Raw genomic sequence first — 55,014 nt, 5'->3', positions numbered from 1 at the left:
TGGCGGCGATCCCTTGTCCGCACCTGCGATATCGGCTGCTGCATCCACGCATGGCGTGGATCTACTGAACGGCTGGCGGCGATCCCTTGTTCGCACCATGCTGCGGCATCGGCTGCTGTATCCACGCATGGCGTGGATCTACTGAACGGCTGGCGGCGATCCCTTGTTCGCACCCTGCTGCGATATCGGCTGCCAAATCCACGCATGGCGTGGATCTACTGAACGGCTGGCGGCGATCCCTTGTCCGCACCTGCGATATCGGCCGCCGCATCCACGCATGGCGTGGATCTACGCGGATCCAAGGTGACAACCATGCTGCAGTAGATCCACGCCATGCGTGGATGATTGCCTCCGGCGCCGACGCTGGCTCAGCCGCCCGCCGCGCTCACCCGTATCGCCAACAACTCGCCGCCGCCCTGCAATGCATGCCGCTGACGCTCACCGGCGGCCAACCACGCGGTATCGCCGGCCTGCATCGCAGGCAATCCGCTGTCCGCGCCGAACGTGGCCTGCCCGCCCAACAGGTGCAGGGCCCAGGCCACGCCCGGCTCGCAGAAGAAGAACATCGGCCCGACCAGTGGACGATGCAGCAGCTCGGCCTGCAGCAGTCCGCGCTTCCACATCAGGTTGAAATCGTGGGTGGTGCCGTCCACCAGCTCGCCGTGCAGCGCTGATTCGCCGGCAAAACGCACGCGCCCATGCGGTGGCAGCACCTCGGCTACGCGGCCGTCCTCGAAACGCAGGCGCACGCCATTGCCCTGCAGCAGCACCAGTTCGCGCTCGACGCCCGGGAATGCGGAAAACGCGGCGTCCTGCTCGATCTCGGCCACCGACAGGCGCAACGCCCAATCATCGCCCTGCGCTGGCAACCGCAGGATCTCGCGGGTCCAGCCGAGGCCGTTGCGCCAGCGTTCGCGGCGGTAGTCCAGGCTGGAAATCACCTGGCTCGGGGTCTGCAGCAGGGAGTCGATGTTCATGCGCGCATTGCATCATGCCGCGCGCCGCAACGCATCAACGCGTTGCAAGACCCGCAGCCGTACCGCAATCGCCGCCCAGCAGCTGTGAGTGCTTGAGCCAGTCCTTATCGGGGTAGTACGCAAACACCATCGTGCCGCCTCGCAACGCGTCGATCAGCGGCTTGGCCACCGACAACCGCACCGCCGGGCAGCCCAGACTGCGCCCCAACCGCCCCTGCAACTGCGCAGTGGACGGATTCACATACGGCGCACCGTGGATGACGATGGCGCGCTCGCGCGCACGATCGTTGAACCCCGGCTCCAACCCTGCCAGGCGCAGCGAATAGCCGTTGCCGCCCATGTAGGTTTCCTGCGCGGTGAACGCACCGATGCTGGACATGAAGCTGCCATCGCGGTTGGAGAAATGTTCGGTGCGGTTCTCGCCGCTGTTGCGGCCGTGCGCCACCCACTCCTCGAACAACAGCCGCTGGCGGGCGAGATCGAAGACCCACATCCGCGGCTCGGTGGACGGCCGCGAGTAATCGATCACGCTCAGGCGTTCACTGCTGACTCCCAGCTCCGGCCGCTGCAGTGCGCAGCGCATGGCGTGGGCAGCCAACTGCAGAACCCGACGGTCCGCCTTGGGCGCGGTGCGTGCCAGCTGCGCGGCGAGGTCATCGGCGCTGATGGCGGCAATGGGCGTCTGTGCCCCGGCCGGGGCACTGGCAGTGGTTGCCAGCAGGCCAAGGGCGGCCAGCCGGCACAGGCGGGAAGCAGACATGGGCACGTAGGGAGGTCTCAGGATCCCTTGAGGGTGGACGCTGGCGGCTCTGATTCCAAGACCGGCTGCATTCCCGATTCAGCCGCGCTTGGGCGCACCGCCGGCAGCGACGTCACCAGCAGGGTCGTGCCCGGCACCAGCACCTGGTACAGCTGGCGGGCGAAATCGGCCGGCAGGGCCATCGGCAACGACGGCGTGGCCAGCAGGTCCGGCGTGGCCTGGGCGCGGTCCTGGCCGAGCAGCGGATAGGCCGTCCACTGGTGCAGGCGCTGCTGTGCATCAAGCGGGCTGGGCGTATCGCTGTAGCCCTGGCCCATCACGAACAGGGTGGTGCTCTGGAACGCTGGCAGCGCGTCGGCCTTCAGCGGCGACTCACCGATCATCACGCCATCGCGCAGCACGTACAGGCGCTGGTCGTGCAGGCTGACCAGGATGCCGACCTGGCCACTGGGTGCGGCCGCATCATCCCACCAGGCCTTGTCGGGAGCACCGCCCTCGCTTTCCGGCAGGGCTTGGCCGCGTGCATTCACCGGCGCCAGCACCGCCGGATAGGCCAGCGTCATCGGCGCGCTCTTGGCATCGGCCACGACCACCGTATCGCCGCGCTTGGTTTCGCTGAACAGCTTCTGGGCGAAGGCCTGCGGCAGGCGCACGCAGCCATGCGAGGCCGGGTGCCCGGGCAGGCTGCCGCCGTGAAGGGCGATGCCGTCCCAGGTCAGCCGCTGCATGTACGGCATGGGTGCGCTGTTGTAGAGGTTGGAGCGGTGGTCCTTGTCCTTCTGCAGGATGGTGAACACACCGGTCGGCGTCTCATGGCCGGTCTTGCCCGAGCTGATCGTGGTCAGGCCGATGGCAATGCCATTGCGGTACACGTAAGCCCGTTGCTCATCCAGGCTCACCACCAGCACGATCGGACCGGCCGGCGAGACTTCCGGATGCCACAGGTACTCGCCCGGCTTGAGGTCGGTCGGCCCGCGTACTTCGGAAGTCGTGGCCACGACAGGCTTGGAGGGGGCGGCCGCCTGTGCGGCGCACGGCAGTGCCAAGGCCACGGCGAGCATCAAGGTCAAACGGTGCAGGTGCATCCAGCGGGTTCCATTCCATGCGAAGACCCCACCGTACACCATGGGCACGTCGCAGCCGCGCCAAAAGAAATTGCCCGGCGACACAGCCATGTGTCGTACCGGGCAATCGTCACGTCCCTGTCGGCCTGCTGCCACCCCCTCGCATCCTGCGAAGCGGGGGCGGCGTTGCATCCTGCACGCGGCCGCGTCTGTCCTGTTTGTATCTCAGCCCCTTCCACAGGTCTGTGATGCCACCATCCTGGTGATTGGTGCCGCATCCCTGCGACGGTCGGCGGCTGCAGCCATCCTGTCCGCAGCCATTGAACCTGCATCCTGCAGATTCCGACGATTCCTGTTGTCAGCGCCTGGGTACGGTTCGCACCGGTACCGATCCGGGTACCGGATCCGCAGGCAACATCGTGTTGCCAACGGTGATCCGTCGTCGATTCCGTTCGACGATCGATGTCCCTATCCCCTTCACCTGCGTCAGGTCCTCGACGCGGTGAAACGGGCCGTGTCTGCGCCGGTGCTCGACGATCGCCGCAGCCTTGGTGGCGCCGACCATCGTCAATCCCTGCTGCAGCGCCTGGGCATCGGCCCGGTTGATGTCGATCGGCTCGGCAGCTTGCGCTCCCGCGATCCACACTCCCAGCACCAGCACCCTTAACACGACAAACCAAGGCACGACGTGTATCTCCTTGTGGTTCTGACCGTCCCGACTGGCAATCCCGTCGGTCGAAACAGTGTCCGTCACCACATGCACACAGCGTATAGGGTTCACGGATTTCTAAAAGCCAGCCAAATACCCGACGTGATGTAGGGAAAACCCTACCCTTGGCCGAGGCGTAGAATGGGCGGATCAGCCATGCAACCGGAGTTTCAGATGGACAGCGCCAAGCTCGGCCAATTCGTCAATGACAAGTGGGACAGCGAAATCGTCCCGCAGTTGGTCGACTACATCCGCATTCCCAACAAGTCGCCGATGTTCGACGCCAACTGGGTGCAGAACGGCTACATGGAGCAGGCGGTCACCCTGATGGAAACCTGGGCCAAGGCCCAGGACCTGCCCGGCCTGAAGGTCGAAGTGGTGCGCCTGGAAGGCCGTACCCCGCTGATTCTGCTGGAAATTCCGGCTACCGGCGCCGAAACCGGCGACGACACCATCCTGCTCTACGGGCACCTGGACAAGCAGCCGGAGATGACCGGCTGGGACGACGACCTGGGCCCGTGGACCCCGGTCCTGCGCGGCGACAAGCTGTATGGCCGTGGCGGTGCCGATGACGGCTACGCCATCTTCGGCTCGCTGGCCGCCGTACTGGCACTGCAGGCCCAGGGCTTGCCGCATGCCCGCTGCGTGGTGCTGATCGAAGCCTGTGAAGAGTCGGGCAGCTACGACCTGCCGGCCTACGTGGACCATCTGGCTGACCGCATCGGCAAGCCGTCGCTGGTGGTCTGCCTGGATTCGGGCTGTGCCAACTACGACCAGCTGTGGTGCACCACCTCGCTGCGCGGCCTGACCGGCGGCAACTTCTCGGTGAAGGTGCTCAACGAAGGCGTGCACTCCGGTGATGCCTCCGGCGTGGTGCCGTCCAGCTTCCGCCTGCTGCGCCAGCTGCTGTCGCGCATCGAGGACCAGGACACCGGCCGCATCCTGATCGACGGCATGAACGTGGAGATCCCGGCCGAGCGCCTGGAACAGGCCAAGCGTGCCGCCGACGTGGTCGACACCGCGATCTTCGAGAAATTCCCGCTGGTCGATGGCCTCAAGCCGATGAACGACGACCTGACCGAGCTGGTGCTCAACCGCACCTGGCGCCCTGCCCTCTCGGTGACCGGCATCGGCGGCATGCCGCCGCTGGAATCGGCCGGCAACGTGCTGCGCCCGCATACCGCAGTGAAGCTGTCGCTGCGCCTGCCGCCCACTGCCGATGGCAAGACCTGCGGCGAACTGCTGAAGGAAGCGCTGCTTCGCGATCCGCCGAACGGCGCGCAGGTCACCCTGGACCTGGAAAAGGCCTCCACCGGCTGGAACGCGCCGGCGATGGCACCGTGGCTGACCAAGGCCATCGACGATGCCAGCCAGACCTTCTTCGGCAAGCCGGCGATGTACATGGGCGAAGGCGGCTCGATCCCGTTCATGGGCATGCTGGGCGAGAAGTTCCCGGGCGCCCAGTTCATGATCACCGGCGTGCTCGGCCCGCACTCCAATGCCCACGGCCCGAACGAGTTCCTGCACATCCCGATGGGCAAGAAGGTCACCTCGTGCGTGTCCAAGGTGATCAGCGAGCACTACGCGGCCAGCCTGCGTGGCGAGACCAGCGGTTCGCCGGTGGCCGCCGACAGCGGCACCCGCCACGGCGACCACGGCTGCTGCTGATCCAGCACGCAGTGACGGACGCAGCCCGGCCTTGCTAGGCTGCGTCCAACCTTCCAGAGCACTGATCGCATGAACGGTCTGTTTGGCAGCACCAGCTGGCTCTACATCATCCTGGTCGGCTTCTTCGTCGGCCTGCTGGGACGCTTCTTCATGCCCGGCAACAACCGCATGGGCTGCCTGCTGACCATCGTGCTGGGCATCATCGGCGCGCTGCTGGCCGGCTGGTTCGGCCAGTACATGGGCTGGTACGCGCCCGGTGAACCGGCCGGCTTCCTCGGCGCGGTGCTGGGTGCGGTCGTCGTGCTGGCGATCCTGCGCCTGTTCAGCGGCCGCCGCTGAGCCGCCATCTCCTTTTCCATTCTGCCCCGACGTTGGCGCGCCCGGCGCGCCCGGATATGCCTGCATGACCGAACCCGCCTCTGATCCCCAGCGCAGCGCACAGCGCCTGCAATGGGCCCGTACCCAGCTTGACGACGGCAACACCGTGGTCGAACGCGCCTCGGTCGACGCCGGCATGCGCAGCTACTGGCGCACCACCAGCCAGCGCGGCAGCCACATCGTGATGGACGCCCCGCCGGGCCTGGAAGACCCCACGCCGTGGCTGCGCATGCGCGGCCTGCTGCACGATCACGGCCTGCGCGTGCCCGCCCTGCTTGCCCAGGACCTCGACGCCGGCTTCCTGCTGCTGGAAGACCTGGGCGGCCCGACGCTGGCGAAGATCCTCGACGAACGCAATGCCGACGCGTGGTTCAGCCGATCCATCGATCAGCTGCTGCGCCTGCAGGCCATTCCGGTGCCGGCCGATTTCGGCCAGTTCGGCGAAGCGCTGCTGCAGCGTGATGCCGGCCTGTTCGACGAGTGGTTCCTGCAACGTCATCTTGGCCTTGAACTGGACTGTGGCGAGATCGAAGGCCTGCAGCTGGTGCACCGTCGGCTGATGGACAACGCGCTGGGCCAGGCCCAGCTGATGACCCACCGCGACTACATGCCGCGCAACCTGATGCCGGTGGATGGTGGCCCGGCGGTGCTGGATTTCCAGGACCTGGTGCGTGGCCCGATCGCGTACGACGCAGTAAGTCTGTTCAAGGATGCCTTCCTGAGCTGGCCGCTGCAGCGCGTGGACGAATGGCTGGCGCAGTATCACCAGCGCGCACGCGATGCCGGCCTGCCGGTACCCGACCGTGCCACCTTCCTGCGCGATGCCGACTGGATGGGCATCCAGCGCCACGTGAAGATCCTCGGCCTGTTCTGCCGCCTGCGCTATCGCGACAACAAGGGCCACTACCTGGACGATGCGCCGCGCTTCATCACCTACCTCGATGAAGTGCTGCCGCGCTACCGCGAACTGGCGCCCCTGCAGCAGTTGCTGGAAACGCGCATCAAACCGGCACTGGCCGAGCTGTCCGCGCCGATGCGCGTGCTGCGCTGAAGGCCGCATCGATGAAGGCACTGATTTTCGCCGCCGGCCTGGGCGAGCGCATGCGTCCCCTCACCCTGCACACGCCCAAGCCGCTGCTGGCGGTGGCTGGCAAGCCTCTGATCGTGTGGCATCTGCAGCGGTTGGCTGCGCTCGGCATCCACGACGTGGTGATCAACACCGCGTGGCTCGCCGAGCAGTTCCCGGCCGCATTGGGCGATGGCAGCCAATGGGGCCTGCGCCTGCATTTCATGCACGAAGGCGATACCCCGCTGGAAACCGGTGGCGGCATCCTCAATGCATTGCCGGCGCTGGGGGACGATCCGTTCCTGGTAGTGAACGGCGATATCTGGACCGATTTCGATTTCGCCACGCTGCCGCGTGAACCGGCCGGCCAAGCGCATCTGGTACTGGTCGACAACCCGGCGCAGCACCCCAATGGCGACTACCGGCTGGACGCGCACGGTGTGCTGCACCATGACCGCGAAGGCCCGTGCCTGACCTATGCGGGCATCGGCGTCTATCGTCCGTCGATCATGGCCGATTGGCGTGCGGTGATCGGTGAGGCACCGGGCAGCGAGCGTGTGCCACCGAAGTTTTCGGTGGTGCCGTTGCAGAAACATTTCATGGCACAGGGGTTGATGACGGGGCAGCATCATCGCGGGCGCTGGACCGATGTCGGGACCGTTGATCGCCTGCATGCGCTGGATGCGGAGTTGGCCGCGAACGGCTGAGCCCGTCGTGGTTGGTCGCTTGAATCAAAAGCCGTGCTTGGCCGGGCGGGTGGGCCATGCAGGGGACGCTGCAAGTACGTCCCTGTAAGCTCGATGGCGCCATCCATGGCGCCAACGCCCCTGCATGGCCCACCCGCCCGACCTCTGACAAATTCCGTGCGCGTCCAGCCACGAAAAAGAAGGAAAAGCAGAAGCGGGTCGCTTCGCTCTGGTGACGACCAACGGTCGTCACCCGCCAGAAGTAGTTCCCCACCAAAGCGGTGCACATCGGATCCAAGGCAGTCCTTCCTGGGAAAGTCTCATCCACGCATGGCGTGGATCTACTTGTCGCCATCATGGCGCCAACGCCCCTGCATGGCCCACCCGCCCGACCTCTGACAGTCTGCGTGTGCGTCCAGCCACGGAAAAGAAGGAAAAGCAGAAGCGGGTCGCTTCGCTCTTGTGACGACCAACGGTCGTCACCCACCACAAGCAAGACACGTGTCGACCAAGGTCGACATCCACCAACAGCAGTGCAGAACGACGACCCGACAGATCGCGGGAACCTGTCGAAGGCGGGGTGGCTCAGGTTGCGGGGGCGTGAGCGCCATGGATGGCGCGACCGAGGCTACAGGGACGTACTTGCGCCGTCCCCCGCAACCTGAGCCGCCCCGCCATCCCACGGATAGCCAGCTTCTGACGTTGACGTTGCTTCTGCGGGTGCAGGGCGGCAGCCCTGCAAACAAACCCCACCCTCAGTAACGAGGACGGCCTTCTTCCAGCACCTGGCGCAGGAACGGCACGGTGATCCGCCGCTTCGCCGCCAGCGACTCGCGATCCAGCCAGTCCAGCAGCGTGATCAGCCCACCCAGCTCGCGCCCGGTGTGCGACAGCAGCCACTCGATGGCGGCCTCGTCGATCGCCAGCCCCCTGCGCAGCGCGCGCTCGCGCAGCACCGCCGCGCGGCCTTCCTCGTCCAGCGGCTGCAACAGCACGCGCACGCATTGGCCCAGGCGCGAACGCAGGTCCGGCAGCACCAGGCCCAGTTCGCCCGGCGACTTCTGTGCGGTGTACAGCACCGTCACGTCGGCAGCGCGCGCGCGGTTGTGGAAATCGAACAACGCGATTTCATCCTCACGATTGCCTGCCACCGCATCCAGGCCATCCAGCGCCACCAGCTCGCGCTGCTCAAGCCCTTCCAGCGCCACCCGAACCCGGCCGACCACGCTGGCCAGCGGTACGTAGGTCGGCAGGCGCCCGGCCTGCTCGGCGCTGGAACACATCGCCAGCGCCTGGTGGGTCTTGCCGGTGCCGGCCGCGCCTTCCAGGTACACCCAGTCGTGGCTGGCCCCTACCGCGATGGCATGCAGCTGCGCCAGCGCGCCGTCCGGCGCGCCGATGAAGCTTTCCAGCCGCTGGTCCCGCGGGTAATGCAGGGCCAGCGGAAGTTGCGGCACACCAATCACTTCAGTTCCGGACCCTTGTCATTGCCAGGCACGATGATATGGGGCTGGTCGATCACACCATCAAGCACGATCGCGGGCTTCTCGCCGGCGTACAGCTCACTCTGGCGGTAACGCTGGTGCGCATAGCGCAACAGCACATTGCTGACCGCCGCCACCGGCAGCGCCAGCAGCATGCCCAGGAAGCCGAACAGCTGGCCACCGGCCATCACCGCGAAGATCACCGCCACCGGGTGCAGGCCGATCTTGTCGCCGACGATGCGCGGGGTCAGCACGTAGCTCTCCAGCAGCTGGCCAACGGTGAACACCACGCCCACCAGGATCAGCAGTTTCAGGTCGAACCCCTGCGCCTGTACCAGCGCAGCCACGATCGCCATCAGGATGCCGGTGGTCGCGCCCAGGTAGGGAATGAAGCTGATCAGGCCGGCGATCAGGCCGATCAGCAGGCCCAGCTTGAGCCCCACCAGCGACAGGCCACCGGCGTAGATCACGCCCAGCGCCAGCATCACCAGGAACTGCCCGCGGATGAAGGCGCCGAGCACCTCGTTGGATTCACGTGCCAGCGTGGTGATCGTGCCGATCTGGTTGCGCGGGATCACCGATGCCACGCGTTCGACCAGCTTGTCCCAGTCACGCAGGAAGTAGAACGCCAGGATCGGCAGCAACAACAGGTTGACCACCCAGGTCACCACCGTGAAGCCCGAACGCGATACGTAGCCCATGAAGGTCGTGGCGAATCCGCCGGCCTGCTGCCAATGGCTGCGCACCCATTCGATCACACGGTCGGGATCCATCCACTGCATCACTTCCAGCCCGGTCTTCTGCTCGAACCAGGGAATGCCCTTCTCCATCAGCCAGGCCTGCGCCTGCGGAGCCGCGGCGATCAGTGTGCTGATCTGGCGCTCGATCATCGGCACCAGCACCAGCAGCAGCGCGACGATCACCAGCACCATCGCCACGAACACCAGCACCACGCCGGTCATGCGCGAACGGCCGGTGGCTTCGATGCGGTCCACCAGCGGATCGCCCAGCCAGGCCAGCGCCAGCGCCAGCACGAACGGCGTCAGGATCGGCGCCAGCAGCCACACGACCCAGCCGATCAGGCCGGCCAGCAGGATGAACTTCAGCCGCCGCAGGAACTGCGCGATTTCCGCTTCCGGGGACAGGATCATCGCAGGCGGTACTCATTGCTGACCGGCGCCGGTGCCGGTGCACCGGTCGTATCGTCGATCGGCGTCGGCAGGGCCGGCAGTGTCGCCGACGGCACCAGCACGCCGTTGTCGCCGAGCATGCGGTTGAAGCCGGCCAGGCCGGTGGTCATTTCCAGATTCAGTTCCAGATGGTCGGCGGTCGCGCGCAGCGGGGTGACGTTGCGCACCACGGCCACTTCACGCAGGCCGGCGGCCAGGCGCAGGTATTCGTCAGCGCTGTTGATGCCGGTCACCACCACGCGGTAGGTGCCCGCCTGGCCGGTGGCCGCACCGGCCTTGGCATAACGCTTGACCAGCGCGTCGGCAGCGCCATCGGCACCGGCGGCCATCGCGCGCATGGCGTTGGCGTCCTTGCTGGTCCACTTGTTCAGTTCACGGCCGTTGTCGACGAACACCCAGTCCGCCTGCCAACCGCCATTGGCGCGGTAAAGCTTGCCGATCAGCTGCATCGGCGGCGAATAGCGCGACGAGGCCCGCGCGACTGCGGCGCTGTCCTGGCGCCAGATGGCACCGGCCAGGGCCTGCTCGGCGGCACCACCACTGGGCAGGCCAAGCTTGTAGCCGCGCTCGATGGCCCGGCTCAGCAGCGGCCGCGCAGCATTGGCCTGCTGCACGCTGACCAGACGCGGACCACTGCCGTCGTCGACGGCCAGCCACAGCACCGGCTTCGGCCGGGGCTGAGGCCACAGCGGAAGCCCCAGGGCCGACACCAGCCCGTCCACGTCGTCCTCGCGGAAGCGCGCGACCAGCAGGGTACGGAAGCTCGGCGCACCGCTGGCGCCCACGCTCTGGTCCTGCTTGTAGTCGTAGCTGGCCACATAGTCCTTGGCATTGCGCAACGCCTGCGCCACGCCGGGGCGCGACATGACGCTGCGATCGCCGGACAATTTGCCCAGTACAACGCTCAACGCGCGGGCAAGTGCACCGTTGCGGTCAGCCTCGGCTTGGCTGTTGACGGGCACTTCGGCCTCGTACGCACCACTGGCAGTGGCAACATCCCCCTCGGTTCGCATGCCGCTCTGGGCCATCGTGGCCACCGGCAGGCACAGCGCAAGGAGCAGGGTCAAAAACAGGCTGCGGCGCATCAGGACATCCATTGGCTCGACGTATCCGGGGGGAATTGTTGCCCGAATACGGCCTTTGCGCCAATGCGGCCTGTTAAAATCGGCGATTCAACCCCTGCCAGCGCCGACGCCCGTGACCAACAGCCCGTCTTCCGCCCCTTCTCCCCTCACCTACCGTGACGCGGGTGTCGACATCGACGCCGGCAACGAACTGGTCGAGCGGATCAAGCCCCTGGTCAAGCGCAGCTTCCGTCCGGAGGTGATGGGCGGCCTGGGTGGCTTTGGCGCCCTGTTCGACCTGTCCAACAAGTACCGCGAGCCGGTGCTGGTGTCGGGCACCGACGGCGTCGGCACCAAGCTGAAGCTGGCCCACCAGCTGAACCGCCACGATACGATCGGCATCGACCTGGTCGCCATGTGCGTGAACGACGTGCTGGTGCAGGGCGCCGAGCCCTTGTTCTTCCTGGACTACTTCGCCACCGGCAAGCTGGACATCGACACCGCCGCCGCGGTCGTGGGCGGCATCGCCAATGGCTGTACCGAGGCCGGCTGCGCCCTGATCGGCGGCGAAACCGCCGAGATGCCCGACATGTACGCGCCGGGCGAGTACGACCTGGCCGGCTTCACCGTCGCGGCCGTCGAAAAGAGCGAACTGAAGGACGGCGCCAATGTCGCCGCCGGCGACGTGCTGATCGGCATCGCCTCGTCCGGCCCGCACTCCAACGGCTATTCGCTGGTACGTCGCATCTATGACCGCGCCGGCCGCCCGGCGGAGCTGGAACTGGAAGGCGGGGTCAAGCTGGTCGATGCGCTGATGGCCCCCACCCGCCTGTACGTCAAGCCGATCCTGTCGCTGCTGAAGTCGCACGGCGATGCCATCCACGGCATGGCCCACATCACCGGTGGCGGCCTGACCGAGAACATCATCCGCGTGGTGCCCGAAGGCCTCGGCCTGGACATCCAGGCCTCGTCGTGGACCCTGCCGCCGGTGTTCCAGTGGCTGCAGAAGGAAGGCGCGGTGGCAGACAGCGAGATGTGGCGCACCTTCAACTGCGGCATCGGCTTCGTGCTGATCGTCGCTGCGGACCAGCTCGAGGCCGTATCCGCTGCGGTGAAGGCGGAAGGCCTGGAGCACTGGACGATCGGCCAGGTGGTCACCGCCCAGGGCGGCGAACGCGTCCACATCGCCTGATCCACTGGACAAAGGAACCCGCATGGACGCACCTCCTCCCTTGTCGACGCCGCCGACTCCGCCCGTGCTGCCGCCGAACCCGGCCGTGCCGGTGTTCGGCCCGCAGGACGCCACCCAGCTGCGCCAGCTGGCGATCGGCCACTATGTGGTCGCTGGCCTGATGGCGGTGTTCTCGCTGGTCTTCGTCCTGCACATCGTGCTGGGCATCGCCATGCTGTCCGGCTCGCTGCCGATGAAATCCGGCGGTGAACCGTCATCGCCGGAAGAGCAGCAGTTCGTCGGCTGGCTGTTCACCGTGATGGGCGTCTGCATCGTGCTCGGCGGGCTGACCCTGGCAGGCTTCGTGGCCTATGCCGGCCGCTGCCTGTCACAGCAGCGCCGCTACCTGCTGTGCATGATCGTGGCGGGGCTGGCGTGCCTGTTCACCCCCATCGGCACCATCCTCGGCGTGTTCACCCTGGTCGTGCTGCTGCGCCCGCAGGTGAAGGCCACCTTCGCTGGCCAGGCGGGTGTGGCATGAGCGATGGCATGAACCCACCGCCGCTGCCACGGCAGACCCTGGCGGACCTGCAGACCGCAAGCCACCTGCACAACCTGAAGATCCTGTTCTACACGCTGGCCGGCTTCCATTGGCTGGCAGCGCTGGTCTTCCTCGGCTTTGTCGGCATCGTCGCCTTCGAACGCGGAATGGACGACGGCGCGGTGCTGGCGACGGTGTACGGCGCGGTGTCGCTGCTGGCCATCGGCTTGGGTTTCCTGCAGCTGCGCACCGCGCGGCTGCTTGGCCAGCGCAGCCATCTGGCCTGGTGTCGCGGCGCGGCCTGGGCAGCGGTGATGGCCGGCCCACTGGGCATGGCCCTGACCGCCTACGCGGTGTATTTCCTGCGCAAGCCGGAGATCGCCGCCCTGTTCGACCGCGGCGACCACGTCAGCGTCTGAGCTGGCAAGCGCATGTTCCGTCTCTTCTGCTGATCGCCCCGACATGTCCACGCCCGCTGCCTCCACGCTCGCCCGCAACCGCGCCACCCACTCCCTGTCGGCACCGAAGAAGGCCGCACTGGTCGCGGTGCTGGGCATCTTCGCCGCCACCTGGATCCATCCGCTGTGGCCGCTCGAGCAGACCCTGCACAGTTCGCTGACGGTGATCGGGCTGCTGGCCCTGTGGTGGGTGGACCGGCGCTGGCAGCTGGGCAACGGCGCGTTCATCGCCATCTGCGGCTTCATCGCCATCCACTGCGTGGCCGCGCGCTGGCTGTACTCCAACGTGCCGTATGACGCATGGCTGCAGTCGCTGCTCGGGTGGTCGCCGGACGCAGCCTTTGGCTGGCAGCGCAACCACTTCGATCGCCTGATCCACTTCCTCTATGGCGTCTGCTTCACCCCCGCATTGCTGCAGCTGGCGCGACATTCCTGGCCTGCGCTGCGCATCGGCCAGGCATTCACCCTGGCGGTGATGGCGGTGATGTGTTCCAGCCTGGTGTATGAGTGGCTGGAATGGGGCATCGCCCTTGCCCTGTCGCCGGAAGCGGCCGAGGCCTATAACGGCCAGCAGGGCGACATGTGGGACGCACATGCGGACATGCTGCTGGCGACCCTGGGCAGCCTGTTGCTGTGGCCGCTGGTACGCCGGAGCGTGGTGCGATGAGCATCCGCCGAATCGCCGTGCTGGCATCCGGGCGCGGCAGCAACCTGCAGGCCATTGTCGACGCCATCGCGGCAGGGCGACTGCAGGCCGAGATTGTCGGCGTGTTCTCCGATCGTCCCGATGCGACCGCCCTGGAGCGGGTGGCAACGGATCGGCGCTGGGGGCATGCGCCGAAGGAATTCAGCAACCGCGCCGCCTACGAGCAGGCGCTGGGTGATGCGCTGGCAGCATCCACGCCGGACTGGATCGTCTGCGCCGGCTACATGCGCATTCTGGGCGCCGATTTCGTACAGCGGTTCACTGGCCGCCTGGTCAACATCCACCCCTCGCTGCTGCCGTTGCACAAGGGCCTGCACACCCATGCACGGGCGCTTGAGGCCGGCGATAGCGAGCACGGCGCCAGCGTGCACCTGGTGGTGCCGGAACTGGATGCCGGCGCGGTGCTGGCGCAGGCCCGGGTTCCGGTGCTTGCCGGCGACGATGCACAGACCCTGGCCGAACGCGTGCTTGCGGTGGAGCATCCGTTGCTGATCGCCACCCTGGAACTGCTCTGTGCAGGGCGCCTGGCTGAACGGGAAGGCCTGCCGATGTTCGACGGTCACCCCCTGTTTAGCCCCTTGGCTCTAGATTCCGCCGGAAACCTGAACCGGTAACGCCCGTGCACACGCCCCGCTGACTGCGGGGCTGGCATCCTGCTCCCCTCCTGCGGTTCCTGTCGGCCATGAAGACCACGTCCCTGCTGCGTACAACTCTGCTGCTGCCGCTTGCCGTCCTCGCCTGTGCGGGCTGGGGCCAGGCAACAGCGCCCGCTGCGCCGGCACCTGCGGAGGTGGCGCCGCCGGTGTTGCCTGCACTGGCCTGGGAGCCGCCGCCGCTGCAGCCGTTCAGCGCGACCTACCAGGCGTTCTTCAAGGGCAAGGAAGCAGGCGATGCGACCATGCAGGTCACCCACACCGGCGGCAGCCAGTGGCGGGTGGACATGCAGGTGGTCGGCCGCCGCGGCTTTGCCAGCGTGCTCGGCCTGAACATCGAGCAGAGCACGGTGTTCGAGGAGCGCAGCGGTGTGTATGCGCCGCTCAGCCAGAGCACGGTGCGCAAGGGCCTGTTCCTCGGCAAGAAGGCGGTCGGCACCTACAACTGGCAGGCCGGTACCGCGCAGTGGAGCGGCGACGTGGAAAAGAAGCGCGCCCAGCCGATTCCACTGCAGGCCGGCGACCAGAGCGCGTTGCTGATCAACCTGGCGATCATGCGCGACGCCCGTCCCGGCGCGGCCATGCACTATCGCTACGTCGACATGGGCAAGGTGCGCCAGCACGATTACCAGGCTGCGCCGCAGACCGAGAACGTCGAGGTCGGCGACCTGTCCTACAACGCGCTGCGGGTGTATCGCACCAACGGCGGCAACAATGAAACCATTCTCTGGATCGCCAACGGTGTCCCCACCCCGGTGCGCATCCTGCAACGTGAAGACGGCGAAGATCGCGTCGATCTGCGCCTGATTGAATACCAAGGAGTCTGAGCATGAACACCCTGACCCGCCCCCTGACCTGGATCGCCGCTGCCGCACTGTCGGTGGCCAGCCTGCCGGCCATGGCCCTGCAGCCGTTCAAGGCCGACTACCTCGCCAGCTACATGGGCATGCAGGCCAATGGCAGCATGACCCTGGCCAGCGAAGGCACCAACAAGTGGCGTTACAGCCTGCAGGTCAAGAACCAGCTGGCGGACCTGAGCCAGACCACGGTGTTCGAGGAAGTGCGCGGGCAGTTGCGCCCGCTCAGCAGCCAGGACCGCTCTGCGCTGCTGGTGAAGAAGCGCAATGTGCAGGCCAACTACAACTGGACCAGCAACCAGGCCACCTGGACCGGCGACATCAAGCCGGACCGCGCCGGACCGATCGCCCTGAAGGCCGGCGACATGGACGCGCTGCTGATCAACCTGGCCATCGCCCGCGACCTGGCCGCAGGCAAGCCGCTGACCTATCGCATGGTCGACGAAGGCCGTATCAAGAACATGACCTACCGCGTGGTGGGCAAGGAATCGGTCACCGTCGGCGGCAAGAGCTACGAGGCCACCAAGGTCTCGCGCACCGACGGCAACAAGGAGCTGATCGCCTGGATCGTGCCGGAGTTCCCGGTGCCGGCGCGCATGCTGCAGCGTGAGAGCGGCCGCGATGCGCTGGACCTGACCATCAAGGCAATGAACTGACCGAACGCGCTGCGCGCTCGCCGGGCATGGCCCGGCGCTACCGCCCAACGTCGATCCACGCCATGCGTGGATTCACGCCCCGCACACAAAAACGCCCGCTTTCGCGGGCGTTTTTTTCATTTCTTCGTTTCTTCCGCCGGCTTGAACTCGGTGCGGCAGTCGACCCGGATCTGCTCGCCCGTGGATCGGCGCACGAACGTGCGGCAATGGCGGTTGCCGTCCTGGCTGTCGTTCACCGCAACCGCGTAGAACGACTGGATGATCTCGTCACGGGTTACCGTGCCGTCGCCATTCCAGTCCATGTCCTTCTGCTCGATGCCTTTGGTGATGGCGATGTTGGCGTACCAGGCATAGCCCAGCCACGCCAGCACGATCAGCACCAGCACCAGCAGCGCCTTGCGGCGACGGCTGAACCTGCCGCGCAGGATCATGCGGCCACGCGCCGGATGGTGGCGCCGAGCGAAGACAGCTTTTCTTCGATGTTTTCGTAGCCGCGATCAAGGTGGTAGATGCGATCGATGGTGGTATCGCCATCGGCCATCAAGCCGGCCAGGATCAGCGATGCGGACGCGCGCAGGTCGGTTGCCATCACCGGTGCACCGCTCAGGCGCTCGTGACCACGCACGATGGCCGTGTGGCCTTCCACCTGCACATCCGCGCCAAGGCGCAGCAGCTCGTTGACGTGCATGAAACGGTTCTCGAAGATCGTTTCATTGATCACGCCCACGCCGTCGGCCACGCAGTTGAGCGCCATGAACTGCGCCTGCATGTCGGTCGGGAACGCCGGATACGGCGCGGTGGTCAGGTTGACTGCCTTCGGCCGCTTGCCGTGCATGTCCAGGGTGATGCTGTCTTCGGTGGTCTCGATGGTCGCGCCGGCTTCCACCAGCTTGGCCAGCACCGCGTCCATGGTGTTCGGGCGCGCGCGGTTGACGGTGACCTTGCCACCGGTCATCGCTGCAGCCACCAGGAAGGTGCCGGTTTCGATGCGGTCGGGCAGCACTTCATGGCGGCCACCGGACAGGCGTTCGACGCCTTCGATGACCAGGCGGGCGGTGCCCAGGCCTTCGATCTTCGCGCCGAGAGCGATCAGGCAATGCGCCAGGTCGGTGACTTCCGGCTCCATCGCCGCGTTGTCGAGGATGGTGGTGCCTTCGGCCAGCACTGCGGCCATCAGCACGTTCTCGGTACCGGTCACGCTGACCATGTCGAAGGTGAAGTGGCCACCCTTCAGGCGCTTGGCGGTGGCCTTGATGAAGCCGTTCTCGACCACGATGTCGGCACCGAGTGCCTGCAGGCCCTTGATGTGCTGGTCGACCGGGCGCGAACCGATCGCGCAGCCGCCGGGCAGCGATACTTCGGCGGCGCCGAAGCGGGCCAGCAGCGGGCCCAGCACCAGGATCGAGGCGCGCATGGTCCTGACCAGCTCATAAGGAGCCACATGCTGGTTGACCGGACGCGGGTCGACCACGATCGCGCTGCCACGCGACAGCGTGCCCTGGTCGATGGTCACGTTCGCGCCCAGTTCGCCCAGCAGCTTCACCGTGGTGACCACATCGTGCAGATGCGGCACGTTGGTGATCTCCACCGGCGCATCGGCCAGCAGGGTCGCGCACAGGATGGGGAGGACGGCGTTCTTGGCGCCGGAGATGCTTACTTCACCGTGCAGCGCAGCGCCGCCGGTCACAACGATCTTGGCCATGTATTGGGGATCTTCTGCGGTTCAGCCGGCTTCGGCCGGGGTCACGGTTTTCAGTGCGAGCGCGTGGATCGCGCCGCCCATCAGGTCACCCAGAGTGGCATACACCATCCGGTGGCGGGCCAGCGGCAGCTTGCCGGCAAAGGCCTCGCTGACCACGGTCGCTTCGAAATGCACGCCATCGTCACCCTGCACGTCGGCGCGGGCGCCGGGCAGGCCGGTTTCGATCAGATTGCGGATGGTGTCGGCGTCCAACGGGCTTTCCTAATAAAATGTGCGTCCATTCTACTTCCGCTGCGTGGCGTCCGCATGGCCGAATCCCTGTTGCCCCCCCGTTCCGCCGACCCTGCCGCCCTGGTCGCCAGTGGCCGGCGCGTGTTCGAGATCGAACGACAGGCGCTGGACGCCGTGGCCGACCGCCTCGGCGATGCCTTCCAGCAGGCCTGCCGGGCGATCCTGGGCAGCCGTGGCCGGGTGGTCGCCACCGGCATGGGCAAGTCCGGCCATGTGGCGCGCAAGATCGCCGCCACCCTGGCCTCCACCGGCACCCCGGCGTTCTACGTGCACCCGGGCGAGGCCGGCCATGGTGACCTGGGCATGATCACCGAGGACGACGTGGTGCTGGCCCTGTCCTATTCGGGTGAATCGGATGAGCTGCTGATGCTGCTGCCGGTGCTCAAGCGCCAGGGCAATGTGCTGATCGCCATGACCGGCCGCCCGCAGTCGAGCCTGGCCAGCGCCGCCGATTTCCACCTGGATGTGAGCGTGCCGGCCGAAGCCTGCCCGCTGGCGCTGGCGCCCACCTCCAGCACCACCGCCTCGCTGGCGATGGGTGACGCGCTGGCGGTGGCCCTGCTGGATGCACGCGGCTTCACCGCCGACGATTTCGCCCGTTCGCACCCGGCCGGCAGCCTCGGCCGCCGCCTGCTGCTGCACATCACCGACGTCATGCACACCGGTGAGGACCTGCCCAAGGTCGATGTCGGCGCCAGCCTCAGCGAAGCGCTGATGGAGATGAGCCGCAAGCGCCTGGGCATGACCGCCGTGGTCGACGACCAGGGCGTGCTGATCGGGCTGTTCACCGACGGCGACCTGCGCCGCGCCCTGGACACCGACCTGGACGTGCGCACCGCCAGGATCGCCGATGTGATGACCCGGCAACCGCGCACCATCAGCGCCGACAAGCTGGCGGTGGAGGCTGCGCGGCTGATGGAAACCCACAAGATCACCGGCCTGATCGTGGTCGACAGCCAGGGCCGCGCGGTCGGCGCCCTGAACATTCATGACCTGTTGCGGGCGCGGGTGGTTTAACCGACAGTCCGTAGACCCCATTCAGTCTGTACCAACGAGCCCGCAACCACCGAGTCCGATGCCCTGATGCCCTGGTCCCCCCTGCCCGCCTTCCCCACCCACCTGCATGCCGTTGCGGCCGGTATCCGCCTGGCCTGCTTCGACGTGGACGGCACCCTCACCGACGGTCGGCTGTACTACGACAAGGATGGCAACGAGAGCAAGGCGTACTTCGTGCAGGATGGCCTGGGCCTGAAACTGCTGCAGCAGCACGGCATCCACCCCGTGCTGATCACCGCGCGCAACAGCCAGTCCGCGCTCAAGCGCGGCGCCGACCTGGGCATCGACACCCAGATCGCCGTCGGCGACAAGCTGGCCAGCGTGCAGGCGCTGTGCGCCCAGCACGGCATCGGCCTGGAGCAGGTGGCCTTCATGGGTGACGACCTGCCCGACCTGGCGCCGCTGGGCGCGGTCGGCCTGGCGGTGGCTCCGGCCAATGCCCATCCGTGGATCGCCGAGCGCGTGCACTGGATTACCCGTGCTGACGGTGGCCGTGGTGCCGCGCGCGAGCTGTGCGACGTGCTGCTGGCCGCGCAGGGCCGCGTGGACGCCGTGCTGGCGAGGTTCGGCGCATGAATGCCCCCACCCTGAACTGGCGGATGATCCTCGGCGTCGGCCTGCTGCTGGCCGCCCTGCTGAGCAGCTGGGCGGCGCTGCGCAACCGCGAAAAGGCACCTGCCGTCGAAGGCCAGGACGCCGGTGTGGACTACATCCTGCACGATTTCCAGATCGTCGCCCTGGACGAACATGGCAAGGAATCGACCACCCTGCGCGCGCCCCTGCTGGAACGCCAGCGTGGCGACCAGACGCTCAACATCACCACGCCGCTGTTCGAAATGCCCGACAAGGACGGCAAGCACTGGACGCTGCGCGCCCAGACCGGCTGGCTCAGTGCCAAGGGCGACGAGATGAAGCTGCGGGGCAACGTCGCCGGCGACAGCCCGGCCGGCCCGGGCGTGGTCCCGACCACCTTCCGCACCGACCACCTGGATGTATTCCCGAAGGACAACCGCGCCCGCACCGATGCCCTGGTGACCATGACCCGGCCCGGCATGGAGCAGTCCGGCGTCGGGTTCGAGGTGGATTCGAAGAACAACACGTATCATTTCCTCAGCCAGTCCAAGGGTCGTTACACGCCCAAGCGCTGATTCCGCCGCCCGCCCGCGACGTCTTCCCGACAGGCGCGAAGCCGGCAGCCCCCACCCGCCGCCCCCGGTCCCGCCGGAGGGCCACCACCGGTAGAACGGACCCCGATGAAGATTCCCTTTGCAGCAGTGCTCGCACTCAGTCTTCTTGTCCCCGCTGTCGCCTTTGCCAAGTCGACGGACCGCAACGAAGCGATGAACATTGATTCCGGTGCGCAGTCCGGCACCCTCACCGGTGATGGCAAGACCGTGCTGTCCGGTGGCGTGATCATCACCCAGGGCACCCTGGACCTGCGCTCGTCCGAAGCGGAGATCTACCTCAAGGGCGGCGAAGCCGTGCGTGCGGTGTTCACCGGCAAGCAGGCCAAGATGAAGCAGCAGCTCGACGATGGCACCTGGATGGATGCGGTGGCCGACCGGATCGACTACGACATCACCACCGAGATCATCACCCTGACCGGCAACTACAAGGTCACCAGCGCGCGCGGTACCAATGCGGGCCAGCGCATGGTCTACAACACCCGCAGCGGTGAAATGAACTCCGGCGGTGATGGCAGCCGCGTGCGCACCGTGATTCCGCCGAAGAACAAGACGCCTGCTGCCGCTCCGGCTCCGGCTGGAGGCAAGAAGTAATGCTCGTCGCAACTGGCCTGCGCAAACGCTACAAGCAGCGCGAAGTCGTCAAGGACTTCGGGCTGACCCTGGACGCCGGTGAAGTGGTCGGCCTGCTCGGTCCCAACGGTGCCGGCAAGACCACCTGCTTCTACATGATCGTCGGCCTGGTCGGTGCCGATGCCGGCAGCATCGTGCTGGACGGCAAGGACATCACCGGCGACCCGATGTACACCCGCGCCAAGCAGGGCGTGGGCTACCTGCCGCAGGAACCGTCGGTGTTCCGCAAGCTGACCGTGGCCGACAACCTGCGCCTGGTGCTGGAACTGCGCGAGGACCTGGATTCGGCGGGCCGCGAGCGCGAACTGAACAGCCTGCTCGACGAACTGCAGCTTGGGCATGTTTCCGAACAGCTCGGCGCCAGCCTGTCCGGTGGCGAGCGCCGTCGCTGCGAGATCGCCCGTGCACTGGCCGCCAAACCGCGCCTGATCCTGCTCGACGAACCCTTCGCCGGTGTCGACCCGATCTCCGTCGGTGAAATCCAGCGCATCGTCACCCATCTCAAGCAACGCGGCATCGGTGTGCTGATCACCGACCACAACGTGCGCGAGACCTTGGGAATCTGCGACCGCGCGTATATCCTCGCAGAGGGCACCGTACTGGCCCAGGGCTCGCCCGAGGCGATCCTGGACAATGCCGACGTGCGCCGCGTCTACCTTGGGGATTCCTTCAAGCTGTAACCGCGGCCGCCGGGCCCTCTCCCTTCCGTTCGGCACAGGCATGAAGACTCGGCTGCAGACATCGTTGGGACAGCAGCTGGTGCTTACGCCCCAGCTGCAGCAGGCGATCAAGCTGCTGCAGATGTCCACGACCGAGCTGGAGCTGGAAATCGCCCAGGCGGTGGAGAGCAATCCGCTGCTGGACTGGTCGGACAGCAGCGACGAAGGCGCCGGTGTCGACAAGGACGGCAGCAGCGAGGACGCGGGCGACGACAATGACGCCCCGCCCGACAACGCTGAAAGCAGCGGCGAGGACTGGGCGCCTGCCGAGCTGGACTGGAGCAGTAGCGGCAGCGGCGGTAGTTTCGATGACGACGACGACAACGGCAGTGCCGCCGAACGCGTTGCCGAAACCGAAACCCTGGCCGACCATCTGCTGTGGCAGCTGCACCTGACCCACCTGTCCAAGCGCGACCGCAGCATCGGCGCCGCGCTGATCGATTCATTGGAAGACGACGGCTATCTGCGCGAGCCGCTCTCGGCCATCGCCGAAGCGCTGTTGCCGGCGATCCACGCCGGTGAAGACGAAATCCTGACCGTGCTGCACCAGATCCAGCGCTTCGACCCCGTAGGCGTGGCCGCACGCAGCCTTGGCGAATGCCTGCAACTGCAGCTGGACGTGCTTCCTGCTGATACCCCGTGCCTGGCCCTGGCCCGGCAGGTTGCCGCCGGCCCACTGGAACAACTGCCGCGCTCGGGCGTGACCGGCCTGGCCCAGCAGTTGAAGCAGCCGCTGGCCGAGGTCGAGACCGCCGTGGCCCTGCTGCGCTCGCTGGACCCGCGCCCCGGCACCCAGATCGCCCCGCTCGCCCAGGACACCTACGTGGTGCCCGACGTCGTCGTATGGCGGCAGAACGGCATCTGGCGCGCCGCGCTGGCCGCCCATGCCGGCCCCAAGCTGGTGATCCACCGCGGTTACGAGCAGATGATCCGCCGCTGCGGTGACGCCGATGCCGGTTATCTGCGCGGCCAGCTGCAGGAGGCGCGCTGGCTGCTGAAGGGCCTGCAGGCGCGAGGCGAGACGCTGTTGCGGGTAGTGCGAAGCCTGATCCAGCAGCAGGCGGGCTTCCTTGAATTCGGCGAACAGGCACTGCGCCCGTTGACCCTGCGCGAGATCGCCGGCGAACTGGGCCTGCACGAATCCACCGTGTCGCGCGCGATCGCCCGCAAACATGTGCGTACGCCACGCGGCACCCTGCCGCTGCGCGCCTTCTTCGCCTCGGGCATCGACACCGACGGCGGTGGCGAAGCGTCCAGCACTGCCATCCAGGCCATGATCCGGCGCCTGATCGATGACGAGAACCCACGCAAGCCGCTTTCTGACGCCAAGCTGGCTGACCTGCTCAAATCGTCGGGAATCCCAGTAGCGCGGCGCACCGTGGCGAAGTATCGTGAGGCCATGAACATCTCCGCCTCGCACGAAAGAGTCAGAATCGTTTGACGCGCCGCCGCGCCCGGCGGAGAGGTTCATTGGCACTTCCGATCAAAGGAGAAACCCGATGCGCATCGAAACGTTTGGCAAAGATGTCGAAGTCACCCCGGCCCTGCAGTCCTATGTAGAGGAGAAGCTGGCCCGGATCGGCAAACACTTCGACCAGCACTGCGAAGCGCGGGTGACGCTCAAGCTGCAGAAGACTGAACACCACGTCGATGCCAGCCTCAATATTCCGGGTCAGACCCTGCACGCTGAAGCCAATGCGCAGACCATGTATGCGGCGATCGACCTGCTGGCGGACAAGCTTGACCGCCTGGTGATCAAGCACAAGGAGAAAAAACAGCAGCACGCACCGCTGCCGGTGGGCGACAATGGTGGCTGATCGCCACCGCTCCCCGCAGACATGCCCCTGACTGACCTCCTGGCGGCCGTGCAGACCCAGCTCTGCACGGCCACCGACCGCGACAGCGTCCTGCAGGCCGCGGCCGGATTGCTGGCCTGCCGCCAGGCCAACGCCGAACAGATCTATCTCAACCTGTGCCAGCGCGAGGCGTTGGGCAGTACCGCGATCGGCTACGGCATCGCCATCCCGCATGGTCGTGCGCCGACCCTGGATCGCCCCCGTGGCGCGCTGCTGCGCCTGCAGACCCCGGTCGATTTCGGTGGTGACGAGCCGGTGGACCTGGTATTCGCCATGGCCGTTCCCACCCACTACACCCATCAACACCTGATGCTGCTGTCCGAGCTGGCCGAGCTGTTTTCCGCGCCCTGCATCCGCCAGGCGCTGCGCGAGGCCGGTGATGCACGGGAGCTGCGCCAGGCCCTGGACCTGACCCCACCGGCGAGCGCCGCATGAATACCAGCATCACTGCCCGCGAACTGTTCGAACAGCAGCGAGAGCGGCTCGGCCTGCGTTGGGCAGCGGGCAAATCCGGCGAGAAGCGCGAGCTGGAGGCCGGCAATACGGTTTCGCGACGCCCTTCGCTGGCCGGCTATCTCAATGCGATCTATCCCAACAAGGTGCAGATACTCGGTACCGAGGAACTGTCTTGGCTGGACGCGCTGGAACCACGCCAGCGCTGGGAAACCATCGAAAAGATCATGCAGTCGCATCCGCTGGCACTGGTGCTGACCCGCAACCAGCCGTGCCCGGAAGACCTGCGCGCGGCCGCCGATGAATCCGGCACGCCGCTGTGGTTGTCACCCAAGCGCGGCCACGAACTGCTCAACCATCTGTCCTACCACCTGGCCCGGACGCTGGCGCCGCGGGTGATCCTGCATGGCGTGTTCATGGAGATCTACTCCATCGGCGTGCTGATCACCGGTGAAGCGGGATCAGGCAAGAGCGAGCTGGCCCTGGAACTGCTGAGCCGCGGTCACCGCCTGGTGGCCGACGACGCCCCCGAGTTCACCCAGATCGCCCCCGACGTGCTCGATGGCACCTGCCCGGAACTGCTGCAGGACCTGCTGGAAGTGCGCGGCCTGGGCGTGCTGAACGTGCGCGAGATGTTTGGCGACACCGCTGTAAAGAAGAACAAGTACCTTCGGCTGATCGTCCACCTGACCAAGCCGATGACCGAGCCCACCCCCCATGGTTACGAGCGCCTGACCGGCGACTCGGGCACACGCCACGTGCTGGACCTGGACGTGCCGCTGATCACCCTGCCGGTGATGCCCGGCCGCAACCTGGCCGTCCTGACCGAGGCGGCCACCCGCCTGCACATTCTGCGTACCAAGGGTATCGACCCGGCGGCGATGTTCATCGCCCGCCACAGCAACCTGCTGGAACGGCGAACGCCCTGACCCCCCCTGTCCTTCGAAGAGCCCGTCCATGAGCACCGTCATTCCCACCGCCCCGACCCTGATCATCGTCAGTGGCCTGTCCGGCTCGGGTAAATCCGTCGCCCTGAAGACCTTCGAGGACCAGGACTACTACTGTTCGGACAACCTGCCGATCCAGCTGCTGCCGGATTTCGTGCGCAATGTGCTGAGTCACCATGACGGCGCGGCATCGCGCCGGTTGGCGGTGGGCATCGACGTGCGTGGGCAGAGCGACCTGACCCAGTTGTCCAGCTGGCGGCAGCTGGCCACCGATGCCGGCGTCGACGCCAAGGTGCTGTTTTTCGAGGCCAGCGATGAAACGGTGCTCAAGCGCTACGCCGACACCCGCCGCCGGCACCCGCTGAGCCAGCTGGGCCTGTCGCTGCCCGAAGCGATTGCCCGTGAGCGCGAGCTGATCGCGCCGCTGCGCCGCGAAGCCGATGCGGTGATCGATACCAGTGCGTTGAACGTGCACCAGCTGCGGCGCCGGATCATCACTGAATTTGCGATGGGCCATGCCAGCCGCCTGTCGCTGCTGTTTGAATCGTTCGCCTACAAGCGTGGCGTGCCGGCCGAGGCCGACTTCGTGTTCGACGCGCGCGTGCTGCCCAACCCGCATTGGGATCCGGAACTGCGTGCGTTGAGCGGCCGCGAACCCGGCGTGCGCGACTACCTGGAGGCGCAGCCGGATGTGCAGCGCTACCTGGCGCAGCTGATGGATTTCCTGGATACCTGGCTGCCCAAGCTGGGCGATGGCACCCGCAGCTATGTGACGGTGGCCTTCGGTTGCACCGGCGGCAAGCACCGCTCGGTGTTCCTGGCCGAACGCCTGGCCCGCCATGCGCGTGAGATGGGCTGGGAAGACGTGGCGACGTACCACCGCGAACAGGATTGAGGGGGTCGGCCGGGCTGCGCCCGGCACCCGCAGAAACCACGGCAACGTCAACAGCAACAGCCGAAGCAACAGCAACATCGGATTCCCTTGGATGGCGAGGCGGTGTGGGCGCGCAGGACACGCCGTAAACCCATCCTTGGGGGCTCGATGGCGCCATCCATGGCGCCAACGGTCCTGCACCCCCACACCGCCCCGCCTCTGACAGATCGCGGCGGGTCGGAGTTGCACTGTGGGTAGGTGTCGACCTTGGTCGACACGGTAGATCCACGCCATGCGTGGATGAATCTCTGTCAGGCATCGAAAAAACGGATGGAGTCGGATCCCTTTTTCAATGAAAAAGGGCCCTGACCCGAACAACGCTGAATACGGGACACAGTGCCCCTCTCCTGCTGCTATCGCCAATTCACCTTGACCTGTTAACGTGCAGTAATGACCTGTGGCATTCTCCTCGTAACACATCCTGGGGTCGGGATCGCCCTGCTCGACGTGGCGACCCGGCTTCTGCGGCAGTTGCCGCTGAAGACCGAAGCTTTCGAAGTACCGTTCGACGCAGACCTGGATGCTCTGCTCCCGCTCGCCTCGGCCGCTCTGCGGCGGGTCGATGGGGGCGATGGCGTGCTGATCCTGACCGACCTGTACGGCGCCAGTCCTGCCAACCTTGCCGGGCAGCTGGCCCGGTTGGGGACCCCGGTTCGCCGGGTGTCGGCGCTGAGTCTGCCGATGTTGCTGCGGGTGATGAATTATCCGGAACAGGGACTGGATCAACTGCCCGCCACTGCGGCGGCGGGCACCCGTAATGGAGCGATAGTCGACGATGCTTGAACGAGAACTCACTGTGAGCAACCGCCTGGGCCTGCATGCCCGGGCCACCGCCAAGCTGGTGCAGACCCTGGCGCCGTTCCGCTGCAACGTGACCATGGCCGCCAAGGGCCGTGAGATCAACGCCAAGAGCATCATGGGCGTGATGCTGCTGGCGGCCGGGCAAGGCACGCCGGTCACCATCCGCATCAACGGCGAAGACGAAGTCGCCGCGATGGATGCGGTGGTCGACCTGTTCGAGCGTCGCTTCGACGAGGACAACTGAGCGTGCCGCGCGCGCGCGCCGGCCAAACCCCTACCGGCCAACGGCCGGTACAGCTGCTGGCCGGCCACGGCGCCGCCCGCGGCACGGCAATGGGCCGCGCCCGCGTGCGCCTGCCGCATGCACTGGAAGTGGCCGAACAGCGCGTCGCCCCCTCCCAGGTTGAATCCGAGCTGGCACGCCTGCATCGCGCCGTGGACGCGGCGCGCACGGAGATGCACGAGCTGCGCCAGCGCCTGCATGGCGCGCTGAACCAGGAAGTGGGCGAGTTCCTCGACCTGCATGCACTGCTGCTGGACGATCCCGAACTGCTGTTCGGCCTGGACGAACTGATCCGCAGCGGCCCCTACAGTGCCGGCTACGCACTGCGCCTGCAGCGCGACCGCCTGGCCAAAGTCTTCGACGGCATGGACGATGCCTACCTGAAGAGCCGCATGGACGATCTCGACCATGTGATCGGGCGCATCCACGCGTTCCTGCAGCCGGAACGGCCCGCAGTGGTGAAGGGCCTGGCCGGCGAAATCCTGGTCTGCGACAACATCGCCCCTTCCGAGCTGGCCCAGCTGCAATCGCATGGCGTGGTCGGCATCGTCACCAGCGCTGGCAGCGCGCTTTCGCACAGTGCGATCCTTGCCCGCAGCCTGCACCTGCCGTTGATCGTCAGCGTGCCGCAGCTGCTGAACAAGGTGATCGACGGCGACGTGCTGATCATCGATGGCGCCGACGGCAGCATCACCGTCAACCCGCAGGCCGATAACCTGCGTGATTACCGGGCGCGCCTGAAGGAGCACGCACGCGAGCAGCGCGAGCTTGGCCGCCTGCGCAGCAAGCCCAGCCGTACCCGCGACCACGTCGACATCGCACTGCTGGCCAACGCCGAATCGCTGGAAGATGTGACCCAGGCGCATGCGCTGGGCGCCCATGGCCTGGGCCTGTACCGCACCGAATTCCTGTTCCTGCAGCGCAACGAGCTGCCGGACGAAGAAGAACAGTTCCAGACCTACCGCGATGCGGCGCTGGGCATGAGTGGCCGGCCGGTGACCATCCGCACCCTCGACCTGGGTGCAGACAAGGCCGACCGCACCGGCCTGACCCTGAGCAACGAGGAAAACCCGGCGCTGGGCCTGCGCGGCGTGCGCCTGTCGCTGGCGCGGCCCAAGGTGGCCGACACCCAGATGCGCGCGATCCTGCGTGCCTCGGCCTACGGCAAGCTGCGCGTGCTGGTGCCCATGGTCAGCACCCGCGACGAACTGCTGGCGGTGCGCCGGCGCATGCTGAAACTGGGCGAGCAACTGCGCGCCGAGGGCCACATGGTGGCCGAGCATGTGCCACTGGGTGCGATGATCGAAGTACCCGCCGCCGCGCTGGCGCTGGAGAGTTTCATCGACCTGGTCGACTTCCTGTCGATCGGCACCAACGATCTGGTGCAGTACCTGCTGGCCGCCGACCGCAACAACGAAGCACTGGGCGAACTGTATTCGCCGCTGCATCCGGCCGTGCTGCGCCTGCTGCAGATGGTGATCGAGACCGGCGCACGCCATCGCATTCCGGTAGCGGTATGCGGCGAAATCGCCGGCGACGCACGGATGACCCCGCTGCTGCTGGCGCTGGGCCTGACCGAGTTCAGCCTGCACCCGGGCACCCTGCTGGAAGTCCGCCGGGCGGTCCGTGATGCGGATCTCGGTGCCTTGCGCGCCCGCGCACCGAAGCTGCTGGGCATGCGTGACCGCCGCGGCATCGAGCGCTGGCTGGCGCTTGTGGCGGACGCGTCCTGACCCCCGCGCTACGCGCTTGCCGGGCACGGCCCGGCGCTACCGCCGCGTGCCACCTTTGGTAGCGCCGGGCCATGCCCGGCGGATTCGATCTGGGGCAGCAGCCCCTTGTTGTTCAAGGAGCGCGCCGACAGGCGGGGGATGAGGTGGCATGCGTGGACCCCAATGGCCTGTGGCCAGCGGGGTATGCGCTGAAACATCCCCTTGCGATAATGACGCGCTGAACACCCCTGTTGCCGCATCCTTGCCAGGATCGCGGCTTTTCTTATCCCGCGGGAGCTGCGATGGCTGAGGCCGTACGCCACGACAAGACTGCGCGCCAGTTGCGGATGCTGTCCGATGCACTGGACAGCGGTCGGCTGGGCCCGGTACGCCGTCTGGTCAATACCCTGGCGCCGGCCGAGATCGGCAACCTGCTCGAATCGCTGCCACCGGGCAAACGCGAGATCGTCTGGGGCCTGGTCGATCCGGAAGACGATGGCGAGGTGCTGGTCCACGTCGGCGACGACGTGCGCGAAAGCCTGCTCGCGGACATGGACCCGGACGAAATCATCGCCGCGGTCGAAGACCTCGACATCGACGATCTGGCCGACCTGGTTGAAGACCTGCCGGACACGGTCATCGACGAAGTCCTCAAGTCGATGGACCGCGAGAACCGCGAGCGCCTGGAGCAGGTGCTGTCCTACCCCGAGGACAGCGCCGGCCGCCTGATGAACCCGGACGTGGTGACGGTACGCGCCGACGTCAACGTCGATGTGGTGCTGCGCTACCTGCGCCTGCGCGGCGAACTGCCGGACCACACCGATCACCTGTTCGTGGTCAGCCGCCGCCACCAGTACCTGGGCCGGGTGTCGCTGGCCTCGCTGGTGACCCACGAAGACACCACCCCGATCAACCGCCTGATCGACGATGAGCAGCCTGCCATCGATGTCGGCGAAAGCGACCAGGAAGTGGCGCGGCAGTTCTCCGACCATGACTGGATCTCGGCGCCGGTGGTGGATGACAACAACATCCTGATCGGCCGCATCACCATCGATGACGTGGTCGACATCATCCGTGGCCAGGCCGAGCACCAGGCGCTGGGCGCCGCCGGCCTGGACGAGGACGAGGACCTGTTCAGCCCGGTCTGGCGCGCGATGCGCCGCCGCTTGATGTGGCTGTCGGTGAATCTGTGCACAGCCTTCCTGGCCTCCAGCGTGGTCGGCCACTTCGAGGGCACCATCGACAAGCTGGTCGCCCTGGCGGTGTTGATGCCGATCGTCGCTGGCCTCGGCGGCAACGCCGGCACCCAGGTGCTGGCGCTGATGGTGCGCGGCCTGGCACTGGGCCAGGTCGGCAGCTCCAACGCACGCACGCTGCTGTGGAAGGAAGTGCGGGTGGCCCTGCTCAATGGCGTGGTGCTCGGCTCGGTGCTGGGCCTGATCGTGCTCGCCTGGTTCCACTCGCCCGGGCTCTCGGCCGTGATCGCCATCGCGCTGACCTGCAACCTGTTGTTCGCGGCGCTTGCCGGCGTGCTGGTGCCCCTGGGCCTGAAGCGCTTCGGCTTCGATCCGGCGCTGGCCAGCGGCATCTTCCTGACAGCGGTGACCGACTCGATGGGCTTCTTTACTTTCCTCGGCCTGGCCACCATGGTCCTGCTGCACTGACTGGAACTGCCATGGCAACGACGATCGAAAACTACTTTGCGCCGGGTTGGCGCGACCAGCTTCACACCTGTGCCGCCTGCGAGTGGAAAGGCAGTTCGCGGGCAATGGTGATGGAACTGGACGAGGACGCCACCGAGTATGTGTGCCCGGTGTGCGAGAACCCGTTGCTGGTGGTGCTACACCCGGACATGGCGCAGGTGCAGGCCGCGGCCGCAGGCGGCAATGCCGAAGCGCAGGAGCAGCTGGAGATCATCGCCAGCTTCCCGCGCCCGCAGTGATGCGGCGCACGATGCCGGGCCGGCCGCAGCGCACTACCATCGAGGCGACATCGCCCTCATGGGAACCGCCATGCTTCGATCGCTTCTGCGCTGGCTGCCGCTGCTGGCCCTGCTGATGTTGACCGGGTGTGCCAGTACGCCGCCCGGTGCCCGCGGCCACTTCGAGGCACGCGCGGTGAAGGTGGACGGCGACACCGCCTACTACCAGGTGTTCATCCCAGCCGCTGCCGCGCGCGCGGCTGGTCCGCTGCCGGTGGTGCTGTTCCTGCACGGCTCCGGCGAGCGCGGCGGCGATGGCGTGAAGCAGACCCACGCAGGCCTGGGCCCGTACCTGCGTCGGCACGCGGCCGACTTCCCCGCGCTGGCGGTGTTTCCGCAGGTTCCCGGCGACGAGGAATGGAGCGGCCGCAACAACCGCGTGGCGATTGCGGCACTGGACGCCACGATCGCCGAGTTCGGCGCTGACCCGGCAAGGCAGTACCTGACCGGAATGTCGATGGGCGGCTATGGCAGCTGGAACATCGCGCTGGACGATCCGAAACGCTTTGCCGCGATCGTACCGGTCTGCGGTGCGGTGCTGGCACCACGTGCGGTACGCCCTACCCTGTTCGTCGAGCAGGTGGCGAACGAAGCGGATCCCTATGCGGTGATCGCGCAACGGTTGCAGCGCACCCCGATCTGGATCTTCCACGGCGCGCTGGATGATGTGGTGCCACCGGATGATGATCGCCGGCTGCATGCCGCGTTCCAGACCGCCGGCGCGCGCGACGTGCGCTATACCGAGTACGCGGAAGGCAACCACAATGCCTGGGATGCCACCTACGCCGACGCGGCGATGTGGGCGTGGCTGTTCGCCCAGAAGCGCTGAGCGCTTGCTCCGGTAGAGGCCAACCTTGGTTGGCCCCATTCTGGTAGATGCCAACCTTGGTTGGCACCAGCCTACCCAAGATCAAGCCGTTCCCCGATGTCCGTCGCAAGCATGTCCGCCCAAGCTTGCGCCATGCAAAACGTCCGCCTCCTGCTCGGCCGTCGCTCCAGCATCGGCCTCAGCTACATCCTGACTACCGTCGTGGATTGCCGCGCGCCCCTGTTCGCCAAAGACGCTGCCGCAGCCCTGGCAATCCAGGAATTCCAGAGGCTGGATCAGGAAGGCTTCACCCGCTCGATCGCCTACGTGGTCATGCCCGATCACATCCACTGGCTGCTCGAACTACGCGCGGGAACACTGGAAACCGTCATGAAGCGCTTCAAATCGCGCACGGCGCAGCAGGCAAACCGGTTGTTGGGAAGGGGCGGGCGCTTCTGGCAGGCCTGCTACCACGATCATGCGATCCGCTCGGACGAATCGTTGTACCGGCATGCGATGTACCTGATGGGCAATCCGATCAGGGCGGGTCTGACGACGCAGTTGGGGCAGTATCGGCACGCATGGTGCGAGTGGGAGCTTGAGGCCTTGGGTGATCGACCGGAGGCATTCAGCACGGACGGATAGTGCCAACCAAGGTTGGCATCTACCAAAGCAGTGTACGTGCCAACCCAGGTTGGCACCCACCAACGCAGCAATCGGAGGCAATCAACCCAGCAGGGTTTCCAGCACGGCCATGCGTACGGCGACGCCGTTGGCGACCTGGCGCAGCACCCACGACTGCGGGCCGTCGGCCACTTCATCGGTCACTTCCACGCCGCGGTTGATCGGGCCCGGGTGCAGCACGGCTGCGTCCTTGCCGGCGCGGGCCAGGCGTGCGGTGTTCAGGCCGTACTGTGCGTGGTACTGCTCCAGCGACGGCACCAGGCCTTCTTCCATGCGCTCGCGCTGCAGGCGCAACATCATCAGCGCGTCGACGCCTTCCAGCATCGCGTCGAAATCATCACCGACCACGCAGCCCTTGAGGGTGTCGTCGTCAGGCAGCAGCGACTGCGGGCCGCATACGCGGATCTCGCCCACGCCCAGCGTGCGCAGGGCATGCAGGTCGGTGCGGGCCACGCGTGAGTGCTTGACGTCACCGACGATCACCACCTTCATCTTCGAGAAGTCCGGGCCCTTGGCCTGGCGCAGGGTCAGCATGTCCAGCAGCCCCTGGGTCGGGTGCGAGCTGCGGCCGTCGCCGGCATTGACCAGCGCGGTGCCCTCGCCCGCCACCGCAGCCAGCGCCGCCACGGCGCCGTCATCGGGGTGGCGAACGATGAAACCACGCACGCCCATCGCTTCCAGGTTCTTCAGCGTGTCGCAGGCGGTTTCGCCCTTGCGCGTGGACGAGGTGGAGGCGTCGAAGTTCAGCACGTCCGCACCCAGCCGCTGCGCCGCCAGATGGAACGAGCTGCGGGTACGGGTGGAGGGTTCGAAGAACAACGTGCACACCGCCGATCCGCCCAGCACGTGGCGCTTGTTGCCGACACGGCCGACCGCGGCATCGCGGATCTGGCCAGCGCGGTCGAGCAGTTGCACCAGGGTGTCGCGGGGAAGACCTTCAAGCGTCAACAGGTGGCGCAGGCGGCCGGAGTCATCGAGTTGCTGGGCGGTCATGGCGGGGTTCGTATCGTCAGGGAATGGGAATGGCGTCGTCCGGCGACGACAACCAGCGGTCGATGATCACCGCCGCAGCCACGGCATCGAGCGCAGCCGCGTCGCGGCGACGCTTGCGCCCTTCGGCGCGCTCGACGGCGAAGCGGCGGGCGGCCTCGACCGAGCTGGAACGCTCGTCGATCATCACCACCGGCAGCTTGAAACGTTCCCGCAGCTGGCGGGCAAAGCCCTGCGCGCGCTTGCGGTTGGGCTGGTCCTGGCCGTCCAGGGTCAGCGGATCGCCGACCACCAGGCCATCGGGCTTCCATTCCTTGAGCAGGCGTTCGATCGCCGCCCAGTCGGGGCCATTGCCGTGCACATCGACCACGGCCACCGCGCGTGCATGCGCGGCGAAGGCACTGCCGATCGCCACGCCGATCCGGCGCGAGCCGACATCGAAACCGAGTACGGTGCCATCGCGACGGATGAGGGCCGGCTCAGACATGGCCGCTGTAATCGGTCAGCCGGAACAGATCGACGCCAATGCGCGACGCGGCGCCCTGCCAGCGCTGTTCCAGCGGCAGCTGGAACACCAGTTCGGCATCGGCCGGCACGGTCAGCCAGCTGTTTTCGGACAGTTCGCTTTCCAGCTGGCCGGCACTCCAGCCCGCGCAGCCCAGGGTGACCACGGCATTGGCCGGACCTTCGCCACGCGCCATCGCCTCGAGGATGTCACGCGAGGTGGTCAGGTACAGGCCCTCACCGACGACGAGGCTGGAATCCCACGCGCGCGCGTCGTCATGGATGACGAAGCCACGCTCGGGATGCACCGGTCCGCCATTGAGCACCGGACGCGCCTGCAGGACGCCATCGCCGGTAGCGATATCCATCTGCGCAAGCACTTCGCCCAGGGTGTACTCGGACGGCTGGTTGACCAGCACCCCCATTGCCCCGTTCTCGTCGTGCTGGCAGATCAGCGCGACGGTGCGGGCGAAGGTGGCGTCGATCAGCGACGGCAGCGCCACGAGCAGGTGATTGGCGAGGGAAGTCGGCGTTACTGGCATGGGCGCCATTCTAACCGCTGCGACCGGATGCGGGCGCGAAGGGATGGGCTAGGATGGCGCTCTTGCAAGGAGGACGACCCGATGCAGCAGGATGCAACGCTGTCATGGCCCACCCGCAGCATGATCGTGTTGATCGCGCTGCTGCAGGGGCTGATGCTTTTCGCGGCCCAGGAACTGGCGGATCAATGGCCGTTCCGGGACATCGGCTGGCGCTACTGCTGGTATGCCTGGGTATTGACCGTGCCCACCGCAGTGGCATTGACGCTGGTCGATCTGAAGGCCTGGCGCCTGTGGCTGCACGCCGGGTTGGCCTCGTTGCTGGTCCTCGCACTGGCCGCCTGGACCGCCTGGAACCTGAGCGGAGAAACCGCGCTGTATGCGGCCGTGCTGCAGGTTCCGCTCTCGATCTGCCTGGCCGTTGCCACGTTCATTGCCCTGCCGTGGTGGCAGTTCCGCCTGCATGCCGGACATTGGCGGGCCGACTATGGCGCGTTGTTCGAACGCGCCTGGCAGAACGGGCTGACCCTGGTGCTGGCGGCGGTGTTCACCGGCTTGACCTGGCTGCTGCTGTGGCTGTGGGCGGCGCTGTTCCGGATGGTCAAGGTCGACTTTTTCCACGTCCTGTTCGGCAGCGATGCCTTCATCGCCTTGGCCACCGGCATGCTGGCAGGCTTCGGCGTGCTGATCGGGCGCACCCAGCATCGCGCGATGCAGATCACCCGCCAGGTGCTCTTCGCGATCTGCCGCGGCCTGCTGCCATTGCTGTCGTTCATCGCGGTGCTGTTCGTGCTGTCGCTGCCGTTCACCGGGCTGGCGCCGCTGTGGGCCACGCGTTCGGCCGCCAGCCTGCTGCTGGTGCTGGCGGTGCTGCTGATCAGCCTGGCCAACGCGGTCTACCAGCACGACGACGGCACCCCGCCCTACCCGGCATGGCTGCGCCGGCTGGTCGAGGCCAGCCTGCTGGCACTGCCGATCTACGCCGGCCTGGCGCTGTATGCGATGTCCCTGCGGGTCAGCCAGTACGGCTGGACCCTCTCGCGCTTCTGGGGCGTGGCGGTGGCAGTGCTGATTGCCGGATATGCCATCGGCTACGCCTTCGCCGCACTGCGCCGGCACGGGCGTTGGCTGCATCGGCTTGAGACGGTCAACCGCTGGATGTGCTGGGCCGTGCTGGCAACCGCACTGCTGGCCATCTCGCCGGTGATCGACCCGGTGCGCATCACCCTGGCCAGCCAGATGAAGCGCCTGCGCGCCGATCCGGCGTTGATGACTGCGGACGCCGCAAATCAGCTGCGTTTCGAGCTGGGCCGTCGAGGTGTGCAGGCGCTGCGCACGCTGCAGAAAGCACCGTCATTGGCGGCCGACACCCGCGCCTCCAGCATCATCGTGCAGGCCCTGGCCCGGCAGAAGCGTGAGTCACGCTGGGATAACGACATCGACGATGGCGTGCGCGACCTGGCCAGCCTGAAGTCCCGGATCGTGCAGGCCAAGGGCACCGCCTCGCCAGCCGATGACTGGTGGCAGGCGGTACTGGACCGTCGCTTGGATGCGGGCGATTGCCTGGACGACGACAAGACCGGCGACAACCGCTGCGTCACCCTGCGCCGTGATCTGGACGGCGATGGCCAAGACGACGTGCTGCTGTGCATGACCAGTCTGTACAGCGGTCCGCGCTGCCAGCTGCACGTGCGTGAACCGGCTGGCTGGAGAAAGGAGGGTGAGGTTTCCTTCCAGCACGTTGACCAGCGCACCTCGGACGGGGCCCCGCAGGCCCTGCGCGACGGCCGCCTGACCATGCAGCCGCCGCGCTGGCCGACGCTGCTGCTTGACGGCGCGGCGGGCCAGCTGGAGATTGATCGCAGCGACGACCGCGCGGAGGCGGCCACACCATGAGCGGATACTGCCGCATCGCCCCGGGCCATCCGGTGCACGAGTACTACCACGCCAATGAATATGGCTTCCCGCAGCGCGATGAGCGTGAACTGTTCGAGCGCCTGCTGCTGGAGATCAACCAGGCCGGCCTGAGCTGGGAGACCATCCTGAAGAAGCGCGAGGGATTCCGCGCGGCCTATGACGCGTTCGACGTTGATCGCGTGGCGGCCTACGCCGAGCAGGACATCGAGCGCCTGCTGTCGAACCCGGGCATCATCCGCAACCGCTTGAAGGTGCTGGCGGCGATCCACAACGCGCAAGTGATCCAGCAGCTGCGCCAGAGCCACGGCAGCTTCGCCGCCTGGCTGGACGCACACCATCCGCGCAGCAAGGCCGACTGGGTGAAGCTGTTCAAGAAGACGTTCCGCTTCACCGGTGGCGAGATCACCGGCGAGTTCCTGATGAGCCTGGGCTACCTGCCGGGCGCGCATGCCGAGGACTGCCCGGTGCATGCAACGCTGCTGAAGCTGGCACCGCCGTGGGTACAGGCAGCGCGCGGCTGATGCGCATCCGCCGGGCATGGCCCGGCGCTACCGGGGCGCGTGGCACCTGGGCGGGCGATCCGCCGAATGCGGAATCAGACGCCCATGTAGCGGCCCGGGCGGTGGTTGAACATCAGCACCAGGCTGAGTACCACCGCACCGATGGCCGAGTACATCACTTTGGACGGCGACAGCACGAAGAACGCGGCCACCATCAGGCACGCATCGAAGGACATCTGCACTTTGCCGGCGCTCCAGCCGCGGGTGCGCTGCAGGTACACCGCCAGGATGCCGATGCCGCCGAGGCTGGCGCGATGGCGGATGAAGAACAGGATGCCCAGGCCGGACAGCGCGCCCCCGACCAGCGCCGAGTACAGCGGCGCGATATGCGAAAAGTCCGCCCAGCGCGGCAGGATGTCGGTGAGCAGGCCGCAGGCGGTGACCGCTGCGAACGTCTTCAGGGTGAATTCCCAGCCCATGCGGCGCACGGCCACCCAGTAGAACGGCAGGTTGACCAGCACGAACACCAGGCCGAAGTTCCAGCCCATCGAATAGTGCAGCAGGAAGGCCATGCCGGCCATGCCGCCGATCATCAGCCCGCCCTTGGCGAAGATGGCCAGGCCCAGTGAGGCCACGAGCATGGCCAGCACCATGCCCTGCACGTCCTCGGCGACCGAGTGGCGCAGCGCCTTCTCATCGGCGGGGGTGCCGGCAACATCGGGCGGCGGGGTCAGCGGGCCAGCGGTGACCAGGTGGCCGTCAGCGTCGTCGCACGGCGCCGGGCCATGGGATTGGAGGGACATACAGGTGGGGGCACTACGGGTGGGGAGCGGTATTAGACACGATCTGCATGACAGTTGCAGATGAAATCGTTCAGTTGGGAGTTGCGGCGAACGGCGCAGCCCCTCGTGGCTGGTGTACCAACAGCAAAAGCCGCGCTTGGCCGGGGGAGATGGGGTCGCGGGGGACGCCGTTAATCCGTCCCTGGAGGCTTGGCCGCGTCTTGCTCGTGTGCGCTGTCCTGCGCACACGGCAAGACCGGGGTTGGGCGTCCTGCCCAACCCGCCCGAGGCATGCCTCGGGCCCATGCCGCGGACACCCCCGCGCCCCCATCTCCCCCGGCCTTGGACAATTTCCGTGCGCGTCCAGCCACGTAGAGAGAAAAGAAGAGCAGAAGCGGGTCGCTGCGCTCGGTGGAGCGGTTGTCTCAGCGCTGGGTGGCCAGGTGGTGGGCGACCAGGGCGTTTGCGTGGCCATGGCCCAGCCCGTGCTCGGATTTCAGGAAGCTGACCAGTTCCATGTGCTTCAGCCCCGGCCGTTTGGCCAGCAGGCCCAGCCAATGCGTCACCGGCTGCCCGTAGGTCTTTTCGATGGAAGGAAAATAGGACGCCGGGCCCTTGGGTTTGCTGTCGGTGCTCATGTGCTGCTCCCTGTTGTTTGGAAAGTACCCATTCGACGAACCACGGAACCACAAATCGACGTGGCGCATTAACCGAACAACCCCGGCAGCACCGGGCACGCATCCACGCATGGCGCGGATCTACGTGTCGACCAAGGTCGACACCCACCAAGAGCAGGCCATGCCGCTCCACAGGAAGCCCGCTGTTGCTGTTGCTCCGGCTGTTGCTGTTGCGGTTGCCGGCCCGCGGCCGGCACTACCGCGGGCGCCGGGCGCAGCCCGGCCGTATCATCCCCTCATGCCGCGTGAAAACCTCAACGACCTGCAAGCCTTCGTCCATGTCGCCCGCGAAGGCAGCTTCACCAAGGCCGCTGCCCAGCTTGGCGTCTCCCAGTCCGCCCTCAGCCACGCCATGCGCGGGCTGGAAGAGCGACTGGGCGTGCGCCTGCTGACCCGCACCACCCGCAGTGTCGCCACCACCGAGGCCGGTGCCCGCCTGCTGGAAACCCTGGCCCCGCGCCTGGCCGAGATCGAAGACGAACTGGCCGCGCTGGCCGAGTACCGCGAGCGCCCCGCAGGCACCATCCGCATCAACGCCACCGGCCACGCCGCCGAATACCTGGCCTGGCCCAGGCTGGCGCCGCTGCTGCAGCAGTACCCGGACCTGAAGGTCGAGCTGACCACCGATTACGGCCTGGCCGACATCGTCGCCGAGCGCTACGACATCGGCATCCGTCTCGGTGAGCGCCTGGCACGCGACATGGTGGCGCTGCCGATCAGTCCGCCGCTGCGCATGCGCGTGGTGGGGGCACCGTCGTACTTCCGTCAGCACGTGGCGCCGGTGCATCCGCACGATCTGGCCGCGCACAACTGCATCACCCTGCGCCTGCCCACCCATGGCGGCCTGATGCCGTGGGATTTCGGTCAGGATGGCCACGAACTGAGCATCCGCGTCTCCGGCCAATGGACCTTCAACACCATGGGCATGACGCGGGCTGCGGCGCTGGCCGGCAGCGGACTGGCCTGGCTGCCCGAAGACCAGGTGCAGGCGGCCCTGCTGGAAGGCCGCCTGCAATCAACACTGGATGACTGGTGCCCGCACTTCGATGGCTACTACGCGTATTACCCGTCACGCCGGCACGTCACCGTGGCGATGCGTACGGTGCTTGATGCGCTGCGCGGGCCGATGGTGGGGTGAGGCGTACGGACCAACGGTCCGCACCCACCACAGGACGAGAGTCCGCACCCAGCACAGGACGAAAGTCCGCGCCCACCAAAGATCGAAAGACCACACCCAGCACAGGACGAAAGTCCGCACACACTGCGATCAGCCCTTGGCCTGCGCTGCGCGCTGCGCGTTGTAGCGCTCGCCGACGATGGCGATCTCCTGCAGCGTCTGCGCGATGCGCTCCAGCTCGGCGGGAGACAGCTGCAGGTCGGCGGCGGCGAGGTTCTCTTCCAGGCGATGGATCTTGGTCGTACCCGGAATCGGCACGATCCACGGTGCCTGCGCCAGCAGCCAGGCCAGCGCGACCTGTGCCGGGGTGGCGCCCCGCGCCGCCGCGATCGTGGTGATGCGGTCAATCAGCGCTTGATTGGCGCGACGCGCTTCCACTTCGAAGCGTGGCACGGTGTTGCGGAAATCGTTGTCGGCGAAGGTGGTGTCAGCGTTGATCGCGCCAGTCAGGAAGCCGCGACCGAGCGGGCTGAACGGCACGAAGCCGATGCCGAGTTCCTGCAGCGCCGGCAGCAGTTCGCGTTCCGGTTCGCGCCACCACAGCGAGTACTCGCTCTGCACTGCGGCCACCGGTTGCACGGCATGCGCGCGACGCACCGTGGCGGCGCTGGCTTCGGACAAGCCGAAGTGGCGCACCTTGCCCTCGGCGATCAGGTCACGCACGGTGCCGGCCACATCCTCGATCGGCACGTTCGGATCCACGCGGTGCTGGTAGAACAGGTCGATGTAGTCGGTGCGCAGGCGCTTGAGGCTGGCTTCGGCCACCGCACGGATGTTCTGCGGACGACTGTCCAGGCCGGTGTCGACCTGTGCGTCCTTGAAGCCGAACTTGGTGGCGATCACCAGCTTGTCGCGGTGCGGTGCCAGCGCCCTGCCGAGCAGGTCTTCGTTGGTATACGGTCCGTAGACTTCGGCGGTGTCGAAGAAGGTCACGCCGCGTTCGACCGCGGCGTGCAGCAGGGCGATGCCCTGGCTCTGCTCGACGGCAGGACCGTAGCCGTGGCTCAGGCCCATGCAGCCCAGGCCCAGGGCGGAGACTTTCAGGCCGCTGCGGCCGAGTTCACGTGTCTGCATCGTCGTGCTCCAGTAGGGGAGCGATGACGATACGCCTGCAGGGGCAGCGGATTGAACGACCTGGATGGCAGTCGGTCATGACTGGATTTCATGAATGCCGTCCTGCCGCCCGCACCAATTCTGCATCCGGTGGACGAGTTACCTACGCTACCTTGGACGGCAGCTGATAACGTACTTTGCTGCCCTCCAGTGTGATCCATTTTTTCTGCTGCAGTTGCTGGATGAGCGCAGTGACATCCTTTGCGGGAAGTGCCTTCTGAAACAGGCTGTTGATCGCGCAGGTGAGCGACTTCATTGAAGCCGGCCGCGCCTTGCCCTGCTTCACCAACACTGCATGTACGCGTTGCAGGCGCGCGTCGACACTCAACGCTGGCGGCTTGGCCTTCGATACGACCGGCGTCGGTGGCTTGGCCGGAGCCAGCTGCGTGCCACGGAGCATTGGCAGATCGGCAACGGATGCGCACCGCAGGACGTTGAGACGCCGCGATTGCAGGTGCGCCACCAGTGGATCGAAGCCGGTGTCCCTCGAAACGATCTGGAAGAATGCGCTGGGATCGACCGCAGCCATCTCGCCGATGTAAAAGGCGATATGGAAATCCAGCGCGTTCGACCCGCTACCATTGCAACGCACATAGCGTCCGTTGCCACCCAATGCCTGGACTGCCTCGGCAACATCCATGCTGATCCGCGATTGCGATGCGCCAACGAAGATCAGCACGGTGAAACCAGGGGCAACCAACTCCTTGAGAGACGGAGGCTGCACATTCTCGTAATCGATGAGCACGACGTTGCGAGCACGCGGCATATCCATATGCACCCCATTTACGATAGTCAGCCAGCGGCGGGCGGCGCCCTCACCGGACCTCTGAAATCTCCACGCCATCCAGCCCCTGCGACAGGGTGCGGGCATCGCCGCCCTGGCTGAGCTTGATGCGCAGGCGCACTTCGTTCTGCGAATCGGCGTAGCGCAGTGCGTCCTCGTAGCTGATCTCACCGGCCTGGTACAGCTCGAACAGGCTCTGGTCGAAGGTCTTCATGCCCAGCTGGACCGATTCCTTCATCAGCTCCTTCAGCTTGTGGATCTCGCCGTCGCGGATGTAGTCCTGCACCAGCGGCGTGCCCAGCAGGATCTCCATCGCCACCTTGCGCGAACGGCCATCCGGCGAAGGAATCAACTGCTGCGCGACCACGCCCTTGAGGTTCAGCGACAGATCCATCAACAGCTGGTTGCGGCGATCTTCCGGGAAGAAGTTGACGATGCGGTCCATCGCCTGGTTGGCGTTGTTGGCGTGCAGCGTGCACAGCACCAGGTGACCGGTTTCAGCGAAGGCGATGGCGTGGTCCATGCCCTCGCGGGTACGCACCTCGCCGATCATGATCACATCCGGCGCCTGGCGCAGGGTGTTCTTCAGCGCGGCTTCCCAGCTGTCGGTATCGATGCCGACTTCGCGCTGGGTGATGATGCAGCCCTCGTGCTTGTGCACGAATTCGATCGGATCTTCGATGGTGATGATGTGCCCGGTCGAATTCTGGTTGCGGTAACCGATCATCGCTGCCAGCGAGGTTGATTTACCGGTACCGGTAGCGCCGACGAACAGGATGATGCCGCGCTTGGTCATCGCCAGCGTCTTGATGATCGGCGGCAGGCTCAGCTCTTCCACGGTGGGAATGCGCGTCTCGATGCGACGCAGCACCATGCCGACCTGGTTGCGCTGGTAGAAGCAGCTCACGCGGAAGCGGCCGACGCCGGACAGGCCGATGGCGAAGTTGCATTCGTGGGTCTTTTCGAATTCCTCGCGCTGCGCCGGCGTCATCACGTTCAGCACCAGGTCGCGGCTCTGCTGCGGCGTCAGTGGCGTCTGGGTGATCGGCGAAATCTTGCCGTTGACCTTGATCGCCGGCGGCATGCCGGCAGTGATGAACAGGTCCGAGGCGCGCTGGTGCGCCATCAGCTTGAGGAACGAGGTGAAATCGATGGTGGTCGCGGTGGTGTTCACGGCGGGCTCCCAATGGGGCATGTACCAGGAATCGGTCGGTGGAGGAAACAGCGCGGGGCCAGCGACGTATTCGCGCGCCCTGCCCCGCCATTGCCTCGCCTTACTCGAACAGACGCTTGTCCTTGGCGTATTCGCGGGCCTGGTTGCGGGTGATCAGGCTGCGCTTGACCAGGTCCTGCAGGTGCTGGTCCAGGGTCATCATGCCGTACTGCTGGCCGGTCTGGATGGCCGAATACATCTGCGCCACCTTGTCCTCGCGGATCAGGTTGCGGATGGCCGGGGTGCCCACCATGATTTCCCACGCAGCGGTACGACCGCCACCGACCTTCTTCAGCAGCGCCTGCGAAATGACCGCGCGCAGCGATTCGGACAGCATCGAGCGCACCATCGGCTTCTCGCCGGCCGGGAACACGTCGATGATGCGGTCGATGGTCTTGGCCGCCGAACTGGTGTGCAGGGTGCCGAACACCAGGTGGCCGGTTTCCGCGGCGGTCAGCGCCAGGCGGATGGTTTCCAGGTCACGCAGTTCGCCCACCAGGATGATGTCCGGGTCCTCACGCAGTGCCGAACGCAGCGCTTCATTGAAGCCATGCGTATCGCGGTGCACTTCGCGCTGGTTGATCAGGCACTTCTGCGAGGTGTGCACGAATTCGATCGGATCCTCGACGGTGAGGATATGGCCGTATTCGTTCTTGTTGATGTAGTCGATCATCGCCGCCAGCGTGGTCGACTTGCCCGAACCGGTCGGGCCGGTCACCAGGATCAGGCCCTGCGGTTGCTGGATCACCTCGCGGAACAGCGGCGGGCAGGCCAGGTCTTCCAGGGTCAGCACTTCGGACGGAATGGTACGGAACACCGCACCGGCGCCACGGTTCTGGTTGAACGCATTGACACGGAAGCGCGCCAGCGACGGGATCTCGAAGGAGAAATCGACTTCGAGGAATTCCTCGTAATCGCGGCGCTGCTTGTCGGACATGATGTCGTACACCAGCGCGTGAACCTGCTTGTGGTCCAGGGCTGGAATGTTGATCCGGCGAACATCACCGTCCACGCGGATCATCGGCGGCAGGCCTGCGGACAGATGCAGGTCGGACGCTTTGTTCTTTACGGAAAACGCCAACAGCTCGGCGATATCCATGAGCGGCTACTCCCCAATAACGGCTTCGACTGGAAGGATCTTTCCCCGGGCGGCAGTATAGCCTCCTGATTGAACGGAACGCGTTACGTGGCCACTCCCCTGCCCCAGATCCTGAGCAACCTGCACAACGCCGCCGCTGCCGCCGGGCGGCCACCGCCGCGCCTGCTGGCGGTGTCCAAGACCCAGCCGGCCGAGGCCGTGGCTGCGCTTGCCGCGCAGGGCCAGACCGCGTTCGGCGAAAACTACGTGCAGGAAGCGCTGGCCAAGATGCAGGAACTGCAGCAGCTGGGCCTGGAATGGCACCTGATCGGCCACCTGCAGTCGAACAAGGCCGAACCGGTGGCCACGCACTTCGACTGGGTGCAGAGCGTGGACCGGCCCAAGCTGGTCGCCGCGCTGGCCCGCTACCGCCCCGCTGAACGCGGCCCGCTGAACGTACTCATCCAGGTCAACATCGATGACGAGTCGAGCAAGCACGGCTGCGCGCCGGACGACGTGGACGCGCTGGCGGCAACCATCGCCGCCGAGCCGAACCTGCGCCTGCGCGGCCTGATGGCGATTCCTGCGCCGTGGCCCGACGCCGAGCGCCGGCGCGACGCGTTCGTGCGCATGCGCACACTTTTCGAGGCGCTGGCTGCCGGTCATCCCCAGGTGGACACCCTGTCGATGGGCATGAGCAGCGACTACGCTGAAGCGATCGCCGAAGGTGCCACCCTGGTGCGCATCGGTACCGCCCTGTTCGGCGCACGTCCGCGCCCGGCCTGATTCCAAGGAGATTCCCATGGCAGCTGATTCCATCACCTTCATCGGCGGCGGCAACATGGCCCGCAGCCTGATTGCCGGCCTGATCCGGCAGGGCGTGCCGGCCGCGCACATCCACGTGGCCGAACCGGTGGCCGAACTGCGCGAAAAACTGGCTGCCGATTTTGGCGTGCAGACCCACGACAACGCGGCCGCTGCGGCGGCGCAGGGCAACACGTGGCTGCTGGCGGTGAAACCGCAGGTGCTGCGCGAGGTCTGCCAGTCACTGCAGGTGTTGGCGCAGGCACAGGAGCCGTTGGTGATCTCGATCGCCGCCGGCATCACCAGCCCGCAGCTGCAGCGCTGGTTGGGTGGCACGCTGCCGGTGGTGCGCGCGATGCCCAACACCCCGGCCCTGCTCGGTGCCGGGGTCACCGGCCTGTATGCCACGCCAGCGGTGGATGCGCAGCAGCATGCGCAGGCCGAACGCGTGCTGGCCAGCGCGGGACGCACGGTGTGGATCGACGACGAAGCGCAGATGGATTCGGTCACCGCCGTATCCGGCAGTGGCCCGGCCTATGTGTTCCTGCTGGCCGAAGCAATGGAAGCGGCCGGCATCGCACAAGGCCTGCCTGCAGAAGCGGCGCGCACGCTGGTGGTGCAGACGCTGCTGGGCGCTTCGCGCATGCTCGATGAAGCCGGCGAAAGCCCGGCCGAACTGCGGCGCCGGGTGACCTCACCCAACGGCACCACCCAGGCGGCGATCGAAAGCTTCCAGGCAGGTGGGTTTGAAGCGTTGGTGGAAAAGGCACTGCGTGCCGCGCAGGTGCGTGGGCAGGAACTGTCTGCCGCCAATGATTGAAACAAGTGTGCCGACCAACGGTCGGCACCCACCGCCATCCACGCATGCGTGGATCTACGTGCCCAGCCCGGCCATGACGAAATCAACGAAACACTGCAGCCGCGGTCGGGGGCGACGGTCGGGCAGGTAGATCAGGTGCATCGGCCGTGGCTCGGGCAGATAGTCGCGCAGCAGTGGCTTCAATCGTCCCGCTGCGATTTCACCGGCAAGCAGCGCGGTCGGCTGCAGCACCAGGCCTGCGCCCGCCACGGCTGCTTCGCGGAGCGCGTAACCGTCATTGCTGGTCAACCGCGCTTCCCAATCGACCTGTTCGCCATTGGCCAGCTGCCAACCGTGACCGCCGCGCCAGGCCAGGTGGCTCAGGCAATCATGTCCTTCAAGATCGGCGGGCGTGCGCGGCGTACCACGGCGGCGCAGGTACGACGGTGATGCACACAGACTCATCGCATACGGCGGCAGCGGCCGCGCCACCAGTTCCTGCGACGGCAGCGGACCGACGCGGATGGCTGCATCGAAGCCATCCTCGATCAGGTCGATGCGGCGATTGCTCAGGTCCAGCTCGATGTTCAGCAGCGGCTGTGCCCGCAGCAGATCGCTCAACACGGGAGCCAGCACGCAGCTGCCCCAGGTGGTCGGCGCACTGACCCGCAACAGCCCGCGCGGCTGCACCTGCAGCCCGGCCACGTCCGCCTCGGCCTGCTGCACCTGTTCCAGCACCTGCCGGCAACCGGCCAGGTAGGCAGTGCCGGCTTCGGTCAGGCGTTGGCGACGGGTATTCCGCTGCAGCAGCGCGGCGCCCAGGTGCGCTTCCAGCTGCTGGATGTACTTGCCGACCATCACCGCCGACACCTGCAGGTGGCTGGCGGCGGCGGAAAAACTACCGTGCTCGGCCACGGCGACGAAGGCCTGCATGCAGCGCAAGGTATCCATTGCAAACCCATGGTTAGGAATATGCGAATCATACGCCGCTTACCAAACCAACCGGCGACAGCGCAGACTGCGTCCATCCCCTCTCGCAAGGAGCTGTCATGAAGATTCTTCTCGTCGGTGCCAGCGGCACCCTCGGCCAGGCGGTCGCCCGCCACCTGGGCCAGCAGCACGACATCCTCGCTGCCGGGCGCCACAGCGGCAGCCTGCGCGTGGACCTCACCGACGACGCCAGCGTGCGCGAGCTGTTCGCGCAGACCGGCCCGGTCGATGCGGTGATCTCCACCACCGGCAAGCTGCATTTCGGCCCGTTACAGCAGATGACACCCGAACAGTTCAACGTCGGCCTGCAGGACAAGCTGCTCGGCCAGGTGCGTCTTGCACTGGCCGCGCAGCACCATCTCAATGCTGGCGGCTCGATCACCCTGACCAGCGGCATCGTCAGCGCGCAGCCGATCCGCGATGGCGCCAACGCCACCGCCGTCAACCATGCGCTGGAAGGTTTCGTGCGGGCGGCGGCGCTGGAACTGCTGCCGCGCGGGCTGCGCATCAACGTGGTCAGCCCGAACGTGCTGGTGGAATCGATGGAAGCCTACGGCCCCTACTTCCCCGGCTTTGAAGCGGTGACCGCACAGCGCGCGGCGCTGGCCTTCCAGCGCGCGGTGGAAGGCATCCAGAGCGGCGAAACCATCACCGTCTGGTAACGAGCGTGCCGACCAGGGTCGGCACCCACCAGCACGGTCAGCCCCAGCGCATCGGGCCGTCGCCGCGCTCGCCGAGCACGTCATCCGGGTTGGCCAGGCGGCAACGCTTCAGTGACAGGCAACCGCAGCCGATGCAGCCGGTCAGCTCGTCGCGCAGCAGCTGCAGCATGTGGATGCGTTCCTCCAGCTCCACCTGCCAGCGTGCCGACAGCTTGGCCCAGTCGGCCTTGGTCGGCGCCCGCCCCTGCGGCAGGCTCTCGAACGCACGTGCCACCGCTTCCAGCGGCATGCCCACGCGTTGCGCCACGCGGATCACCGCCAGCCGGCGCAGCACGTCGCGGGCGTAGCGGCGCTGGTTACCCGACGTGCGCAGGCTGCTGATCAATCCCTTGCGCTCGTAGAAATGCAGCGCAGAGACGGCCACGCCGCTGCGACGGGCGACATCGCCGACGCTCATGTCCTGTGCCAGCATCGATTGACCTCAACTTTGGTTGAGGTGGCATGCTGCTACCATCGCCGCCAGATGACAAGCGCGGCCCGTCCGCCCCCGCAGGAACCCGATGCCCTCCCCCGCTGCCACGGCCGATCCGGTCGATTCCTCCATCCTGTCCGCGCGCTACCGCGCCACCACCCTGGGCATGGTCGCCCTGGTCTCCCTGCATGCCTTCGAGGCACTGGCGGTGGCCGCAGCAATGCCGACCGTGGCCGAGGCCCTGGACGGCCTGCGGTTGTATGCGTTGGCCTTCGGCGGCACCTTGGCCACCAGCGTGATCGGCATGACCCTGGCCGGCCGCTGGGCCGACCGCCACGGCCCCGCACGCCCGCTATGGTGGGGCCTGGCCTGCTTCGTGCTGGGCCTGCTGCTGGCGGGCTTCGCCCTGCGCATGGGCATGCTGGTGGCCGGACGCCTGCTGCAGGGCCTGGGCGCAGGCGCCATTTCGGTGTCGCTGTATGTGATGGTCGGGCGGACCTATCCCGAGCATCTGCGGCCGAAGGTCTTCGCCGCGTTCTCTGCCGGTTGGGTGGTGCCGTCGATGATCGGCCCGGCGCTGAGCGGTGTGATCGTGCAGCATCTTGGCTGGCGCTGGGTGTTCCTGGCGGTGCCGCTGCTGGCGATACCGGCCGGCCTGCTGCTGCGACCGGCACTGGCGCGCATGCAGGCTGCAGCCACGGATGTTGCCGATGATGGCCGCGGCAACATCGTGCGCTGGGCCAGCGGCGCCTCCCTGGCTGCCCTGCTGCTGTATCTGGGCGGGCAACAACAGGGCGTACCTGCACTGCTGTGCATCGGCGTGGCGATGCTGGCGCTGCTGTTCTGCGTGCATCGCCTGTTGCCCGCCGGCACCCTGCGCCTGCGCCGTGGCCTGCCCAGTGTGATCGCATTGCGTGGTGTGGCCGCTGCCGCGTTCTTCGCCTGCGAGGCCTACCTGCCCCTGCTGCTGCAGCGCGAGCGTGGGCTGTCACCCAGCTGGGCCGGTGCAGTGCTGAGCCTGGGCGCGCTGGGCTGGTTCACCGGCTCGTGGCTGCAGGGTCACCAGCAGCGCGGCTGGTCGCGGCAGCAACTGCTGCGCGTGGGCACACCGCTGATGACCGTGGGCATCGCCGCGACGCTGGCGGTGCTGTTCACTGCGGTGCCACTGCCGGTCGCCCTGGTCGGCTGGACGCTGACCGGCTTCGGCATGGGCATGATCTACGCCAGCCTGTCGGTGCTGACGCTGTCACTGTCACCACCACACGAACAGGGTGCGAACACCTCGGCCCTGCAGTTGAGCGAAGCACTGTCGGTGACCACCGCACTGGCGGTATCCGGCGCGCTGTTCGCACTGTTCGTGGAAAGCGCCCCGCATACCGGCTACATCCTGTGCCTGGCCATCACCCTGGGCCTGGCGGTGTTCGCCACGGTGATCGCACGTCGCGTGTAGACGCCCCGGAGAGCATCCCGTTACGGCCTCGCCACCGTACCCACTTCATCGATGTCCTGGTGCAGGATGCGGCGCACTTCCAGCACCGCCTGCGGCGTCTCCTGCACGCTGTGGCCGGAGATGATCACCTTCTCCGACAACGCGCCCGGCAGGTGCGAGCTCCAGTACGGCACCAGCCCATCGTCGGATTTCTCCACCGGCAGTTCCGGTTTGCGCTGGGCGATGATGGAGTGGTACTTCAGGCCCGGCGTGATCGGCAGCTGCGCAGCGGCTTTCACGAACGGGTCGCTGGCCTTGAGGTTGTCGATGCTGTTGGGAATCTTCGGCTTGGCCGTGCCATCCGCCTGCTGCTCGGCCTGTGCCAGTGCCAGGAACACATCCTCGAACTTGCCGAGGATGGTCAGCGGCAGGCGCACCAGGCGGCCGATCAGGCGGCCCACCTTGTTGCCGGCGATGTCCGTGCCCTGGTGCGGGGCGGCGATGAAGATCGCACGCTCCACGTTCGGTTCGGCCTTGAAGTGCAGCAACGGACCCAGCTTGGACTGCACCCGCTTCAGGCGTTCGCCCTTCAGGTTGTAGTTGGCGAGCAGATCATTCCACAGCACATCGCCGGAATCGCTGACCAGCAGGCGCGCCAGCACGCCACCCATGCTGTGGCCGATGTAGACCATGTCCTTCGAGGCGCGCGTGCTGCCGTTGGGGTCGAAGTGCTGCAACGTGTCGTTGAATGCGTTGGCGATCTCGTAGCGGTTCAGCGCGATCGGCGCATTGGTCGGGTAGTACACCTGCCACACCTGGAACTGCTGGCGCAGTTCGGGGTCACCCATGATCTCGTTGGCCAGGTTCACCCACGCTTCCGGGCTGCTGCCCAGGCCATGCAGCATGAAGATGATGCGGCGGTTCGGATCCCATGGCTGCATCAGGTAGATGTGCGGCTCGCCGATGCCCTCGCTCATGCCGAACAAGGTACGCAGCGACTGCGTGGCGAACCCGCTCTGCGCCAGCCACAGACCGTAGGCGGCGGTGAAGTTGCCCGCCAGCGGCACCTCTTCGCCATGCAGGGTGATGCGCTCGGTGGCCTCGGGCGAATAGCCATCCAGCAGCACCTGGCGGGTGCGCATCACGTCTTCCAGCGTGTTGCCTTCAAAACGCAGCAATGCCGTGACGTTGATCGAGGACATCTCGCTGTACTCGGGCACCGAATCATCGTGCTGGTGGCGGCGTCCGCGGCGGACGCCCTCCTCCTGCTCGTCCTTGGTGGCCTGCGCCTGTGCCGTTTCGGCCTTGGCCCCTTCCGCGGCGACGGCAGGCACCACCAGCTTCGGCGGGTCCATCACCATCACCAGCTCGGCGCCGAAACCATCGCGGCGATAGGTGCTGCGCATGCCGACGAAGCTGACGGTACCGGCCGGCACCAGCTGCTTGGGGATGCTCTTCAATGAAAGGCGCTGGAAATCGGAAGCCAGCGTCCAGCTGCCCGCCGACACCGGCTTGGTGTAGTCCTCGCCGGCCAATGCTGCGGCACGGGCACGCGCGAACAACACCACGGCGGCCTTCTCGGCAGCATAGTTGTAGTAATCGCGTACCTGCGTCTGCCGATCCTCGAACGCGCGATCGGAGGGCGAGCGCCCGCTGTAGAACAGATAGGCATAGCCATAGCGCGCCGCCTCCAGCCATGCATCCAGCGCTGCATCGCTCATCGGCGGTTCGTTGGCCGCCTGCTTCTTCGGCGTCAATGCCAGAGCGGCCTTCACCCACAGCTCGGACAGCGTCGACAACCGCTGCTCGACGTTGAGGTCATCGGTCATCAACAGCGTGCTGCGGCAGACCAGGAAGTCCTTCTCGCACTGTGATTCGTCCAGCCCGGCCGCACTCAGTGTCTCGCGCGAGGCGGGGCTGAGCTTGCCGGTGTTGAGCACATCGGCGCGCTTGTTGACCAGGTAATCGCTGGACGCCACCTGCTTGACGGTGACCATCGCGCAGCCGCTGCCGCCCAGCAGCAGGAAAGCAGCCAACAACGCCGGCAGCACGCGCTGCCAGCGGAACAGGATCATCGGGGTCATTGCTGCGGGTCCTGCTCGGTGCCAGGGATGCCCTGGCGGATCACGGTGGAGAAATCATCGTCGGGTGCCATCTTCAGCGCGCGCTCGGTGATGCGGCCCTTGGCATGCAGTTCGGCGTACGGTACGCCAGGCGTGAGCGCCCCCACCTCCTGCGCGTACTCGGCCAGGTAGCCCGAGGCCAGCAACCGGTAGTCCAGCGGCAGGCGCGGGGCGATATGCCGCGCCAGGTCGAAGACAATCGTGGTGCAGTTGCTGGTCAGCGTGTTGTAGAAGCCGGGCGTGGCATCAAGCTGGCGTGCCTGGTCGATGTAGGCAGCAAACAGGGTCTTGAGCTGGTTGCGGTCCATGCCGTGCAAGCGGTACAGGTAGACATCCTCGCCGCGCGCGTTGGTGCGGGTGCGGATGATGTCGGTTTCTTCGGACGCGACCAGCGTCATCTCGAACTTGCGGAAGAAGCCGCCCAGTGCCGAGAACGATTCACCACGCTCCTTGCGGATTTCCAGCGAGAACACCAGGTGGCGCCCGTCCTCGAATCCGAACGAGACCAGGGTGTGGGCGATCGCCGGGCCCATCCAGTACGACAGCACCAGGTCGGCCGAACGCAGCTGGTCCAGGTCGTAGCTGCGGCGCACCCAGCGCGCGTCGTAGTCGGTCTCGGTGCGCCAGGTGAAATCGCGCACGTTGTCCAGCACCACGTGGCGGCCATCGAAGGATTCCACGTGCAGGCGCTGCGCCACGTCATCGGCCCAGTCGCGGTCCTGGCGCGGGGCCAGCAGCAGCCACCACAGCCCCGCCAGCGCCAGAGCGCCGGCAAAGGCCGCCCACAGCCGGCGCGTGCCACGGCCGCGCGCCACCTGCCAGGCCGCCCAGGCGGCGGCCAGCAGCCACAGCATCGCCGCGGTCACGCCCAGCCAGCCTGGCCCGGGCATCTGGTAGGTCAGCAGACCGGCCACCCACAGCGCCAGCAGCACCATCACACATCCTGTCATCCATCGTCCTGCGGCTTTCACTGGCATCCTGTCGGGGTCCCGGGGCGGCATAGTTAGCCACAAGCCGCCTCACGGCGACATCTACGACGGTTCAGGCTGGCGCCGGCGGGCGCATACTGGCGTCCACCAAGGGTATACAGGGAGCGAGGATGGGCATTACCACCGTGGCCGGCGTCGCCGTGCAGGCGCAGCACCGGGCCAGCTGTCATTGCGGCACCGTCGAGCTGCTGCTGGACCTGCCCGAGGGCATCGTCGACCCGCGCCGCTGCGACTGTTCGATGTGCCGGCGCCGCGGCGCCATCGCCGCCAGCGTGGCCGAAGACGGGCTGCATATCGTGCGTGGCCAGGCCCATCTGCGCCTGTACCAGTTCAACACCCACGTGGCCGAGCACTACTTCTGCGACGTCTGTGGCATCTACACGCACCACCGCCGCCGCTCCAACCCGGACCAGTACGGCTACAACGTGGCCTGCCTGGAAGGCATCGATCCGTTCGCGCTGGGAACGATTCCGGTCAATGACGGGGTGAACCACCCCGCCGACCGCACCGGTTAGTGGCGGCTGCGCCGGGGCGGCGGCGCGACCTTCTGCCACGGGGCCATGCTGGCCCGGCCGACGCGCAACGGACGCTTCAACGGCGTTCGACGCGCGGGCAGGTCCGCTGCAGGCGGCAGCGTCGCGGCGGGCAGCGCAGGGCGTGAGGGCCAGAGTCGGTCAAGCAACCACATGGCAGGTCTCCGTGGGGACGGGGACGATCAACCCTACCGATGCCCGGGCCAAGACCGGGTGATGGCGTTGCGGCAGGAAGGTGACAGCCGACGCCCCTGCCCTCAGTGCACCGGCCGCGCCCTGCCCACCCGCCGTACCAGCACGAAGAACAGCGGCACCAGCACCACCGCCAGCACCGTTCCGGAGAGCATGCCGCCGATCACGCTCATGCCGATTTCACGCCGGCTGACCGCGCCGGCGCCGGTGGCCAACGCCAGCGGGATGACGCCTGCCACGAAGGCCAGCGAGGTCATCACGATTGGCCGCAGGCGCAGGCGCGCGCCCTGAAGTGCCGCTTCCACCGCTGAACTGCCGGCGCGGTAGCGTGCTTCGGCGAACTCCACGATCAGGATCGCGTTCTTTGCCGACAATCCAATCGTGGTCAGCAATCCCACCTGGAAGTAGATGTCATTGACGAAGCCCGCAGCCGTGGTCGCCAGCACCGTACCGATCACGCCCAGCGGAATCACCAGCACCACCGCTACCGGCACCGTCCAGCTCTCGTAGAGCGCGGCCAGGCACAGGAAGATGAAGGCAATCGAAGCGGCGTAAAGGTACAGCGTCTGGTTGCTGGCCAGTTGTTCCTGATAGGACAGCCCGCTCCATTGCAGATCGAACCCGGGTTGATCGGCCACCAGCGCCTGCATGCGCTGCATCGCTTCACCCGAGCTGCGCCCTTCCGCCGCGCTGCCCTGGATCTGCATCGCCGGCAGGCCGTTGAAACGCTGCTGCAGCTGCGGCCCACGCGCCCAGTGGCTGCTGGCAAAGCTGGCGAACGAGGCCATCTGACCGTTGCCACCGCGCACGTACCACTGGCCGATGTCGTCGGGCACGCTGCGGTAAGGCTGGTCGCCCTGCATGTAGACACGCTTGACCCGGCCGCGATCCAGGAAATCATTGATGTAGCTGCCACCCCAGGCGGCAGACAGCGTGGAATTGATGTCGGCCTGTGCCAGGCCCAGCGCGCTGGCCTGGGCGTGGTCGATGTCCAGCCGCAGCTCGGCCTTGTCGCCCAGCCCGTTCAATCGCACGGAGGTCAGCCCGTCGTCTTCGCCGGCCGCGCGCACCACCTGCTCCTGCGCGGCCTGCAACGCCACGCGTCCGGCCGCGCTGGTGTCCTGCAGCCACAGCTCGAAACCGCTGGACTGCCCCAGGCCGCGCACTGCCGGCGGCGCCAGCACGTTGACCTTGGCATCGGGCAGCTTGCGGAAATAGGCATTGGCGCGCGCGATGATCGCCGCTGCGGTGTTGTCGCCCTTGCGCTCGTCCCAGGGCTTGAGTGCCAGGAAGCCCTGCCCCGCATTCTGGCCGGTACCGGCGTTGTTGCGACCGACCACCACGAACACCACGTCCAGGTTCTGCTTCTCGTGCTCCATGAAGTAACGGCTGATCTGCTCGCCCAGCGCCTCGGTGCGCGCCATCGGCGTGCCTTCAGGCGTGGAGAACTGGAAGGTCACCTGGCCCTGGTCCTCCACCGGCAGGAAGCCGGTGGGCATGCGCGCGTACAAGGCAATCATGGCGATCACCAGCAGCAGGTAGAACGCCATCCAGCGCCGCGGACGTGACACCACGCCACCGAGCTTGCCCTGGTAGGTCGACTGGCTGCGTTCGACGCCACGGTTGAACGCCGCGAAGAAGCGCCCCGGTGGCTTCTGCGCCGACGAGGGCTTGAGCAGGGTCGCGCACAGCGCCGGTGTCAGGGTCAGCGCAACCAGCGCCGACAACGCCATGGCCGATGCAATCGTGATCGAGAACTGCCGGTAGATGATGCCGGTGGAACCGCCGAACAGCGCCATCGGCAGGAACACCGCACCGAGCACCACGGTGATGCCGATCAGCGCACCGGTGATCTCGCCCATCGACTTCTCGGTTGCCTCGCGTGGCGGCAGATGCTCTTCGTGGATGATGCGTTCCACGTTCTCCACCACCACGATCGCGTCATCGACCAGCAGGCCGATGGCCAGCACCATCGCAAACAGCGTCAGGGTGTTGATGGTGAAACCGGCCACCGCGAGGACGCCGAAGGTACCCAGCAGCACCACCGGCACCGTGATCGCAGGAATCAGGGTGGCGCGCAGGTTCTGCAGGAACAGGAACATCACCACCACGACCAGTACGATCGCCTCGATCAGGGTGTGGATGACCCCTTCGATGGAGACCCGTACGAACGGCGTGCTGTCGCGTGGATAGGCCACCTGCAGCCCGGGCGGGAACGTAGGCCGCAGCCGTTCAAGCTCCGCGCGTACTGCATCGGCAGTGGCCAGCGCGTTGGCGCCGGAGGCCAGGGTCACCGAGAAACCCGCAGCCGGATAGCCGTTGAGGAAGCTGCTGGTCTGGTAATTCTCCGCGCCGATCTCGACCCGCGCCACGTCGCCCAGGTGCACCGCCGCGCCGCTGGGCAGCGTGCGCAGGATGATCGCGCGGAACTGTTCCGGAGTCTGCAGGCGCGACTGCGCGGTGACGGTGGCATTGAGGCTCTGCGTCGCACTGGACGGCAACGCCCCCAGCTCGCCGGCAGTGACCTGGGTGTTCTGTGCCTGGATCGCGCTGCGCACATCCGACGGCATCAGGTCGTAGGCACGCAGCTTGTGCGGATCCAGCCACACCCGCAT

The 55,014-nt window shown here is 66.7% G+C and carries 60 protein-coding genes (1 of these 60 cut by a window edge); 36 read left to right on the top strand and 24 right to left on the bottom strand.

Annotated features, from left to right (window positions below):
* Positions 1–368: 368 nt before the first annotated feature.
* From CR918_RS03480 to CR918_RS03465, 4 genes are all read right to left on the bottom strand, one after another.
* The gene (locus tag CR918_RS03480) at positions 369–977 is read right to left on the bottom strand and encodes a HutD/Ves family protein (RefSeq protein WP_099842051.1); all 609 of its coding nucleotides are present in this window, start codon (positions 975–977) and stop codon (positions 369–371) included.
* Positions 978–1,011: 34 nt separating this feature from the next.
* Positions 1,012–1,737: a murein L,D-transpeptidase catalytic domain family protein gene (locus CR918_RS03475; RefSeq protein WP_025873996.1), complete on the bottom strand. Its 726-nt coding sequence runs from the start codon at positions 1,735–1,737 to the stop codon at positions 1,012–1,014.
* 17 nt (positions 1,738–1,754) lie between these two features.
* Positions 1,755–2,822 (bottom strand): L,D-transpeptidase, encoded by a 1,068-nt coding sequence (locus CR918_RS03470; protein ID WP_099842050.1) that lies wholly within the window; start codon positions 2,820–2,822, stop codon positions 1,755–1,757.
* Between the two features lie 337 nt (positions 2,823–3,159).
* On the bottom strand, positions 3,160–3,486 hold the full coding sequence (locus CR918_RS03465; RefSeq protein ID WP_223484817.1) for a ComEA family DNA-binding protein: 327 nt from the start codon (positions 3,484–3,486) through the stop codon (positions 3,160–3,162).
* A 198-nt stretch (positions 3,487–3,684) separates the two neighbouring features.
* Between CR918_RS03465 and CR918_RS03460 the strand changes: the two genes are divergently transcribed.
* The 4 genes from CR918_RS03460 (at position 3,685) to murU (ending at position 7,329) form a co-directional block, all read left to right on the top strand.
* Entirely contained in the window at positions 3,685–5,178 is a 1,494-nt protein-coding gene (locus CR918_RS03460) for a M20 family metallopeptidase (protein WP_080149492.1), read from the top strand.
* 69 nt (positions 5,179–5,247) lie between these two features.
* On the top strand, positions 5,248–5,517 hold the full coding sequence (locus tag CR918_RS03455) for a GlsB/YeaQ/YmgE family stress response membrane protein (RefSeq protein WP_025874000.1): 270 nt from the start codon (positions 5,248–5,250) through the stop codon (positions 5,515–5,517).
* A 64-nt stretch (positions 5,518–5,581) separates the two neighbouring features.
* A complete protein-coding gene (locus CR918_RS03450; protein WP_099842049.1) occupies positions 5,582–6,607 on the top strand; it encodes an aminoglycoside phosphotransferase family protein in 1,026 nt (341 codons plus the stop codon).
* Between the two features lie 11 nt (positions 6,608–6,618).
* Positions 6,619–7,329: an N-acetylmuramate alpha-1-phosphate uridylyltransferase MurU gene (gene murU / locus CR918_RS03445; RefSeq protein WP_099842048.1), complete on the top strand. Its 711-nt coding sequence runs from the start codon at positions 6,619–6,621 to the stop codon at positions 7,327–7,329.
* Between the two features lie 734 nt (positions 7,330–8,063).
* Here the strand turns inward: murU and hda are convergent.
* The 3 genes from hda to CR918_RS03430 are packed head-to-tail and all read right to left on the bottom strand — an operon-like array spanning position 8,064 to position 11,067.
* Positions 8,064–8,771 (bottom strand): DnaA regulatory inactivator Hda, encoded by a 708-nt coding sequence (hda, locus tag CR918_RS03440; protein ID WP_032977533.1) that lies wholly within the window; start codon positions 8,769–8,771, stop codon positions 8,064–8,066.
* Positions 8,771–9,943, bottom strand: a complete 1,173-nt coding sequence (locus CR918_RS03435; RefSeq protein ID WP_032977517.1) for an AI-2E family transporter — start codon at positions 9,941–9,943, stop codon at positions 8,771–8,773. The genes hda and CR918_RS03435 overlap by 1 nt, the downstream gene beginning before the upstream one ends.
* Positions 9,940–11,067, bottom strand: a complete 1,128-nt coding sequence (locus CR918_RS03430) for a DUF2066 domain-containing protein (RefSeq protein ID WP_223482051.1) — start codon at positions 11,065–11,067, stop codon at positions 9,940–9,942. Before CR918_RS03430 ends, CR918_RS03435 begins: the two co-directional genes overlap by 4 nt.
* Positions 11,068–11,179: 112 nt before the next feature.
* On the opposite strand from CR918_RS03430, the gene purM reads away from it, so the two are divergent.
* The 7 genes from purM to CR918_RS03395 all read left to right on the top strand — a co-directional run bounded on the left by purM (position 11,180) and on the right by CR918_RS03395 (position 16,088).
* Positions 11,180–12,238 carry a phosphoribosylformylglycinamidine cyclo-ligase gene (gene purM / locus CR918_RS03425; RefSeq protein WP_032951578.1) on the top strand — a complete coding sequence of 353 codons (1,059 nt, stop codon included), beginning with the start codon at positions 11,180–11,182 and terminating at the stop codon, positions 12,236–12,238.
* A gap of 22 nt (positions 12,239–12,260) precedes the next feature.
* Positions 12,261–12,758 carry a hypothetical protein gene (locus CR918_RS03420; protein ID WP_099842047.1) on the top strand — a complete coding sequence of 166 codons (498 nt, stop codon included), beginning with the start codon at positions 12,261–12,263 and terminating at the stop codon, positions 12,756–12,758.
* On the top strand, positions 12,755–13,177 hold the full coding sequence (locus CR918_RS03415) for a hypothetical protein (protein WP_099842046.1): 423 nt from the start codon (positions 12,755–12,757) through the stop codon (positions 13,175–13,177). The genes CR918_RS03420 and CR918_RS03415 overlap by 4 nt, the downstream gene beginning before the upstream one ends.
* Positions 13,178–13,271: 94 nt before the next feature.
* A complete protein-coding gene (locus tag CR918_RS03410) occupies positions 13,272–13,883 on the top strand; it encodes a DUF2238 domain-containing protein (protein ID WP_170919604.1) in 612 nt (203 codons plus the stop codon).
* On the top strand, positions 13,880–14,536 hold the full coding sequence (purN, locus tag CR918_RS03405; protein ID WP_099842045.1) for a phosphoribosylglycinamide formyltransferase: 657 nt from the start codon (positions 13,880–13,882) through the stop codon (positions 14,534–14,536). Before CR918_RS03410 ends, purN begins: the two co-directional genes overlap by 4 nt.
* 68 nt (positions 14,537–14,604) lie before the next feature.
* The gene (locus CR918_RS03400; RefSeq protein ID WP_025874010.1) at positions 14,605–15,402 is read left to right on the top strand and encodes a DUF3108 domain-containing protein; all 798 of its coding nucleotides are present in this window, start codon (positions 14,605–14,607) and stop codon (positions 15,400–15,402) included.
* Positions 15,403–15,404: 2 nt separating this feature from the next.
* Entirely contained in the window at positions 15,405–16,088 is a 684-nt protein-coding gene (locus CR918_RS03395; RefSeq protein ID WP_032977526.1) for a DUF3108 domain-containing protein, read from the top strand.
* 116 nt (positions 16,089–16,204) lie between these two features.
* Here the strand turns inward: CR918_RS03395 and CR918_RS03390 are convergent, their stop codons facing one another.
* The 3 genes from CR918_RS03390 to CR918_RS03380 are packed head-to-tail and all read right to left on the bottom strand — an operon-like array spanning position 16,205 to position 18,042.
* Entirely contained in the window at positions 16,205–16,519 is a 315-nt protein-coding gene (locus CR918_RS03390) for a hypothetical protein (RefSeq protein ID WP_025874012.1), read from the bottom strand.
* Positions 16,516–17,790: a UDP-N-acetylglucosamine 1-carboxyvinyltransferase gene (gene murA, locus CR918_RS03385; RefSeq protein ID WP_025874013.1), complete on the bottom strand. Its 1,275-nt coding sequence runs from the start codon at positions 17,788–17,790 to the stop codon at positions 16,516–16,518. Before murA ends, CR918_RS03390 begins: the two co-directional genes overlap by 4 nt.
* Positions 17,791–17,811: 21 nt before the next feature.
* Entirely contained in the window at positions 17,812–18,042 is a 231-nt protein-coding gene (locus CR918_RS03380) for a BolA family protein (protein ID WP_025874014.1), read from the bottom strand.
* A 54-nt stretch (positions 18,043–18,096) separates the two neighbouring features.
* On the opposite strand from CR918_RS03380, the gene CR918_RS03375 reads away from it, so the two are divergent.
* The 17 genes from CR918_RS03375 (at position 18,097) to CR918_RS03295 (ending at position 32,093) form a co-directional block, all read left to right on the top strand.
* On the top strand, positions 18,097–19,098 hold the full coding sequence (locus CR918_RS03375) for a KpsF/GutQ family sugar-phosphate isomerase (RefSeq protein ID WP_025874015.1): 1,002 nt from the start codon (positions 18,097–18,099) through the stop codon (positions 19,096–19,098).
* Between the two features lie 66 nt (positions 19,099–19,164).
* On the top strand, positions 19,165–19,713 hold the full coding sequence (locus tag CR918_RS03370) for a KdsC family phosphatase (RefSeq protein WP_033830524.1): 549 nt from the start codon (positions 19,165–19,167) through the stop codon (positions 19,711–19,713).
* Positions 19,710–20,285, top strand: coding sequence for an LPS export ABC transporter periplasmic protein LptC (gene lptC / locus CR918_RS03365; protein WP_025874017.1), 576 nt, complete (start codon positions 19,710–19,712; stop codon positions 20,283–20,285). The genes CR918_RS03370 and lptC overlap by 4 nt, the downstream gene beginning before the upstream one ends.
* Positions 20,286–20,390: 105 nt before the next feature.
* On the top strand, positions 20,391–20,915 hold the full coding sequence (lptA, locus tag CR918_RS03360) for a lipopolysaccharide transport periplasmic protein LptA (protein ID WP_025874018.1): 525 nt from the start codon (positions 20,391–20,393) through the stop codon (positions 20,913–20,915).
* Positions 20,915–21,634 carry an LPS export ABC transporter ATP-binding protein gene (lptB, locus tag CR918_RS03355; RefSeq protein ID WP_025874019.1) on the top strand — a complete coding sequence of 240 codons (720 nt, stop codon included), beginning with the start codon at positions 20,915–20,917 and terminating at the stop codon, positions 21,632–21,634. The genes lptA and lptB overlap by 1 nt, the downstream gene beginning before the upstream one ends.
* The gene (locus CR918_RS03350) at positions 21,588–23,114 is read left to right on the top strand and encodes an RNA polymerase factor sigma-54 (protein WP_425480175.1); all 1,527 of its coding nucleotides are present in this window, start codon (positions 21,588–21,590) and stop codon (positions 23,112–23,114) included. The genes lptB and CR918_RS03350 overlap by 47 nt, the downstream gene beginning before the upstream one ends.
* Positions 23,115–23,172: 58 nt before the next feature.
* The gene (gene hpf / locus CR918_RS03345) at positions 23,173–23,490 is read left to right on the top strand and encodes a ribosome hibernation-promoting factor, HPF/YfiA family (protein WP_004147311.1); all 318 of its coding nucleotides are present in this window, start codon (positions 23,173–23,175) and stop codon (positions 23,488–23,490) included.
* Between the two features lie 21 nt (positions 23,491–23,511).
* Positions 23,512–23,964 carry a PTS sugar transporter subunit IIA gene (locus tag CR918_RS03340; protein ID WP_099842043.1) on the top strand — a complete coding sequence of 151 codons (453 nt, stop codon included), beginning with the start codon at positions 23,512–23,514 and terminating at the stop codon, positions 23,962–23,964.
* Positions 23,961–24,911 (top strand): HPr(Ser) kinase/phosphatase, encoded by a 951-nt coding sequence (gene hprK / locus CR918_RS03335; RefSeq protein WP_004147299.1) that lies wholly within the window; start codon positions 23,961–23,963, stop codon positions 24,909–24,911. Before CR918_RS03340 ends, hprK begins: the two co-directional genes overlap by 4 nt.
* Positions 24,912–24,939: 28 nt before the next feature.
* The gene (gene rapZ, locus CR918_RS03330; RefSeq protein ID WP_032951584.1) at positions 24,940–25,824 is read left to right on the top strand and encodes an RNase adapter RapZ; all 885 of its coding nucleotides are present in this window, start codon (positions 24,940–24,942) and stop codon (positions 25,822–25,824) included.
* 429 nt (positions 25,825–26,253) lie between these two features.
* A complete protein-coding gene (locus tag CR918_RS03325) occupies positions 26,254–26,646 on the top strand; it encodes a PTS sugar transporter subunit IIA (protein ID WP_025874023.1) in 393 nt (130 codons plus the stop codon).
* Positions 26,639–26,908, top strand: a complete 270-nt coding sequence (locus CR918_RS03320) for an HPr family phosphocarrier protein (protein WP_025874024.1) — start codon at positions 26,639–26,641, stop codon at positions 26,906–26,908. The genes CR918_RS03325 and CR918_RS03320 overlap by 8 nt, the downstream gene beginning before the upstream one ends.
* A 2-nt stretch (positions 26,909–26,910) precedes the next feature.
* The gene (gene ptsP, locus CR918_RS03315; RefSeq protein ID WP_099842042.1) at positions 26,911–28,680 is read left to right on the top strand and encodes a phosphoenolpyruvate--protein phosphotransferase; all 1,770 of its coding nucleotides are present in this window, start codon (positions 26,911–26,913) and stop codon (positions 28,678–28,680) included.
* A gap of 281 nt (positions 28,681–28,961) precedes the next feature.
* Entirely contained in the window at positions 28,962–30,323 is a 1,362-nt protein-coding gene (gene mgtE, locus CR918_RS03310; protein WP_025874026.1) for a magnesium transporter, read from the top strand.
* Positions 30,324–30,334: 11 nt separating this feature from the next.
* Complete coding sequence (locus tag CR918_RS03305) at positions 30,335–30,601, top strand: hypothetical protein (RefSeq protein ID WP_025874027.1); 267 nt, start codon at positions 30,335–30,337, stop codon at positions 30,599–30,601.
* Between the two features lie 70 nt (positions 30,602–30,671).
* Entirely contained in the window at positions 30,672–31,469 is a 798-nt protein-coding gene (locus CR918_RS03300) for a carboxylesterase family protein (protein WP_025874028.1), read from the top strand.
* A 132-nt stretch (positions 31,470–31,601) separates the two neighbouring features.
* Positions 31,602–32,093 carry an REP-associated tyrosine transposase gene (locus CR918_RS03295; protein WP_099844219.1) on the top strand — a complete coding sequence of 164 codons (492 nt, stop codon included), beginning with the start codon at positions 31,602–31,604 and terminating at the stop codon, positions 32,091–32,093.
* An 81-nt stretch (positions 32,094–32,174) separates the two neighbouring features.
* On the opposite strand, the gene CR918_RS03290 is transcribed toward CR918_RS03295, so the two are convergent.
* From CR918_RS03290 to CR918_RS03280, 3 genes are read right to left on the bottom strand one after another with little or no spacing between them, the layout of a single operon-like run.
* On the bottom strand, positions 32,175–33,125 hold the full coding sequence (locus tag CR918_RS03290; RefSeq protein WP_059063291.1) for an aspartate carbamoyltransferase catalytic subunit: 951 nt from the start codon (positions 33,123–33,125) through the stop codon (positions 32,175–32,177).
* A gap of 16 nt (positions 33,126–33,141) precedes the next feature.
* Positions 33,142–33,609, bottom strand: coding sequence for a Holliday junction resolvase RuvX (gene ruvX, locus CR918_RS03285; RefSeq protein WP_025874031.1), 468 nt, complete (start codon positions 33,607–33,609; stop codon positions 33,142–33,144).
* Positions 33,602–34,168, bottom strand: a complete 567-nt coding sequence (locus CR918_RS03280) for a YqgE/AlgH family protein (RefSeq protein ID WP_059063289.1) — start codon at positions 34,166–34,168, stop codon at positions 33,602–33,604. The genes ruvX and CR918_RS03280 overlap by 8 nt, the downstream gene beginning before the upstream one ends.
* Positions 34,169–34,249: 81 nt before the next feature.
* Here CR918_RS03280 and CR918_RS03275 point away from each other — a divergent pair, with 81 nt between their 5' ends.
* Together CR918_RS03275 and CR918_RS03270 are read left to right on the top strand one after the other, a co-directional pair.
* Positions 34,250–36,061 carry a DUF4153 domain-containing protein gene (locus tag CR918_RS03275; RefSeq protein WP_099842041.1) on the top strand — a complete coding sequence of 604 codons (1,812 nt, stop codon included), beginning with the start codon at positions 34,250–34,252 and terminating at the stop codon, positions 36,059–36,061.
* On the top strand, positions 36,058–36,603 hold the full coding sequence (locus CR918_RS03270; RefSeq protein WP_099842040.1) for a DNA-3-methyladenine glycosylase I: 546 nt from the start codon (positions 36,058–36,060) through the stop codon (positions 36,601–36,603). The genes CR918_RS03275 and CR918_RS03270 overlap by 4 nt, the downstream gene beginning before the upstream one ends.
* Before the next feature lie 74 nt (positions 36,604–36,677).
* Here CR918_RS03270 and CR918_RS03265 read toward each other — a convergent pair whose 3' ends face one another.
* Together CR918_RS03265 and CR918_RS03260 are read right to left on the bottom strand one after the other, a co-directional pair.
* On the bottom strand, positions 36,678–37,385 hold the full coding sequence (locus tag CR918_RS03265; RefSeq protein ID WP_025874035.1) for a YitT family protein: 708 nt from the start codon (positions 37,383–37,385) through the stop codon (positions 36,678–36,680).
* 404 nt (positions 37,386–37,789) lie between these two features.
* Positions 37,790–38,002: a DUF4287 domain-containing protein gene (locus tag CR918_RS03260; RefSeq protein WP_025874036.1), complete on the bottom strand. Its 213-nt coding sequence runs from the start codon at positions 38,000–38,002 to the stop codon at positions 37,790–37,792.
* 277 nt (positions 38,003–38,279) lie between these two features.
* Here CR918_RS03260 and CR918_RS03255 point away from each other — a divergent pair, with 277 nt between their 5' ends.
* Positions 38,280–39,179, top strand: coding sequence for a LysR family transcriptional regulator (locus CR918_RS03255; protein ID WP_025874037.1), 900 nt, complete (start codon positions 38,280–38,282; stop codon positions 39,177–39,179).
* Positions 39,180–39,308: 129 nt separating this feature from the next.
* Here the strand turns inward: CR918_RS03255 and CR918_RS03250 are convergent, their stop codons facing one another.
* The 4 genes from CR918_RS03250 to CR918_RS03235 form a co-directional block, all read right to left on the bottom strand.
* Complete coding sequence (locus CR918_RS03250) at positions 39,309–40,292, bottom strand: aldo/keto reductase (protein WP_099842039.1); 984 nt, start codon at positions 40,290–40,292, stop codon at positions 39,309–39,311.
* Positions 40,293–40,434: 142 nt separating this feature from the next.
* Positions 40,435–41,103: a PIN domain-containing protein gene (locus CR918_RS03245; protein WP_133119663.1), complete on the bottom strand. Its 669-nt coding sequence runs from the start codon at positions 41,101–41,103 to the stop codon at positions 40,435–40,437.
* 43 nt (positions 41,104–41,146) lie between these two features.
* Positions 41,147–42,310 (bottom strand): PilT/PilU family type 4a pilus ATPase, encoded by a 1,164-nt coding sequence (locus tag CR918_RS03240; protein ID WP_049467229.1) that lies wholly within the window; start codon positions 42,308–42,310, stop codon positions 41,147–41,149.
* Between the two features lie 79 nt (positions 42,311–42,389).
* Positions 42,390–43,427, bottom strand: a complete 1,038-nt coding sequence (locus CR918_RS03235; RefSeq protein WP_004147099.1) for a type IV pilus twitching motility protein PilT — start codon at positions 43,425–43,427, stop codon at positions 42,390–42,392.
* Between the two features lie 87 nt (positions 43,428–43,514).
* Between CR918_RS03235 and CR918_RS03230 the strand changes: the two genes are divergently transcribed.
* Together CR918_RS03230 and proC are read left to right on the top strand one after the other, a co-directional pair.
* On the top strand, positions 43,515–44,192 hold the full coding sequence (locus CR918_RS03230; protein ID WP_099844217.1) for a YggS family pyridoxal phosphate-dependent enzyme: 678 nt from the start codon (positions 43,515–43,517) through the stop codon (positions 44,190–44,192).
* Between the two features lie 16 nt (positions 44,193–44,208).
* Positions 44,209–45,030: a pyrroline-5-carboxylate reductase gene (gene proC / locus CR918_RS03225; protein ID WP_059063283.1), complete on the top strand. Its 822-nt coding sequence runs from the start codon at positions 44,209–44,211 to the stop codon at positions 45,028–45,030.
* A 54-nt stretch (positions 45,031–45,084) separates the two neighbouring features.
* Here the strand turns inward: proC and CR918_RS03220 are convergent, their stop codons facing one another.
* Positions 45,085–45,960, bottom strand: coding sequence for a LysR family transcriptional regulator (locus CR918_RS03220; RefSeq protein ID WP_099842037.1), 876 nt, complete (start codon positions 45,958–45,960; stop codon positions 45,085–45,087).
* A gap of 98 nt (positions 45,961–46,058) precedes the next feature.
* On the opposite strand from CR918_RS03220, the gene CR918_RS03215 reads away from it, so the two are divergent.
* Positions 46,059–46,661 carry a short chain dehydrogenase gene (locus CR918_RS03215; protein ID WP_025874043.1) on the top strand — a complete coding sequence of 201 codons (603 nt, stop codon included), beginning with the start codon at positions 46,059–46,061 and terminating at the stop codon, positions 46,659–46,661.
* Positions 46,662–46,698: 37 nt separating this feature from the next.
* Here CR918_RS03215 and soxR read toward each other — a convergent pair whose 3' ends face one another.
* On the bottom strand, positions 46,699–47,133 hold the full coding sequence (gene soxR, locus CR918_RS03210; protein WP_032951587.1) for a redox-sensitive transcriptional activator SoxR: 435 nt from the start codon (positions 47,131–47,133) through the stop codon (positions 46,699–46,701).
* Positions 47,134–47,221: 88 nt separating this feature from the next.
* Here soxR and CR918_RS03205 point away from each other — a divergent pair, with 88 nt between their 5' ends.
* Entirely contained in the window at positions 47,222–48,583 is a 1,362-nt protein-coding gene (locus CR918_RS03205) for an MFS transporter (RefSeq protein ID WP_099783070.1), read from the top strand.
* A 20-nt stretch (positions 48,584–48,603) separates the two neighbouring features.
* Here the strand turns inward: CR918_RS03205 and CR918_RS03200 are convergent, their stop codons facing one another.
* A complete protein-coding gene (locus CR918_RS03200; protein ID WP_099842036.1) occupies positions 48,604–50,646 on the bottom strand; it encodes an esterase/lipase family protein in 2,043 nt (680 codons plus the stop codon).
* On the bottom strand, positions 50,643–51,620 hold the full coding sequence (locus tag CR918_RS03195; protein WP_099842035.1) for an Lnb N-terminal periplasmic domain-containing protein: 978 nt from the start codon (positions 51,618–51,620) through the stop codon (positions 50,643–50,645). The genes CR918_RS03200 and CR918_RS03195 overlap by 4 nt, the downstream gene beginning before the upstream one ends.
* Positions 51,621–51,784: 164 nt before the next feature.
* Between CR918_RS03195 and CR918_RS03190 the strand changes: the two genes are divergently transcribed.
* The gene (locus CR918_RS03190) at positions 51,785–52,189 is read left to right on the top strand and encodes a GFA family protein (RefSeq protein ID WP_032977314.1); all 405 of its coding nucleotides are present in this window, start codon (positions 51,785–51,787) and stop codon (positions 52,187–52,189) included.
* 275 nt (positions 52,190–52,464) lie between these two features.
* Here CR918_RS03190 and CR918_RS03185 read toward each other — a convergent pair whose 3' ends face one another.
* Positions 52,465–55,014, bottom strand: the 3' portion of a protein-coding gene (locus CR918_RS03185) for an efflux RND transporter permease subunit (RefSeq protein ID WP_099842034.1). 552 nt of this gene lie beyond the right edge of the window; only the last 2,550 of its 3,102 coding nucleotides appear in the window; the start codon falls outside the window, past its right edge — the gene reads right to left on this strand; its stop codon occupies positions 52,465–52,467.

Source organism: Stenotrophomonas indicatrix, from assembly GCF_002750975.1.
Classification (GTDB): domain Bacteria; phylum Pseudomonadota; class Gammaproteobacteria; order Xanthomonadales; family Xanthomonadaceae; genus Stenotrophomonas; species Stenotrophomonas indicatrix.
This window is presented reverse-complemented; position numbering and strand designations above follow the sequence as displayed.

Bases quoted from the DNA above. Each gene is read 5' to 3' on its own strand.
- CR918_RS03195 (WP_099842035.1), bottom strand. From the start codon at position 51,620: ATGGTGCTGCTGGCGCTGTGGGTGGCCGGTCTGCTGACCTACCAGATG.
- hpf (WP_004147311.1), top strand. From the start codon at position 23,173: ATGCGCATCGAAACGTTTGGCAAAGATGTCGAAGTCACCCCGGCCCTG.
- CR918_RS03370 (WP_033830524.1), top strand. From the start codon at position 19,165: ATGCCCTGGTCCCCCCTGCCCGCCTTCCCCACCCACCTGCATGCCGTT.
- CR918_RS03190 (WP_032977314.1), top strand. From the start codon at position 51,785: ATGGGCATTACCACCGTGGCCGGCGTCGCCGTGCAGGCGCAGCACCGG.
- rapZ (WP_032951584.1), top strand. From the start codon at position 24,940: ATGAGCACCGTCATTCCCACCGCCCCGACCCTGATCATCGTCAGTGGC.
- CR918_RS03200 (WP_099842036.1), bottom strand. From the start codon at position 50,646: ATGACCCCGATGATCCTGTTCCGCTGGCAGCGCGTGCTGCCGGCGTTG.
- CR918_RS03350 (WP_425480175.1), top strand. From the start codon at position 21,588: ATGCCGACGTGCGCCGCGTCTACCTTGGGGATTCCTTCAAGCTGTAAC.
- CR918_RS03275 (WP_099842041.1), top strand. From the start codon at position 34,250: ATGCAGCAGGATGCAACGCTGTCATGGCCCACCCGCAGCATGATCGTG.
- CR918_RS03215 (WP_025874043.1), top strand. From the start codon at position 46,059: ATGAAGATTCTTCTCGTCGGTGCCAGCGGCACCCTCGGCCAGGCGGTC.
- CR918_RS03375 (WP_025874015.1), top strand. From the start codon at position 18,097: ATGGCCGAATCCCTGTTGCCCCCCCGTTCCGCCGACCCTGCCGCCCTG.
- CR918_RS03290 (WP_059063291.1), bottom strand. From the start codon at position 33,125: ATGACCGCCCAGCAACTCGATGACTCCGGCCGCCTGCGCCACCTGTTG.
- CR918_RS03400 (WP_025874010.1), top strand. From the start codon at position 14,605: ATGAAGACCACGTCCCTGCTGCGTACAACTCTGCTGCTGCCGCTTGCC.
- murU (WP_099842048.1), top strand. From the start codon at position 6,619: ATGAAGGCACTGATTTTCGCCGCCGGCCTGGGCGAGCGCATGCGTCCC.
- ruvX (WP_025874031.1), bottom strand. From the start codon at position 33,609: ATGTCTGAGCCGGCCCTCATCCGTCGCGATGGCACCGTACTCGGTTTC.
- lptC (WP_025874017.1), top strand. From the start codon at position 19,710: ATGAATGCCCCCACCCTGAACTGGCGGATGATCCTCGGCGTCGGCCTG.
- CR918_RS03220 (WP_099842037.1), bottom strand. From the start codon at position 45,960: ATGGATACCTTGCGCTGCATGCAGGCCTTCGTCGCCGTGGCCGAGCAC.
- CR918_RS03250 (WP_099842039.1), bottom strand. From the start codon at position 40,292: ATGCAGACACGTGAACTCGGCCGCAGCGGCCTGAAAGTCTCCGCCCTG.
- CR918_RS03300 (WP_025874028.1), top strand. From the start codon at position 30,672: ATGCTTCGATCGCTTCTGCGCTGGCTGCCGCTGCTGGCCCTGCTGATG.
- CR918_RS03240 (WP_049467229.1), bottom strand. From the start codon at position 42,310: ATGCCCCATTGGGAGCCCGCCGTGAACACCACCGCGACCACCATCGAT.
- purN (WP_099842045.1), top strand. From the start codon at position 13,880: ATGAGCATCCGCCGAATCGCCGTGCTGGCATCCGGGCGCGGCAGCAAC.
- CR918_RS03325 (WP_025874023.1), top strand. From the start codon at position 26,254: ATGACCTGTGGCATTCTCCTCGTAACACATCCTGGGGTCGGGATCGCC.
- CR918_RS03415 (WP_099842046.1), top strand. From the start codon at position 12,755: ATGAGCGATGGCATGAACCCACCGCCGCTGCCACGGCAGACCCTGGCG.
- CR918_RS03395 (WP_032977526.1), top strand. From the start codon at position 15,405: ATGAACACCCTGACCCGCCCCCTGACCTGGATCGCCGCTGCCGCACTG.
- proC (WP_059063283.1), top strand. From the start codon at position 44,209: ATGGCAGCTGATTCCATCACCTTCATCGGCGGCGGCAACATGGCCCGC.
- CR918_RS03450 (WP_099842049.1), top strand. From the start codon at position 5,582: ATGACCGAACCCGCCTCTGATCCCCAGCGCAGCGCACAGCGCCTGCAA.
- CR918_RS03460 (WP_080149492.1), top strand. From the start codon at position 3,685: ATGGACAGCGCCAAGCTCGGCCAATTCGTCAATGACAAGTGGGACAGC.
- CR918_RS03260 (WP_025874036.1), bottom strand. From the start codon at position 38,002: ATGAGCACCGACAGCAAACCCAAGGGCCCGGCGTCCTATTTTCCTTCC.
- CR918_RS03435 (WP_032977517.1), bottom strand. From the start codon at position 9,943: ATGATCCTGTCCCCGGAAGCGGAAATCGCGCAGTTCCTGCGGCGGCTG.
- CR918_RS03255 (WP_025874037.1), top strand. From the start codon at position 38,280: ATGCCGCGTGAAAACCTCAACGACCTGCAAGCCTTCGTCCATGTCGCC.
- CR918_RS03295 (WP_099844219.1), top strand. From the start codon at position 31,602: ATGCAAAACGTCCGCCTCCTGCTCGGCCGTCGCTCCAGCATCGGCCTC.
- CR918_RS03475 (WP_025873996.1), bottom strand. From the start codon at position 1,737: ATGTCTGCTTCCCGCCTGTGCCGGCTGGCCGCCCTTGGCCTGCTGGCA.
- CR918_RS03470 (WP_099842050.1), bottom strand. From the start codon at position 2,822: ATGCACCTGCACCGTTTGACCTTGATGCTCGCCGTGGCCTTGGCACTG.
- CR918_RS03205 (WP_099783070.1), top strand. From the start codon at position 47,222: ATGCCCTCCCCCGCTGCCACGGCCGATCCGGTCGATTCCTCCATCCTG.
- CR918_RS03420 (WP_099842047.1), top strand. From the start codon at position 12,261: ATGGACGCACCTCCTCCCTTGTCGACGCCGCCGACTCCGCCCGTGCTG.
- CR918_RS03280 (WP_059063289.1), bottom strand. From the start codon at position 34,168: ATGCCAGTAACGCCGACTTCCCTCGCCAATCACCTGCTCGTGGCGCTG.
- murA (WP_025874013.1), bottom strand. From the start codon at position 17,790: ATGGCCAAGATCGTTGTGACCGGCGGCGCTGCGCTGCACGGTGAAGTA.
- CR918_RS03320 (WP_025874024.1), top strand. From the start codon at position 26,639: ATGCTTGAACGAGAACTCACTGTGAGCAACCGCCTGGGCCTGCATGCC.
- CR918_RS03235 (WP_004147099.1), bottom strand. From the start codon at position 43,427: ATGGATATCGCCGAGCTGTTGGCGTTTTCCGTAAAGAACAAAGCGTCC.
- CR918_RS03455 (WP_025874000.1), top strand. From the start codon at position 5,248: ATGAACGGTCTGTTTGGCAGCACCAGCTGGCTCTACATCATCCTGGTC.
- soxR (WP_032951587.1), bottom strand. From the start codon at position 47,133: ATGCTGGCACAGGACATGAGCGTCGGCGATGTCGCCCGTCGCAGCGGC.
- lptB (WP_025874019.1), top strand. From the start codon at position 20,915: ATGCTCGTCGCAACTGGCCTGCGCAAACGCTACAAGCAGCGCGAAGTC.
- CR918_RS03305 (WP_025874027.1), top strand. From the start codon at position 30,335: ATGGCAACGACGATCGAAAACTACTTTGCGCCGGGTTGGCGCGACCAG.
- CR918_RS03265 (WP_025874035.1), bottom strand. From the start codon at position 37,385: ATGTCCCTCCAATCCCATGGCCCGGCGCCGTGCGACGACGCTGACGGC.
- CR918_RS03430 (WP_223482051.1), bottom strand. From the start codon at position 11,067: ATGCGCCGCAGCCTGTTTTTGACCCTGCTCCTTGCGCTGTGCCTGCCG.
- CR918_RS03245 (WP_133119663.1), bottom strand. From the start codon at position 41,103: ATGGATATGCCGCGTGCTCGCAACGTCGTGCTCATCGATTACGAGAAT.
- lptA (WP_025874018.1), top strand. From the start codon at position 20,391: ATGAAGATTCCCTTTGCAGCAGTGCTCGCACTCAGTCTTCTTGTCCCC.
- CR918_RS03270 (WP_099842040.1), top strand. From the start codon at position 36,058: ATGAGCGGATACTGCCGCATCGCCCCGGGCCATCCGGTGCACGAGTAC.
- CR918_RS03340 (WP_099842043.1), top strand. From the start codon at position 23,512: ATGCCCCTGACTGACCTCCTGGCGGCCGTGCAGACCCAGCTCTGCACG.
- CR918_RS03390 (WP_025874012.1), bottom strand. From the start codon at position 16,519: ATGATCCTGCGCGGCAGGTTCAGCCGTCGCCGCAAGGCGCTGCTGGTG.
- CR918_RS03480 (WP_099842051.1), bottom strand. From the start codon at position 977: ATGAACATCGACTCCCTGCTGCAGACCCCGAGCCAGGTGATTTCCAGC.
- mgtE (WP_025874026.1), top strand. From the start codon at position 28,962: ATGGCTGAGGCCGTACGCCACGACAAGACTGCGCGCCAGTTGCGGATG.
- hprK (WP_004147299.1), top strand. From the start codon at position 23,961: ATGAATACCAGCATCACTGCCCGCGAACTGTTCGAACAGCAGCGAGAG.